We start from the raw sequence: 55,765 nt of genomic DNA on the forward strand, positions 1-55,765 counted from the left end.
AGCGGCTGGCGTTCCACAGCTTGTTGCAGAAGTTGCGGTAGCCCTCGCAGCGCTTGCTGTCGAAGTTGACGGTGCGCCCCAGCGTGGCCATGGCGGCAAAGGTAAAGCGCAGCGCGTCGGCGCCGTAGCCCGGGATGCCGTCGGGAAACTCCTTCTTGGTGTTCTCGCGCACCCTGGGCGCGGTCTCAGGCTTGCGCAGGCCCGTCGTCCGCTTGGCCAGAAGGGGTTCGAGCGCGATGCCGTCGATCAGATCGACCGGGTCGAGCACGTTGCCCTCGCTCTTGCTCATTTTCTTGCCGTGCGCGTCGAGCACCAGGCCGTGGATGTACACGTCCTTGAACGGCACCTGGCCGGTGAAGTGCGTGGTCATCATGATCATCCGGGCGACCCAGAAGAAGATGATGTCGTGGCCGGTGACCAGCACGCTGCTGGGCAGGTACAGGGCCAGGTCTTCGGTCTTTTCAGGCCAGCCCAGCGTAGAGAAGGGCACCAGGGCCGACGAGTACCAGGTGTCGAGCACGTCTTCATCGCGCGTCAGTGCGCCGCCATATCCGGCCTTGCGGGCCTTGGCGCGCGCCTCGTCTTCGCTGCGTGCTACAAAAATCGAACCATCCTCGCCATACCAGGCCGGAATCTGGTGGCCCCACCAGAGCTGGCGCGAGATGCACCAGTCCTGGATGTTGTTCATCCACTGGTTGTAGGTGTTGACCCACTGCTCGGGCACGAAGCGCACCGCGCCGGACTGCACGGCGTCGATGGCTTTTTGTGCGATGGATCGGGTGTCGAACGGCTCAGCCGCGCCGGCGCCGGGCCGCCCCAAGCCGGGCGCAGCCCCCTCGGGGGGCAGCGAACCATGCGAAGCAGGGAGCGTGGGGGCCTTATTCATGGCCACGAACCATTGGTCGGTCAGCATGGGCTCGATGATCTGGCCCGTGCGGGCGCAGCGCGGCACCATCAGCTTGTGCTTCCTGGTCTCGATGAGCAGGCCCTGCGCCTGCAGGTCGGCGACGATGGCCTTGCGTGCCGCAAAGCGCTCCATGCCCTGGTACCGGGCGGGCGCCTGGTCGTTGATATGCGCATCCAGCGTCAGCACCCCGATCATGGGCAGACCATGGCGCTGCCCCACCGCATAGTCGTTGGCGTCGTGCGCCGGCGTGACCTTGACGACGCCGGTGCCGAAGTCCTTGTCCACGTAGTCGTCGGCAATCACCGGGATGGCGCGGCCCACCAGCGGCAGCGTGACCGCCTTGCCGATGAAACGCTGATAGCGCTCGTCCTCGGGGTGCACCATCACGGCCACGTCGCCCAGCATGGTTTCGGGCCGCGTGGTGGCCACCACCAGCTGGTCGCCGCTGCCGTCGGCCAGGGGGTAGGCGATGTGCCACAGAAAGCCGTCTTCCTCCGTGCTTTCCACCTCCAGGTCGCTCACCGCGCTTTTCAGCTCCGGGTCCCAGTTGACCAAGCGCTTGCCGCGGTAGATCAGCCCCTGCTCGTACAGCGTGACGAAGGTCTCGGTGACGACCTTCGAGAGCTTGTCGTCCATGGTGAAGTACTCATGGCCCCAGTCCACGCTGGCGCCCATGCGGCGCATCTGGCGCGTGATGGTGTCGCCCGACTGCTGCTTCCACTCCCACACGCGCGCGACGAAGTTCTTGCGGCCCAGATCGTGACGGCTCGTGCCCTGCTCCTGCAACTGGCGCTCGACCACGATCTGCGTGGCGATGCCGGCATGGTCGGTGCCCGGCACCCACAAGGTGTTGAAGCCGCGCATGCGGTGATAGCGCGTCAGGCTGTCCATGATCGTCTGGTTGAACGCATGGCCCATGTGCAGCGTGCCGGTGACGTTGGGCGGCGGCAACTGGATGGCGAAGTTGCGGCCCGCGGCGGCGGCCTCGGCATTGGCGGCGCCGGTGCCGCGCCAGCCCGCGCGTCCCAGGCCGGCCTGCTCCCATGCGGGGCCCCAGTGCGCTTCGATGGCGGCGGGTTCGAACGATTTGGACAGCGCCGCCAGACGGGCTTGGGTGGGTTGGTCGGACATGGTGAGTCGATGGGGCCGACGGCGGGCGCGCCGGCCGGGGTGTGCGAACGGGAAAACCGGCAATTTTAGCCGCGCAGGACGGGGCGCACGAGCGGCCGCGCCGGCGCGAAGTGCACAACGAATATGCCCATCCGGCTTGCCTGAAGAGCGCAAACCGCTATCAAATGTGAAGTGATCCGGGTTCGATCCAGGCTGCGCGAGCGCGCCGCCTCCGGGCCGGTTCAATAAAATCGCCCGCCATGCCGCCCGAGCCCGATGTATCCCTGCTGACCCACGCCGTCCTGGTGGCGACGTTTTTGCTGTCTGCCGCGTTTGGCGCCATCGTGCACCGCACGGGCTTTTGCACCATGGGCGCGGTGACCGATGTGGTGACCATGGGCGAGTGGACACGCATGCGCCAGTGGGCGCTCGCCGCGGGCGTGGCGGTGCTGGGCTTTGCGCTGCTGGCGGCGGGCGGTGTCATTCGCTCGGCGGACACGGTGTATGCCGACTCGCGCTGGATGTGGCTGTCGTCGCTGGTGGGCGGGCTCTTGTTCGGCATCGGCATGGTGCTGGCCTCGGGCTGCGGCAGCAAGAATCTGGTGCGCATGGGCGCGGGCAACCTGAAGGCGCTGGTGGTGTTCATCGTCATGGCGCTGTCGGCCTACATCACGCTGCGTGGGCTGACGGCGGTGTGGCGCGATGGCACGGTGGACCGGGTGTACGTGGCGTTTTCGGGCCCGGCCACGCTGGGCCACCTGGCCGCCGGCGCGCTGGGCTGGTCGCTGCCGGCGGCGCTGCTCGCCAGCGCGCTGGCCGTGGGCGGCGCGCTGGTGGCCTGGGCCTTGCTGGGGCGCGGCTTTGTGCGGGCCAACAACCTGCTGGCGGGCGTGGGCATCGGCGCGGCCATCGTCGGCATGTGGTGGGTCAGTGGGGCGCTGGGCTACGTGGCCGAGCACCCGCAGACGCTGGAGGCGACCTACCTGGGCTCGCGCACCGGCCGCATCGAGTCGTTGACGTTTACCGCGCCGCTGGCCTGGGCCATCGACTGGCTGATGTTCTACAGCGACCGCAACCGCCACCTGGGCATTGCCGCCGTGTCGGTGGCCGGCGTCGTGGTGGGCGGCTTCGTGCATGCGGTGGCCACGCGGCGCTTTCGCTGGGAGGGCTTTCGCACCACCGAAGACCTGGCCACGCACCTGATCGGCGCGGTGCTGATGGGCGTGGGCGGCGTGACGGCGCTGGGCTGCACCATCGGGCAGGGCCTGAGCGGGGTGTCCAACCTCAGCCTGACCAGCTTCAGCGCGGTGGCCAGCATCATTGCCGGCGCGGTGCTGGCACTCAAGGCCCAGGCCTGGCGGCTGGAGCGGCAGGCATGATCGGCGATGGGCTCGACGTGCTCGATGTGGACGCCGAGCGGCGCTTTGGCGGCCTGGCGCGGCTGTACGGGGCGGCCGGCGCCGCGCGCATCCGCGCTGCGCACGTGGCGGTGGTGGGCATTGGCGGCGTGGGCTCGTGGGCGGCCGAGGCGCTGGCGCGCAGCGGCGTGGCGCAGCTCACGCTGATCGACATGGATCACATTGCCGAGTCCAACGTCAACCGGCAAATCCACGCGCTGACCGACACGCTGGGCCAGGCCAAAGCCAGCGCCATGCGCGAGCGCATCGCGCAAATCCACCCGGGCTGCCAGGTGCATGCGGTCGATGCCTTCGTCGAGCCCGGCAACTGGCCGCAGCTGCTGCCGCAGCCGGTGGATGCACTGATCGACGCCTGCGACCGCGTGGCCGCCAAGCTGGCCATGGTGCAGTGGGCGCGCGAGCAGAACATGCGCTTCATCACCGTCGGCGCCGCGGGCGGCAAGCGGGCGGGCGAGCGGGTGGAGATTGCCGACATCGCGCAGGTCACGCACGATCCGCTGATCGCCCAGTTGCGCTATCGCCTGCGCCGCGCCGGTGGCACGCCGGCGGGCGCGCGCCCGCTGGGCGTGCCCTGCGTGTTCAGTCGCGAGGCCGTGGTGCAGCCGGCGGCCTGCGACGCGCCGGCCGCATCGGATGGCAGCCTGAACTGCCACGGCTATGGCTCCAGCGTGGCCGTCACCGCGACCTTCGGCCTGTGCGCCGCGGGTTGGGTGCTCGATCAATTGGCCAAGGCGCCGTGACAACTTGGATATACTCTCGGGCTTGCCGGAATTTCACGCGAGTGGCGTTTCGGGTCAAAGGGGGTCGTTAGCTCAGTTGGTAGAGCAGCGGACTTTTAATCCGTTGGTCGCAGGTTCGAATCCTGCACGACCCACCAAAATCCATTGAGGCCGTGCGATTGTCGCCAGTCGCACGGCCTTGCTGCTTGCAGGGCGGGCGCACATGGCGCGCCACTGCCTGCCCACCCGCCTAGAATTTCCTTCATTGCAAGTGCTTGAAGGATCCGTTGCCGAATGAGCCCCGCCAAAGAGACCGTCGCCCCTGTCACACGCCCGGGCGTGCGGGTCATCAAGAAGTACCCCAACCGTCGGCTGTACGACACCGATGCGTCGTCCTACATCACGCTGGCGCAGGTGCGCGCCCTGGTGATGGAGCGCGAGCGCTTCGTGGTGCTGGATGCCAAGACCGGCGAAAACCTGACGCGCAGCATCCTGCTGCAGATCATCCTCGAGGAAGAGGCCGCCGGCGCGCCGCTGTTCACCGAGGCGGTGCTGGCCGACATCATTCGCTTCTACGGTCACGCCATGCAGGGGTTCATGGGCTCCTATCTCGAGAAGAACATCCAGGCCATGGTCGAGATTCAGACCCAGCTGGCCGAGCAGGCCCAGGGGCTCACCCCCGAGCTGTGGTCGCAGTTCATGCGCCAGCAGGTCCCGCTGATGCAAGGCGTGATGAGCAGCTACCTGGAGCAGTCCAAGGCCACCTTCGTGCAGATGCAGGAGCAGATGGCGCGGCAGGCCGAGCAATTCCTGAGCGCCTTCGGCATGCGTCGCTGACGGCCCGCCTGCGCCCGGCGACCGCGTGCAGGGGGTGCGGCGTTCGGAATCCGGGGTGACGTTTTTCTGATCGCGCCATGCCCGGTGCGAAGCGGCTCAGCCGCTTGTTCCATCGCGTCCGATGAGGGGCAGGCTGGCCAGCGCGTTCTTCAGGCGCAGCATGTCCCAGGGCAGGAACTCCGCGATCCCCAGGCCGACCACATCGCAGGCATGGCTCACGTCCTGCAGCAGCCGGACCACCCGCTCCAGCCGCATCGTGCCTTGCACGATGCCGTCGAACGCGCCCTCCGGCTGATCCGGCCGGTTGAACAGCAGGGGCGAGAAGTGCGCAGGATCGAGCACGTCCAGGTCGAAATGCACGGCCAGGTGGGTGATGCCTTCGGCCTCGATCCAGTCGATGATGGGCTGGCTGTTGTCGGCAATGTCCGCCGCGGGCGTGTGCCGGATGCCGAGCTGCTGAAGAATCGGCCCTTCGGCCTCGGTCCAGGCGCTCATGCCCGCGATCATGACGCGCGCCGGATCGAGCTTGCGCTCGACTTCGGCGGTGAACTCTTCATCGCCGCGCCCCAGCAGCATGCCCAGCACATGGGCGTGGGCGTGCGAGAACTCGGCGGGACTCATGATGTCGGGGTGCGCGTCGATCCACAGCACGCCCAGCTTGCCGTCGTGGCGCCGATTCAGGTAGGCCATCGGCGCCAGATCGATGAGGCAGTCACCGCCCAGCGTGACGATGCGATCGGGCTGGTGCCGCTCGATGGCGGCCCGCGCTGCGCGCGCCTGCGACAGCAGGGCCGTGCGTGCCTTGATGCCGCGTTCGGTTTCCAGCGGCCGGTTGTCAGCGACGGGGACCGCCACCGTTTCTTCCGGCCCCTCATGTGCGGGCGCCAGCCAGCGCAGCAGTTCGGCGCCAAAACGGTAGGCGGGTTCAGCTCCGCCTTGCCATTGCGGCATGTTCAGTCGGAGGGTTTTTGGGCTCATGTGCATTTCCTCGTTGAAAGGCAGACTGCCCGCCATGGGTTGTGTTCCCCAAAGGGACTGCCCGGGTGAAGCGGCCGGTGTCGGCGGGCTTGAGTCATTATGAAAAAGATAAAGAGGTGCAGCGACCGGCCGGGGCTTGTTGGCGCCATCCGCTGGACCCCTGCAGGCGGCCACCCCGCATGGAGCGGTACCCAGAACTGGCGCTGTTTCGATCCCCGGCCAACGGGACGCGGCCACTCGGGGCTCATGCTGCAAGAACGGTTTCACCCGCCTCGCCTACAATACCGGTCTCAGATTGGCCGCCCGGCCGCGCTGTGAAATCCAAATGAAATCAGATACTTGCAGCGCAGCCGCGACGCCGGAAAGCGCCAAGGCTCCCAAAGTCGGCTTCGTCAGCCTGGGCTGCCCCAAGAACCTCACCGACTCCGAGCTGATCCTCACGCAACTCAGCGCCGAGGGCTACCAGACCGCCAAGAGTTTTGAAGGCGCGGACCTGGTCATCGTCAACACCTGCGGTTTCATCGACGAGGCCGTCAAGGAAAGCCTGGACACCATCGGCGAGGCCCTCGCGGTCAATGGCAAGGTCATCGTCACCGGCTGCCTTGGTGCAAAAACGATAGCTGGCAGCGCACATGGGGCAAGCGCTGCAGGCCAGAATGATTCAGAAAACCTGGTCAAGCACCTGCACCCGTCGGTGCTGGCCGTCACCGGGCCGCAGGCCACGCAGTCGGTGATGGACGCGGTGCACCAGCACCTGCCCAAGCCGCACGACCCCTTCATCGACCTGGTGCCGGGCGCGTTTGGCGAGGCGGGGCTCAAGCTCACGCCGCGCCACTACGCCTACCTGAAGATCAGCGAGGGCTGCAACCACCGCTGCACCTTCTGCATCATTCCGTCGATGCGCGGCGATCTGGTCAGCCGCCCGATCGGCGACGTGCTGAAGGAGGCGCAGGCCTTGTTCGAAGGCGGCGTGAAAGAGCTGCTCATCATCAGCCAGGACACCTCGGCCTATGGCGTGGACCTGAAGTACCGCACCGGCTTCTGGGGCGGCCGCCCGGTCAAGACGCGCCTGCTGGAGCTGGTGCAGGCGCTGGGCGAGCTGGCTGCGCCGCATGGCGCCTGGGTGCGCCTGCACTACGTGTACCCGTACCCGAGCGTGGACGAGATCGTGCCCCTGATGGCCGCGGGCCGCGTGCTGCCGTACCTGGACGTGCCCTTGCAGCACAGCCACCCCGAGGTGCTGCGGCGCATGAAGCGCCCGGCCAGCGGCGAGAAGAACCTGGAGCGCATCGAGCGCTGGCGCGCCATGTGCCCCGAGATCGTGATCCGCTCGACCTTCATCGCCGGCTTTCCGGGCGAGACCGAGGCCGAGTTCGAGCACCTGCTGGAGTTCATGCGCGCCGCGCGCATCGACCGCGCGGGCTGCTTTGCCTATTCGCCCGTCGAAGGCGCCGCGGCCAACGATCTGCCGGGCATGCTGCCCGCCGAAGTGCGCGAGGAGCGCCGCGCGCGCTTCATGGCGGTGGCCGAGCAGGTGTCGGCCCAGAAGCTGCACGAGCGCGTCGGCGCCAGCATGCAGGTGTTGATCGACTCGGCCCCCGCCCTGGGCCGGCGCGGCGGGGTGGGGCGCAGCTACGCCGACGCGCCCGAGATCGACGGCGTGGTGCACTTGCTGCCGCCCGAGAAGGCCAGCAAGACGCTGAAGGTCGGCACCTTCACCCGCGCGCGCGTGGTGGGCACGCAGGGGCACGATCTGGTGGCACAGCCCATCTGATGCCCGACCGGCAAAAAAAGACCAAGAAAAAAGCCACCCGAAGGTGGCTTTCCGTTTGCGACAAGTCTGGTATGTTCCAGCCCGTTGCTTTTATTGTTGGTGCCCAGGAGAGGACTCGAACCTCCACGGAGTTACCCGCTAGTACCTGAAACTAGTGCGTCTACCAATTCCGCCACCTGGGCATCAGGAAACAAGGATTCTATATCAAAAATTCAGCCCCCCAAAAAAATCTGCCCGACGAAATCGAAGGTGTGGTTTCCGGCCATCGCGATGGCCATGGCTTTCTGCTGCGCGACGACGGCGAGGCCGACATTTACCTGCCCCCCAACGAGATGCGCGCCGTGCTGCACCGCGACCGCGTGCGCGTGCGCGTGGTGCGCCATGACCGGCGCGGCCGCCCCGAGGGGCGCGTGCTGGAGATCGTCGAGCGCCCGCCGCAGCCCATCATCGGGCGCCTGCTGCACGAGGGCGGCCTGTGGCTGGTGGCGCCCGAGGACAAGCGCTACGGTCAGGACGTGATGATTCCCAAGGGCGCCATCGGCGCGGCCAAGGCCGGGCAGGTGGTCGTCGTCGAGCTGACCGAGCCGCCCGCTCTGTATGGCCAGCCCGTGGGCCGCGTCAAGGAAGTGCTGGGCGAGGTGGACGACCCGGGCATGGAGATCGAGATCGCGGTGCGCAAGTACGGCGTGCCGCACGAGTTTTCCGAAGCCTGCCTGGCCGAGTCCCGCGCGCTGCCCGAGACGGTGCGCCCCAAGGACCGCGCCGGCCGCGTGGATTTGACCGACGTGCCGCTGGTCACCATCGACGGCGAGGACGCGCGCGACTTCGACGACGCCGTCTATGCCACGCCGGCGGTGGTCAGCGGCCGCGGCAAGAAGCCCAACGGCTGGCGCCTGCTGGTGGCCATCGCCGACGTGAGCCACTACGTGCAGACCGGCAGCCCGATCGACGTGGACGCCTACGACCGCGCCACCAGCGTGTACTTTCCGCGCCGCGTGATCCCCATGCTGCCCGAGAAGCTCAGCAACGGCCTGTGCTCGCTCAACCCCGAGGTCGATCGCCTGTGCATGGTGTGCGACATGCTGGTCACCGCAGACGGCGAGGTGCAGGCCTATCAGCTGTACCCCGCGGTGATGAACAGCCACGCGCGCATGACCTACACCGAGGTGGCGGCGATTTTGGCCAACACGCGCGGCCCCGAGGCGGCCCAGCGCAAGGCGCGCGTGCAGGACTTGATCCATCTGCACGAGGTGTTTCGCGCCCTGCTCAAGGCGCGGCAAAAGCGCGGTGCGGTGGACTTCGACACCACCGAGACGCAGATCGTGTGCGACGAGTCCGGGCGCATCGAGAAGATTGTCCCGCGCACGCGCAACGACGCGCACCGGCTGATCGAGGAATGCATGCTGGCGGCCAACGTGTGCAGCGCCGACTTCATCGGCCAGGGCAAGCACCTGGGCCTGTACCGCGTGCACGAAGGCCCCACGCCCGAGAAGGTGGACCTGCTGCGCGCCTACCTGAAGGCGCTGGGCGTGGGCCTGGCCGTCAGCGACGAGCCGCGCCCCGAGGAGTTTCAGCGCATTGCCGACGCCACGCAGGAGCGCGTGGACGCCGAGCAGATCCACATGATGCTGCTGCGCTCGATGAGCCAGGCCATTTATTCGCCCATCAACAGCGGGCACTTCGGGCTGGCGTTCGAGGCCTACACGCACTTCACCAGCCCGATCCGACGCTACCCCGACCTGCTGGTGCACCGCGTCATCAAGGCCATTCTGGCCGGCAAGAAATACCATCTGCCCGCCTTGCCGACGCCCGGCGATGCGCATGAGAAGCTGCGCAAGCGCCTGCAAAAGGACCGCGTGCAGCGCGGGCGTGACAAGGGCGATCCGCGCCACCGCATCTCGCCCGAGATGCAGGACTGGGAAGCCGCCGGCCTGCATTGCAGCGCCAACGAGCGCCGCGCCGACGAGGCCAGCCGCGACGTCGAGGCCTGGCTCAAGTGCAAGTACATGCGCGAGCACCTGGGCGAGGAATACACCGGCACGGTGAGCGCCGTCACCAGCTTCGGCCTGTTCGTCACCCTGACCGACATGTACGTCGAGGGCCTGGTGCACATCACCGAGCTGGGCGGCGAGTACTTCCGCTTCGACGAGGTGCGCCAGGAGCTGCGCGGCGAGCGCACCGGCATCCGCTACGCGCTGGGCACGCGCGTGCGCGTGCAGGTCAGCCGTGTGGACCTGGATGCGCGCAAGATCGACTTTCGCCTGGTGCACGAGGCCGGCGATGCGGTGCTGCGCGGGGCCTTGCGCGACAAGGCCGGCGGCGACGGCAAGCCGTCCGCGGCCAAGGCCGTCAAGTCCGCCAAGTCCGCCAAGGCGCATGCACTGCGCGATGAGGCGGCCGAGCGGCGCTCGCCCATGCAGGCGCTGAAGGCCGCCGTCAAAAAGGCGGCCGCCAAGGCACGCAAGGGCGGCAAGCCGCGGCGTTGAGGGCCGAGGGCGGGTCGCGCCAGGCCCGCCGGCATTGATCCAGTGCAAGGGCCGCGCCCGGGGCCGCGCCGACAATCGGAGAGTCCCTTTGCCGTCTTGCGCGCCCGCCATGCCCTCATCGTCCGTTTCTCCCTGTTCGCCCGATCCGTCGTTCGACACCGACGTGCTGATCGTCGGTGCAGGCCCCGCCGGGCTGTCGCTGGCCGTGGCGCTGGCGCAAACCGGCTGGCGGGCCACGGTGCTGGAGCAGCAGGGCGAGGGCGCCCTGGCCCGCCCAGCGCCGGACGGGCGCGAGATCGCGCTCACGCACCCCAGCGTCGCCACCTTGCAGCGCCTGGGCAGTTGGCAGCGCCTGGCGCCGCACGAGATCGGCCTGCTGCGCCAGGCCCAGGTGCACGACGGGCCGGTGGGCCGGGGCCCGGGCATGACGCTGCACGCGGGCGGCACCGGCTGCGACAACCTGGGCTGGATCGTGCCCAACCACGCACTGCGCCGCACCGCCTGGGACGTGGCGGCGTCCACCCCGGGCGTGCGCATTCTGACGGGCTGCTCGGTCACGCGCGTGAGCGTCACGGACGCGCATGCCGAGCTGGACTGCGTGGCGGCCCAGGGCCGCCAAGCGCCGCCGCAGCGCTTGCGCGCGCCCTTGCTGGTGGCCGCCGACAGCCGCTTTTCGGCCACGCGCCGCCAGCTCGGCATCGGCGCGTCGATGCGCGACTTCGGCCGCACCGTCATCGTCTGCCGGCTGCGCCACGAGGCGCCGCACGGCGAGGTGGCGCACGAATGCTTCGACTACGAGCGCACGCTGGCCATCCTGCCGCTGCCGGACGACCCGGGCAGCGGCACCCCCCAGTGCTCGGCCGTGGTGACCGCCCGCGCCGAGCAGGCACAGGCGCTGCTGGCCTTGTCGCCCGAGGACTTTGCGGCCAGCGTGCAGCGGCAGTTCGGACACCGCCTGGGCCGCATGCACCTGGTGGGCGAGCGCCATGCCTATCCGCTGGTGGCCGTGTATGCCCAGCGTTTTGCCGGCGCGCGCTGCGCGCTGGTGGGCGATGCGGCGGTGGGCATGCACCCCGTGACGGCGCATGGCTACAACCTGGGCCTGGCCGCGGTCGAGCGCCTGGCGCGGGTGCTGGAAGGCGCGTGCGCCCAGGGCGCCGACCTGGGCGATGCCGCGCGGCTGCAGCGCTACGCCAGCGCCCACCACCGCCACGCCTGGCCGCTGTATCAGGGCACCAACGTCATCGTCGGCCTGTACACCGACGAGCGCCCGCTGCCCAAGTTGCTGCGACGCGCCGTGCTGGCCGGCTCCAGCCGACTGCCCCCGCTTCAGGCCTTGATCGTGAGCCAGCTCACGGGGCGCCGGCCGGCTTGGCCGCGCACGGCATCGTCGCCCTGAAGCCGCCAGAAAAAAACCGCGGGACCCTGGCGGGGCCGCGGTTTTTTTTGTCTGCGTCGGCGACGCGAGGCGTCAGCTTGCTCGCCGGCGCAGGCGCAGCAGCGGCGGCACGATCAGCATCAGCGCCGACAGCACCCACAGGCCGATCGAGATGGTGCTCTCGTACAGAATGCCGACCTCGCCGTTGGTGATGGACAGCGCGCGGCGCAGGTTCTGCTCCATCATGTCGCCCAGCACGAAGCCCAGGATCAGCGGCGCCATCGGCACGCCCTGCTTGCGCAGCAGGTAGCCCAGCACGCCGAACACCGACATCAGCACCAGGTCGAACGTGGTGGCGTGCACCGAGTACACGCCCACCGTGCTGACCGCCAGGATGGCCGGCACCAGCAGCCAGTTGGGCGTTTGCAGCATGCGCGCGAACACGCCCACCAGCGGGATGTTGATGATCAGCAGGATGAAGTTGGCGACGAAGAACGAGGCGATCAGGCCCCACACCAGCGCCGGGTTCTGCGTGAACAGCGCCGGGCCGGGCGTGATGTTGTAGAGCGCCAGCGCCCCCATCATCACCGCCGTGGTGCCCGAGCCGGGCACGCCCAGCGTCAGCATGGGCACGAAGGAGCCCGCGGCCGAGGCGTTGTTGGCTGCCTCGGGTGCGGCCACGCCGCGGATGTCGCCCTCGCCGAACTTGGCGTCGGGGCCGGCCAGGCGTTTTTCCAGCGTGTAGGTCATGGCGCTGGCAATGGTGGCGCCCGCGCCCGGCAGCACGCCGATGACGAAGCCCAGCACCGACGAGCGGATGGTGGACCACCACGTGTAGGCCACCTCCTTCAGGTTGAACAGCGCGCGGCCGGTGTTCTTGATCAGGCCGGTGTTCATGAAGTGCTGCTCCAGCATCAGCAGGATTTCGCTGATCGAGAACAGGCCGATCACCAGCACGATGAACTGGATGCCGTCCGACAGGTGCACATCGCCGCCGGTGAAGCGGTACACGCCCGAGTTGGAGTCCAGCCCCACGGTAGCCAGCGCCAGGCCGATGACCGCCGCCAGCGCGGCCTTGACCGGCGCATCGCCCATCAGGCCGGTGATGCAGGCAAAGGCAAACACCATCAGGGCGAAGTATTCCGCCGGCCCGAAGGCCAGGGCCCACCGGGCCAGCAGCGGCGCGAACAGCACGATGCCGCAGGTGGCGATGAACGAGCCAATGAAGGACGACCAGGCCGAGATCGACAGTGCCACCCCGCCCAGGCCCTTCTTGGCCATGGGGTAGCCGTCCAGCGTGGTCATGATGGCGCCGGCGTCGCCCGGCACGTTGATCAAAATCGCCGAGATGCGCCCGCCGAACTCGCAGCCCATGTAGACCGCGGCCAGCAGGATCAGCGCGGTTTCGGCCGGCAGCTTGAGCGCAAAGGCCAGCGGCATCAGGATGGCCACGCCGTTGATCGGCCCCAGCCCCGGCAGCATGCCGACGATGGTGCCCACCAGCGCGCCGATGGCGGCCACCATCAGGTTGTTGAGCGTCAGCGCGACGCCGAAGCCGGTCGCGAGGTATTGCAAGGTATCCATTTCAGTTGTCCATGGCGCTGCGCGTCACCCGCAGCCGATGAAACGCAAAGAGCCCAACGGCCGCGGAGCAGGCCAGGCCAACGATCGCCGCGGAAGGGCTTTGCCCGCCCGCAGGCGATGCCCCGTTGAGGGGGTGGGCGAAACATCGCGCAGCGAGTGAAGACTGGGGGTGTTTCATTTCAACGGCCTCCGAAAATGAAGGACAGCAGGCCGGAGGGCAGCACCACGTCCAGCAGCTTGTCAAAGCCCAGAAACAGCAGCACGCCCAGGCCGACGCCGCCGGCCAGCGACTGCTTCCAGCTGCCGCCAAAGGCCATGCCGACGGGTACGGACATGATCGTCGTGGCCAGCGTGAAGCCCAGGCTCTCGAACAGCAGCGCGTAGACAAAGACCGCGGCCACGGCAAAGGCCAGCGGCCGCAGCGGCACCTGGCGCAGCCAGTTGTCCCGCATGGACGGGCGCACGATCAGCCACAGGCCGCCCAAGGCCATCAGGCCGGCCAGCAGCAGCGGAAAGGCGCGCGGGCCCACGGGTTCGTAGGAAATCGGCGCCGCGTAGTCCGCAGCGGCCCAGGCCATGCCTGCGGCCACCGCGACACAGGCGACACCCAGAATGCGATCGCTCATGGTGATGGGTTCCAGTTGCAGTCGACAGCGCCGGCCACGGGGCCGTCAGGCCGCGCGGCCAGGCGCCAAGACTGGGTTTACTTGGCGACGGCCAGGCCGAAATCGGCCGCCAGCTTGCGGTAGTCGCCCACGCGCTGCTTGATGTAGGCGTCCAGCTCGGGGCCGGTCTTGGTGAAGGGGAACAGGCCGCGCTCGCCGCGCAGCTTGGCGAATTCGGGCGTGGCCATCATCTTGTTGAAGGTATCGGTCCACACCTTGAAGTCGGCGTCGCTCACCTTGGGCCCCATGTAGAACCCGCGGATGATCGGCCACTCGACGTCCATGCCCTGCTCCTTGGCGGTGGGCACGCTGGCCAGCTTGCCCTCCAGGCGCTTGTCGGCCATCACGGCCAGCACGCGGATCTTGGCGCCGGCCTTCATCTGCTCTTCGGCCTCGGAGGCGTCGCCCGAGTACACCTGCACGTGGCCGCCCTGCAGCGCGGTAGAGGCCTCGCCGCCGCCTTCAAAGGCCACGAAGCGCATCTTGCGCGGGTCCAGCCCGGCGGCCCTGGCCGTCAGCGCAGCCTTCATCCAGTCCTGGCTGCCCACGGTGCCGCCGGCGCCGAACACCACCTTGGTCGGGTCGGCCTTGATGGCGGCCACCAGGTCCTTGAGCGACTTGAAGGGCGAGTTGTCGGCCACGATGATCGCGCCGTAGTCGGCGCCGACGGCGGCCAGCCAGCGCACGTCGCTTTCGTTGTAGCGGCCGAACTTGCCCTGCGCCAGGTTCAGCAGCGAGCCGCCCGAGTAGGCCACGATCGTGTTGTTCTCGGCCGGGCGCTGGGCGACCACGGCGTTGTAGGCCACCGCGCCGATGCCGCCGGGCATGTAGGTCACGCGCATCGGGTCCTTGATGAACTTGCCCTCCAGCAGGCCGGACTGCGCCAGCTTGCAGGTCAGGTCGAACCCGCCGCCGGGCTTGGCCGGCGCGATGCATTCGGTCTTGTCCAGCGGGCCGGCGTGCGCCAGGCCCATGCCACTGGCCAGGGCCAGGATCGCGAGGGTGTGTTTGAGCTTCATGAACAAGTCTCCTTGAGCGGTTCGTGTTGCGGGAAAGGACGCCGGGCATTCGTGCTTCATGCAGGAATGCGGCAAGAGCAGGGCAACTTTATCGACCGGGTACTTTCAAGGACCTTTCAATTCGGCGGCTCCGTTCAGGGTTTTCCCTGTGTTGATGCGGGTTTTGGTGCGTCCGCGGGGTGCAGCGGCAGTCGCAACCGGGCCACGAAGCCCCGCCCGTCCGCGCCGTTGCGCAGCTCCAGCGCGCCGCCATGGCGCTCGGCCACGGCGCGCACGATCGGCAGGCCCAGGCCGGTGCCGCCCGGGCGCGCGTGACGACCGCGAAAAAAGCGCTCACTGGCGCGCGGCAGCTCGTCGGGCTCCAGGCCCGGGCCGTCGTCGTGCACGCCCAGCAGCGCGTCGCCGCCGGCGTGCTCCACCGTCACGGTGACGTGGCCGCCGGCCGGGGTGTAGCGCAGCGCGTTGTGCACCAGGTTGGTCAGCGCCTCGCGCAGCAGTGCCGCGTTGGCCAGGACGGGCAGCGCCGGCAGCGCGCTGTCGAAGCCCAGGTCGATCTGCGCGGCGCGCGCGCGCGGCCACCAGGAGCGCGTGAGATCGCGCGCCAGCGCCACCAGATCGACCGGCTCCAGCGGCGCCTCGGCGGCGTCGGCGTGCGCCAGCGCCAGCATCTGGTTGATCTGCCGTGCGGCGTCGTCCAACTGCTGGCGAATGGCCAGCAGCGCTTCGCGCACCGCGCCGGGCGGCGCCTCGCGCAGGGCATAGTCCACCTGCGTGGTGAGCGTGGTCAGCGGCGTGCGCAGCTGGTGCGAGGCGTCGTCCACGAAGTGCCGGCGCGCCTCGCTGGCCTGCTGGTGGCGCGCCATGTGGTGGTTGATGGATTCGACCAGCGCGCGCGCCTCGGCCGGCACCTGGGCCGGCGGAATCGGCGTCAGGTCACCCGGCGTGCGGGCCTGCACCTGGGCCGACAGGCGCGCCAGCGGGCGCAGCGCCCACCCGGTGGCCAGCGCCATCAACGCCAGCGCCAGGATCACCAGCAGGGCGTTGCGCGCCATGGCCTCCATCAGCAGGGCGCGCGTGAAGTCCTGGCGCGAAGTCAGGGTCTCAGCCACCTGGATCACCACGCGCTGCACCCCGGTTTGTCCGGCCAGCGGCGTGGGCAGCAGCCGCGTGTACGAGCCCAGCCGCACCGCCTGGCCGTGGTAGACCGCATCGCGAAAGCGCGGGCGGCCGTTGATGAGGCTGGCTTCGGGCGACGGCAGGTCGGTGTTGCCGATCTCGACCAGGCCGTCCTCGGTGGCCACGCGAAAGAACACCTCGCCGCCGGCGGTGAGCTCGAAGAACTCCAGCAGGGTGTAGGGCAGCTCCACCCCCAGGCCGCCGCCGGCGGTGGTGATGTTCACGTCAATGGCCTTGATGGCGCCGGCCAGCGAGCGGTCGTACGCGGCGTTGGCGGCGGCGGCCACCGTGCGCCAGGTGCCCCACAGGCTGACGCCCGAGGCCAGCAGCATGCCGGCGGCCAGCACGCCCAGCAGCGTGCGGCGCAGGCTGGCGCCGCGCCCCCTCATGCGGTGGCCTCCAGCACATAGCCCAGTCCGCGCAAGGTGACGATGCGCACGCCGGTGCCGTCCAGGCGCTTGCGCAGCCGGTGCATCAGCACCTCGATGGCCTCGGGGCTGACGTCGCGCGCGTCGGACACCACGCGGTCGAGGATTTCCGTCTTGGACAGCGGCTCGCCCAGGTGCTGGATCAGCACGCGCAGCACGGCGTGTTCGCGCGGGGTCAGCGCCAGGGGCTGACCGTCCAGCGTGAAGCCCTTGGTGCCGGCGTCCCAGGTGAGCGGCCCGCAGCTCTGGCGCCAATGGGCGCTGCCCCGCGCGCGGCGGATCAGCGCGTGCAGGCGGGCCTCCAGCTCGGCCAGATCGAAGGGCTTGGCCAGAAAGTCGTCGGCGCCTTCGTTGAGCGTGCCCACCCGCGCCATCAGCGAGTTGCGCGCCGTCAGAATCAGCACCGGCAAGCGCTCGTCCTGCGCGCGCAAGGCCGCGAGCACCTGGTGGCCGTCCAGCCCGGGCAGGCCCAGGTCCAGCACCAGCGCGTCGTAGCTGCGCGCCGCCAGGCTGGGCAGCACATCGCGCCCGTCGCTCACCCAGTCGGCCAGCAGGCCGCCGCGCTCCAGCGCGCGCGCCAGCCAGTTGGCCAGCTCGGGCTCGTCTTCTGCCAGCAGGATGCGCATGTCGGGTCTCCTCGTTTGCCTGCGCCGGGTAGCATCATCGCTTTGGAGATGCCTGATGACCGCCAAAGATACCCGCAAAACCCTGCTGCATCTGGCGCAGCAACGCCGCGCCACCCTGGTGCCCGGCGCCTTCAACGCGCTGTCGGCGCGCGTGATCGAGGAGCTGGGCTTTGCCGCCATCTACATCACCGGCGCGGGCGTGACCAACATGAGCCTGGGCCTGCCCGACCAGGGCTTCATGGGCCTGGCCGAGATCTGCGAGCACACGCAGCGCATCCGCGACGCGGTGCAATTGCCGCTGATCGTCGATGCCGACACCGGTTTCGGCAACGCCGTCAACGTCTATCACACGGTGCGTCGGCTTGAGCGCGCCGGCGCCGACTGCGTGCAGCTGGAGGACCAGACCAGCCCCAAGCGCTGTGGTCACTTCAGCGGCAAGGACGTGGTGAGCACTGCCGAGATGGTCGGCAAGATTCGCGCCGCCGTCGATGCCCGCGCGGACAGCGGGCTGCTGGTGATGGCCCGCACCGACGCGGCCGCCGTGCATGGTTTTGACGCCGCCGTCGAGCGCGCCGCGCGCTACGCCGAGGCCGGCGCCGACATCCTGTTCGTCGAGGCGCTGACCGAGGCTGAGCAGGTGCGCGCGCTGCCCGGTTTGCTCGATCGCCCGCTGCTGATGAACCTGGTGCTGGGCGGGCGCACCCCCGTGCTGGCGCAGCCCGAGCTGGCCACCGCCGGCTATGGCCTGGTGCTGTACGCCAACGCGGCGCTGCAGGCGGCCGTCGCGGGGATGACGCGGGCGCTCGCGCAACTGAAGGCGACCGGCGCGCTCAGCGAGGACCCGGCGCTGGTCGCACCCTTTGCCGAGCGCCAGCGCCTGGTCAACAAGCCCGCGTGGGACGCGCTGGAGCGCCGCTATGCCGACTGAATCCGTCGCCATCGCCGCCACCCTCATGCGCGGCGGCACCAGCAAGGGCCTGTTTTTTTTGCCGTCCGATCTGCCGGCCGACCCCGCCGCGCGCGACGCGCTGCTGCTGCGCGCCATCGGCAGCCCCGACCCATACGCGCGCCACATCGACGGCCTGGGCGGCGCCACCTCCAGCACCAGCAAGGTGGTGCTGGTGCAGCGCTCGGCCCAGTCCGGCTGCGACGTGGACTACCTGTTCGGCCAGGTCGCCATCGACCAGCCGCTGATCGACTGGAGCGGCTCCTGCGGCAACCTGGCGGCCGCCGTGGGGCCGTTTGCGCTGCACGCCGGCCTGGTCGATGGCGCGCCTGCCGACGGCCGGGCCACGGTGCGCATCTGGCAGGCCAACCTGGGCCAGCGCATCGTGGCGCACGTGCCCATGCAAGGCGGCCAGGTGCAGGAGATGGGCAACTTTGCGCTGGACGGCGTGCCGTTTCCGGCCGCCGAGATCCGGCTGGACTTTCTGGACCCCGCGGGCGGGGGCGGCTTGCCGCTGCTGCCCACGGGCCATGTGCGCGACACGCTCGATGTGCTCGGCCTGGGCCCCGTCGAGGCCACGCTGATCAACGCCGGCAATCCCACCGTCATCGTCCATGCGGCGGCCCTGGGACTGGCCGGCGCCGAGCTGCCGCGCGCGCTCAATGCCGATGCCGCGCTGCTGGCGCGCTGTGAAGCGGTGCGCGCGCAGGCGGCCGTCGCCATGGGCCTGGCCACCACGCCTGAGCAGGCCACGCGCGAGCGTCCGGCCACGCCCAAGCTGGCCCTGGTGGCGCCCCCTGCCGGCTACGTCGCCAGTGACGGTCGCGCCGTGGCCGCCGGCCAGATGGACATGCTGGTGCGCATGGTTTCGATGGCCCAGTTTCACCACGCGCTGCCGGGCACCGGTGCCATTGCGCTGGCGGCGGCTGCGGCGCTGCCCGGCACGCTGCTGGCGCCCTGGCGCCCGGCCCACGGCGGCGGCTTGCGCATGGGCCACCCGGCCGGCTGCATCGAGACCGAGGCCGAGGCCGGCCAGGACGCCGGCGGCGCCTGGCACATCCGCCGCGTCAGCGTCAGCCGCAGCGCGCGGCGCCTGATGACGGGGCAGGTGTGGGTGCCGCCCGGCGCATGAGTCGAATTTCAACCTGGAAGGATGTTTTCAATGAATGCTTCGACAACCCCCCGCGTCGCCATCGTCACCGGCGCCGGCAGCGGTATCGGCAAGGCGGTGGCGCAGGCCCTGTTGCACGACGGCTGGCACGTGGTGCTGGCCGGGCGCCGCGCCGAGCCCCTGCAAGCCGTGGCGCAAGCCAGCGGCGCCGGCGCCCGCGCGCTGGCCGTGCCCACCGACGTGACCGATCCGGCGGCGGTCACCGCGCTGTTCGACCGCGCCGTGGCCGCTTTCGGCCGCGTGGACCTGCTATTCAACAACGCCGGCATCAGCGGCCCGCCCAAGCTGCTGGAAGACCTGACGCCCGAAGACTGGCGCGGCGTGGTCGATGTCAACCTGACCGGCATGTTCCTGTGCCTGCAAGCGGCCTTTCGCGTCATGAAGGCGCAGACCCCGCGCGGCGGACGCATCATCAACAACGGCTCCATCTCGGCCACCACGCCGCGGCCCAATTCGATTGCCTACACCGCCACCAAGCACGCCGTGACGGGGCTGACCAAGGCCGCCTCGCTGGACGGGCGCAAGTACGACATCGCCGTCGGCCAGATCGACATCGGCAACGCCGCCACCGACATGACCCGGCGCATGGCCGCCGGCATCCTGCAGGCCAACGGCCAGACCGCCGTCGAGCCCGTGATGGACGTGGCCAACGTCGGCCGCTCCATCGTCTACATGGCCAGCCTGCCGCTGGACGCCAACGTCATGTTCCACACCGTGATGGCGACGCAAATGCCGTTTGCCGGACGCGGATGAGTGGGCCCGTCATGCCTCCAGAAACTATCAAAACAATAGCTGCTTGCGCTTGATGGGCGCGCGCCAGATGGGTTTTTATCTTGATATTCGGTGCGCACCGTGTTCGGGTCGGCGCAGCCTCAACCCGGCTTGCGCGACCGGCTCAGGCGGCGCGCATTGGCGCGGGCGCGCCGCTGATAGGGCCGGAGGGCGTTGTTGGCCGTATTCGCCATGGCGTGGGCGGACCACGGCGGCACCTGGCCGCGCGCCCAGGAGGACCATGCGCCAAAGAACAGCTGTTGCGACAGGCTGAACGCGCTCATCACCATGGCGAAATACGACTCGGCCGCCGCCGCCTGCTTTTCGGCAAACATGCGAAAAAATTCGGCCTGGCCGCTGGCCGACAACAGCGCGCCCGGCTGGGCGAATTGCAGCGTTCGGCTGGCGATGACCAGGGGCGAGTGCAGGGACAGGCTGGCGAGGGTCTGCGCGAGTTGAAAAGGGCTGGAGCGGGCAGGGTTCATGACGGATGCGGTGACTTGCGAGGACAGCTCGGGGCAGCAGGGCCGGCGGCGGGCGTGGGGGAATGCCGGCGAAGGTGGCCGGCAAGGGGACGGATGCTATCCGACATCCGGTTTGTCCGTGTTTTCGGCTCCCCTTGTCGCAGGGACACTTGAACATCAGGGAAACTTGGCGGGCGAGGAAAACGGTTCGGGGCAGAAAGATCTGACCCCAATTTTTCCCTTGTCATCCCGATGACCGAGCCTGCGCCTTCGCCCGCATCAATGCCATCGGTAACCCCACCACGCCGGCCACCAGACAGGCCAGGTGCAACGGGTCGATGCCGATCAGGTCGAGCATGGGGTTGCCGCGCAACAGGGGCCAGGCGGGCGCCATGTCGGCATGCATGATCGCGTCCAGCAGCACGTGCGAGAAGGTGCCCACATAGGCCCCCGTCATGGCCGCCAGCCAGGTCAGCGGCGGGTGCGCGATCTTGCGCCAGCGCAGCACCATGGTGCTGATGGGCTTGCCGATCACGGCCGCAACGCTGCCGATGACCAGCGCCCCCAGCCCCGTGTGCGTCACGCCGTGCAGCACGTCCCGGTCCTGCAGGATGCCGATCAGCGGCTCCAGGTCCATCAAGACCTGCGCTCCGCCAAAAACCATGAAGCTGAAGTGCCGGCCGCCCAGGGCCTTGAAGGCCAGGCCGGGGCCGAGATGGATGGGGGTGAAGGGCATGGTGGTTTGGCCGTGAAATGTTCAATGACCTGGAACGATGGGTGGAACCGGCGCCCCTGCTTGCGCCACGGCTGCGGCCTCCTGACCTGCGCTCGACACCGGGCTACCGCCTCTGGCCGAACGCAAGGCGCGTGCGAATCTGGTCCGCCAACTGCGCCAGGCTGCCGCGATACAGCCAGATCACCGCGCACATCCCGTACAGCGACAGCGACGCCGGCGCGTTGGCCGCGCGCATGAAGGCCAGCGCGGCCGGGTCCGCGAAATGCCAGTAGATCGCGTAGCAGCCATCCACGGCAAACCAGGTCGAAGCCGCCGCCAGGGGCAGCTGCCGCCACCGGCGCTCCAGCAGCGCGCGCAGGCTGCAGGGCGCAGTCAGATAGGTCAGACCCGCCATGATGAAGCTGATGGGAATGTCCCAGTCCGGCGCCGGCATGTGGATGGAGCCGAGCACGAGCAAAGCGATACCCGCCGCCAGTGAAAACAGTTTCCAGGGGCGGAGGTATTCGGATGGGGCGTAGAGAAAATTCACTGACATTTAAAAACGTTCATCTGACCCCAATTTTTCCCAGATTTTTGACGGTCCGCTGGAGTGACTTGTTAGCGTTCTACACTTGCAGCCTTCAAGTACAGCGCTACGGCGCCTTCTGGATTGGCGGCGGTTACTGTATCCGCTTGCTCGTAGCCGCGAGAAATAAGGTTTTTTTCACGCCACGAATTTCCATTCATGCCGAAAACGATGTTGATGATGATTGAAACAACGTTTATGAGGGCGTCACCACCATCGCCGCCACTAGCTGCGCCTACAATGAAGCCGAACACCAAAATGCCGATAAAAACAGAGACACCAAGTGCCCACTGCTTTTTCACCATTGCCCAAATAAAACTGAAAAAGAAGGCGGGCCAAGACCACCCTTGTTTGACAGCCTCGCTATTACCGGACGGATGTTTGAAGATTTTGTACTGTTTCATGGTAGTTCCCATTTTGTTGAAACGCTAACTTCAAAATTAACCGGCGTTGTAGCCAAGCCGGACCTATCAGAAACCGAAGCAGATTGTGGCTGAAACGTCGGCGTTGAATGCGAGGTTAGGCCACATGATGCACGATGCTTTTGAAAGCAGCCAAAAGGCCGACGGCCGTGCATACGGTGACAAGGATTGGATACAAGCGAAAAGTAAACCAATACATAATTGGCTCAGCATCTCGTCGGTAAATGCGTACTTGGGTGCCCCATCCACGAGCCATGATTTCCTGAGTGGAATAACCTTTGAAAAGCAACCAGGTGAATACCGCGCCTAGCGCGAAAAATATGATTGCGATCATTGCATTTTTCGTGTGATTCCTGGTGCGGCCTAACGCCTTGAGTTCATTCGCCGCCGTAGACGGTCGGCTGCGACGAATAATTGGAACATTAATCTTGGATGGTGACTAAAATACCATTATCGAAATACAAATACCAGAGGGGCATTCCGTTGTAATTAGTGAACACCCATTGCTCTCTAGGGAACCACTGAACAATGGCCGCCGAAAGCTCGGCCATCAGAATTTGCATCCTTCGTTTCATGATGCGGCTTGCGGTTTGCGACTCGGGCTGTTTTCAAGCCTTGTTTTTGCCTTTTCGGCCTCTTTGAAGCCCCGTTTGCGCTTTCAAGGCGCACCTGTGCCTTGCAACTGCAATAGCGGCATCTTGAGCAACACCAGGTTGGCCAACGCGAACATCACGTTCAGTTGGCTCGCGTTCTTGGCCAAGCCACGATAGCGCAGCTTCTTGTGGCCAAAGAGGTTCTTGACCACGTGAAACGGATGCTCGATGCGCGCGCGAATCTGCGCCTTCACCCGCTCCAGCGCCTGCTTCAACTGCTTGGTCAAGCCCTCGGGCATGGCCTTGATCTTGTGACGGCGCTCCGCGACGTGCCAGTTGACGTCCGCTTTGATGCGTCCCTCATCTTGCGCCGCTTTGACCTCCTCGCGCTTTTCAACGCCCGTGAAGCCTGCATCGGCGTGTACATCGCTTTCCTGACCGTGCAGCAGGTGGTGAGCGTTGGCCACGTCCGACTCGTTGGCTGCGGTGACATGGATGCTGTGCACTGCACCCGAGTCAGAGTCGGCCCCGATATGCGCCTTCAACCCGAAGTGCCACTGATTGCCCTTCTTGGTCTGGTGCATCTCGGGATCGCGCTGGCCATCCTTGTTCTTGGTGGAACTCGGTGCGGCGATGATGGTGGCGTCAATCATCGTTCCCTCACGCATGAGCAGGCCTTGCTCGCTCAGGTGCTGGTTGATCTGCTCGAAGATCGCCTTGCCCAGCTCGCGCTGCTCGAGCAGGCGGCGGAACTTGAGCAGCGTGGTGGCATCGGGTGCGCTCTCGCGCGCCAAGTCGATACCCACAAACTCGCGCATGGCGCAGCTGTCGTACAGCGCATCTTCCAGCGCCTCATCGCTGAGCGCGTACCACTGCTGCACGAAGTACATGCGCAGCATGCGCTCAAGGCCGATGGGCGGGCGGCCAACGCGGCCACTGCTGGGGTAGTGCGGCTCAATGAGGGCCAGCAGGCGCTGCCAGGGCACCACCTTCTGCATCTGGCCCAAGAACTTCTCGCGGCGCGTCACGCGCTTCTTGCCTGCATACTCCAAGCTGGCAAAGCTGACTTGTTTCATGCTCCGAGTTTAGTAGCAAACGCAGCAATCGACCATCGGGGTTGGCCCGAATAAATCAGCGTTTCCCTAGTACCTCTTGCGGTTTTGGTGGCATTAATTTTAAATGGGCCACACCACTTAAACGCCTTCGTGGAACGACATTGATCGGACTTTATAACTTGGCTAACCTCACTAGCAGACATGCCAATCTGAGGCTCCCAATTTTTCATTTCAATTTGCTTGGAAAGTTTGTTGACTTCCTCTTGCTTTCGCTGTTCATAATCTGGACATGCTTGCTCTGTCCAGTTTCCGCTTTTGTCTTTACATTTGTACGTATGAGCTTGGGCGGAAGAAAGGAACAGGGTAAACAACAGGAGGAAAAAATAACGCATGGTATCTTTCAATCTAACGCCTGAGTTCAGCCGCCGCCGTAGGCGGTCGGCTGCGACGAATAGTTAGACATTCCCAGATTTGATATGTTTCGTAGTTTGAATTGCCTTCTGCAGCTTCATCTGCAGGTCACTAGGCATCACCTGAAAAGGTAATGCGCTAGCAGCAGCGACGAGCCGAAGAAGCGCACTGGCTGCTATTTCGAGCTCGGCGCGAAGAGGGCCTTCATGGAAAATGGAGCGGTGCGAGGAAGTGGTTTTAATGATTTTTGTTAGGGAAACGCTGATTTATTCGGGCCAACCCCGATGGTCGATTGCTGCGTTTGCTACTAAACTCGGAGCATGAAACAAGTCAGCTTTGCCAGCTTGGAGTATGCAGGCAAGAAGCGCGTGACGCGCCGCGAGAAGTTCTTGGGCCAGATGCAGAAGGTGGTGCCCTGGCAGCGCCTGCTGGCCCTCATTGAGCCGCACTACCCCAGCAGTGGCCGCGTTGGCCGCCCGCCCATCGGCCTTGAGCGCATGCTGCGCATGTACTTCGTGCAGCAGTGGTACGCGCTCAGCGATGAGGCGCTGGAAGATGCGCTGTACGACAGCTGCGCCATGCGCGAGTTTGTGGGTATCGACTTGGCGCGCGAGAGCGCACCCGATGCCACCACGCTGCTCAAGTTCCGCCGCCTGCTCGAGCAGCGCGAGCTGGGCAAGGCGATCTTCGAGCAGATCAACCAGCACCTGAGCGAGCAAGGCCTGCTCATGCGTGAGGGAACGATGATTGACGCCACCATCATCGCCGCACCGAGTTCCACCAAGAACAAGGATGGCCAGCGCGATCCCGAGATGCACCAGACCAAGAAGGGCAATCAGTGGCACTTCGGGTTGAAGGCGCATATCGGGGCCGACTCTGACTCGGGTGCAGTGCACAGCATCCATGTCACCGCAGCCAACGAGTCGGACGTGGCCAACGCTCACCACCTGCTGCACGGTCAGGAAAGCGATGTACACGCCGATGCAGGCTTCACGGGCGTTGAAAAGCGCGAGGAGGTCAAAGCGGCGCAAGATGAGGGACGCATCAAAGCGGACGTCAACTGGCACGTCGCGGAGCGCCGTCACAAGATCAAGGCCATGCCCGAGGGCTTGACCAAGCAGTTGAAGCAGGCGCTGGAGCGGGTGAAGGCGCAGATTCGCGCGCGCATCGAGCATCCGTTTCACGTGGTCAAGAACCTCTTTGGCCACAAGAAGCTGCGCTATCGTGGCTTGGCCAAGAACGCGAGCCAACTGAACGTGATGTTCGCGTTGGCCAACCTGGTGTTGCTCAAGATGCCGCTATTGCAGTTGCAAGGCACAGGTGCGCCTTGAAAGCGCAAACGGGGCTTCAAAGAGGCCGAAAAGGCAAAAACAAGGCTTGAAAACAGCCCGAGTCGCAAACCGCAAGCCGCATCATGAAACGAAGGATGCAAATTCTGATGGCCGAGCTTTCGGCGGCCATTGTTCAGTGGTTCCTTAGGTCGCTTGGCGTGAGCTTTATTCGGTAATCGTATTGTCCTTTGGTTCCCATTCCATCTGCATCTTTGATTATTAATATTATATTTCCAGTGTTCTCTTCAATGCTAATTTCCGGAGATCGATCCGTGAATGCGGTAGTTCTAATCTCCTTGCGGTTAGCTCCGATATGGCTTAATTCCATACGCATCTCCTGAGTAATCTAACTGATATTAGACGACTGCCTGCTGACCCCAGTCAGTCGGATAAACAATTTCGGCATCTTGAGATTCATAGCCGAACCCCTGTTCATTGCTATTTATCAAACCTAAAATTTTCCGGACGAACGCCTGCCGACAACAAAAAGACCACACCCGAAGTCGAGCGAGTCCGTGCTTGCCGACCAAGGCGACCGGGTCGAACTTGACAGCTCGGCGGGAGGGCGGTTCGATGTTTCTGCTTGTATCACATTCGACTGACTGGTCGAGTGATGGCCGGTCAATGTTGTGACTTTTGACTCGCATGTCGGACCGGTGGATGCGGGTTCAGGCACCTTCGCGTGGCATGCAGGCGAGATGGTCTGCGGCTTTGCGATCGCCGAGTTGCCGCCCTGGCGGTGTCTTGTCGGCGCGCAAGCCGATGGGCCGGCGATAGCGCCTGCGCCTGGCGGTATTGGGCAGCCCGAAGCCGATGCCTGACGGCCGCGCGCGAGTGGCCACTCGGTGCGCCGCGCCGCCCTCAAAGCGCGGCGATGCGCCGAATGCGCTCCAGCCGGTCGTCGGACAGGCCGTGCAACTCGCTGTCCTCGATGCGGCCTTCGCGCAGCAGGCGGGCGAAGACGAACTCCAGCACCGAATAGCGGTAGTCGTACTTGGCGTTGATGTCGCGGCCGGCCTTGGACAGGTAGGTCTCGACGGCCCACATGTCTTGCGGCTGGCTCGCCGCGGCGGCGCGGCGCTTGAACTCGGCCATGACCTGCGCCAGCTCGCGCTCCAGGGCGGCGTCGTAGATGCGGCGCGCCGCACGCTTTTCGGCGTGGGTCCAGGTGTCTGCGCTCATGTCGGTCGCCTCGTGCGGGTCAAGGGCTTGGGGTGGGTGTGCTGGGCGGCGCCAGCGCTGCACCGGCACGCACTGCCAAGACGCCGGCGGTGAGCCTGCTTGCTGCGGGCCAACCATCCGCTGCCCACCCATGCCAGTACACCGCCGCGCTGGCGGCATTGGGCGCGGCGCGCCCGGCGGCCAGATGCGCGCCGATCAGGCCGGCCAGCACGTCGCCGGTGCCGGCGGTGGCCAGCAGGGCGTTGCCGGTGGGGTTGATGACGGGCGCCTGCCCGGGCGTGGCGATGACGCTGCCCGAGCCCTTGAGAACCACGGTGCAGGCAAAGCGCTGGGCCAGGGTGGTGGCGGCGCGCAGGCGGCCCTGCTGCACCTGGGCCGAGGTGGCGCCCAGCAGGCGCGCGGCTTCCAGCGGGTGGGGCGTCAGCACGGTGGTTTGGCCGGCCGTGGCGCGCTGGCGCAGCGCGGTTTGCAGGGCCGGGTCGGCGGCGATGACGTTGAGGGCGTCGGCGTCCAGCACCAGACGCGGCGCGGCGCGCAGCACGGCGGGCAGTCGGCTGGCCACGGCGTCGCCGCCGCCACAGCCGCAGACGACGGTGAGGGCGTCCAGTTCGAGCCGATCGAAGCGGCGCAGCATCAGCTCGGGCTGGGTGGGGATGTGGGTGATGTCGCCCTCGTCCAGCAGGCTGACCAGCACGCGGCCGGCGCCCCCGTGCAGCGCGGCGCTGGCGGCCAGCAGCGCGGCGCCGGTCATGCCCATGCCGCGCGCGGCCAGGCCCTCGCCGCCGACGATGGCGACGTCGCCAAAGCTGCCCTTGTGGCTGGCGTGCGGGCGCGGTGCGGCATGCGGCGCGGCGTTGAGCCAGGCGCTGGGCGGCTCGGCGGCGTGCAGGGTGGCCGACACGCCCAGGTCGTCGAACCAGAGCGTGCCGCAGGCGTCGCGGCCGTGGGCGGTGAACAGGCCGGGCTTGAGGGTGAGCAGGCTGAGGGTGTGGCGCGCGGCTGGGACTTGATGGGCCCTTTGCGGGTGGATGCGCTGCTGGCCCTCACCCCTGCCCTCTCCCAGAGGGAGAGGGAGCAAAACCCGCGCCTCTGATTGCTCGGGTGTGCTGCGTTTCAAGTCATTCTGGCTTCTGGCACTTGCTGGATCGGCGCTGGCAGCTATCGAATCGGTAGTAACCGGGGCTTGCAGCCAGCCGCTGTCGGCGTCCAGCCCGGTGGGCACATCGACCGCCAGCGCGGGCGCGGGGCCGGCGTGCATGTGCTTCAGCCAGTCGGCCATGCGGCCGGCCGGCGCGCGGGTGGCGCCGATGCCCAGCAGGGCGTCGATGGCCAGGTCTTGCGGGCCCAGGTCGGCGGGCGGCTGGTCGGCAAAGGCCACGCCGGCCTGCACGGCGCGCTGCCACGAGGCGCGGGCGTCATCGGGTGCGGTGTCGGGCGTGCCCAGCCAGGTCACGACGGGGTTCAGGCCCCAGGCGTGCAGGTGCAAGGCGGCCTCCAGCCCGTCGCCGCCGTTGTTGCCGGGACCGGCGGCGATCCACACGCGCCGCGCGTGCGGCGCCAGCGCCAGCGCCAGGCGCGCAGTGGCCAGGCCGGCGCGCTGCATCAGCGTGTGCGGGGGCAGGGCGTTGGCCGCGGCCTGCTCGATGCGGCGGGTGGCGGCCGTGTCATGCAGCGGCCAACGCGGGCCGGGGTGGATGGCGTGGGGCATGACTGGCATTGTGCGCTGCCCCGTGGGTCGGGTTGAGCAACGAAAACCCGACGCGTGATCTCGCAGTGCCCGGCAGCGGGTGGCCGCGAATGTCGGGTTACGCTTCGCTTACCCGACCTACAACTCTGCGACGACGACTTCCGCGAACGCACCCAACGGCGCCCCGTAGATCCTATGACTGGGGGTGTAGGCCGATTGCGAAGTAATCCTTAGCATGGAGTTTCGACCAACCAAACCAGGAGCTACCGAAATGCAACCGACCCACACATTCAATGTTACGTCCGGCTTGGCGTTGTCTCTCGAACTTAGCAGCGGCAGCTGGAAGATTGCCGCCTCCGACGGCTGCCGGGAGAAGCCGGCGCTGCATGGGGCAGAGGCCAAGGCGCCTTGGGAGCGCCTGCAGCAAGTGCTGCAACGCATCGAGCAGCTCAAGGCGAAATGGCAGCTGCCGGCCGGCTCTGAGGTCTATGCGGTGTACGAAGCCGGCCAGGACGCGTTCTGGATCGCCCGTGCCCTGCAGGCGGCGGGCATCAAGGTGTTCGTGGTGGATCCAGCCAGCATCCCGGTGGCGCGCCACGCCCGGCGAGCCAAGACGGACCGGCTCGATGCGCTGACGCTGCTGGAGTGCCTGTTCGGCTGGCTGCGAGGAGAGCGCCAGCGCATGCATGTCGTGCGCATTCCCTCGCAAGAAGCCGAAGCGCAGCGCCAGCTGATACGCGATCGTGGCGAGCTGCAAAAGGAGATCGTGCAGCACCGCGACCGCATCAGGAAGCTGCTGCGCACAGTGGGCTGCTGGGAAGATGTGCAGGCACACTTGCAGGCGCGCTTGGACGGCGGGAAACTGCGATGCTGGGACGGCCAAGTGTTGCCCGAGCCACTGCGTGAGCGGCTGGCGCGCGAATGCGAGCGGCTGGTGCTGGCGCAGCAGCAACTGGCCGCGCTCGAAGAGCAACTGCGCCGCCAACTGCCCGCACCGCTGCAGCAGCGCATCGAGCAACTGGCGCGCTTGAAGGGCGTGGGCTGGATCGGTGCGATGCGGCTGGTGATCGAGCTGTTCTGGCGCCAGTTCCACAACCGACGGCAGGTGGGCTCCTGTATCGGCTTGGTGGCACAACCTTATGACAGCGGCGCCTCAAGGGTGGATCAGGGCATCAGCAAGCAGGGTAACCGCAAGGTGCGGGCGCTGCTGATCGAGATGGCCTGGATGTGGCTGCGCTACCAGAGCGAGAGCGCGATTGCCCGATGGTTTGCCATGCGCACGGCAGGCAATGCGGCCAACAAGAGGGGCAAGCGCATCGCCATCGTGGCAGTGGCCCGGCGGCTGGCCATTGCCCTGTGGCGCTACATCGAGCAAGGCGTCATGCCCGAGGGCGCGAAGCTCAAGAGCGTCTGAGAAAAGCACACCAACGGCCCGAACAGCCCGTCGTCAGGAAAGGAGGAACACAGAGGATCAGTCGAGCATTCGCAGCCTGGAAGTCGAGCACGCCCGTTACCCAACCTGGTCGCCCGGCGAGGCGACCGACCCTAGTAGATGGGGTTTGCTCCAATCGAGGTCACCTTGAGCGCAACGCGCATGCAGGATTCGGTTGGTCAAAAACCAACGGATAGAAGGTGGTGAGACGTTCAGTCCACGTACAAGAGACCGAGAGCTTCGATGTGACGCGAACCAACTGCTGATCACTGTCCCAGGATGAAACGCAAAAAGCCTTGACAGCCTCGGAGAGGTCATAGAAGGTCGGGTTGAGGAACGAAAACCCGACGTGTGATCTCGCAATGCCCGGCAGGCGGTGGCCCCGAGCGTCGGGTTACGCTTCGCGAACCCGACCTACAACTCGCGTCCGGCGATCTGGTCAGCCCCGTAGGTCGGGTTGAGGAACGAAAACCCGACGTGCGCCTTCAGCGCGCCCGATAGCGCTCGATGCCGTAGCCTTCGGCGTCGATGGCCGGCTCGCGCCCGGCGATCTGGTCGGCCAGCACGCGCGCCGAGCCGCAGGCCAGCGCCCAGCCACTGGAGCCATGCCCCAGGTTGAGCCACACGCCCGGCACGCCGCTGGCGCCCAGCACGGGCGGGCCGTCGGGCAGCATGGGGCGCGCGCCTTTCCACACCTGCACGCCGCGCGACAGGCGGGCCGCGCCGGGAAACCAGTCGTCCAGCACCTTGTAGAGCGTCTGCATGGCGCGGGCGTTGATGGCGTCGGGCCGCCCGCCGATCTCGGCCGAGCCGGCCACGCGCACGCGCTGGCCCAGGCGCGAGATGGCGACCTTGTAGCGCTCGTCCATCACGCCGCTGCGCGGGCCGATGACGGGCTCGGGCATGTGCGCGCTGACCGAGTAGCCGTATACCGGACGCAGCGGCACGTGCAGGCCCAGCGGCGCCAGCCAGGCGCCCGACTGCACGCCGGCGCACAGCACCACGGCGTCGAAGCGCTGGCTGCCGCCGTCCCACTGCAGCGTGGTGGGCGCCGCGGCGCCGGGCGCGTGCACCGTGGTGTCGAAGCGAAACTGCGCGCCCAGCGTCTGCGCGGCGTCGCGCAGGATGACGGCGAACTGGCGGCAGTTGCCCACTTCGTCCTGCGGCAGGTGGATGGCACCGAGCAGCGGGGTGTCGGGCTTGAGCGCCGGCTCGATGGCGCGCGCCTGCTCGCCGCTGACTTCGTGAAACACCACGCCGGCCTCGCGCAGCACCGCCAGCCCCGGCTGCACGATGCGTTGCTCCTTTTCGCCGCGCAGCAGCACCAGGTAACCCTGGCTGCGCTCGAATTCGTACTCCATGCGCGCGGCCACCTCGTGCAGGCGCTGGCGGCTGTAGAAAGCCAGGCGCTGCAACTGCGCGCGGTTGGCGGCGTAGGTGCCGGCATCGCAGGCGCGCAGCCAGCGGCGCATCCAGCCCAGGTCGGCCATGGCCAGCGGCCGCGCCACGCGCACCGGGGCGTGGCGCGCCAGCAGGTGGCCGATGACCTTGCCCGGCATGCCCGGCGCGGCCCAGGGCGTGACGTAGCCGGGCGCCAGCACGCCGGCGTTGGCAAAGCTGGCGCCCTCGGCCACGCTGGCGTGGCGCTCGAACACGGTGACCTGGTGGCCATCAAAGGCCAGTTCGTACGCGGTGGCGACGCCGACGATGCCGGCGCCGAGGATGGCGATGTTCATGGGGCGGCCGGGCGCGGGTTCGCGCGTGCTAAAATCCTTGGGTTTTGCAGTTCGCTGGGCACATCGCCTGGTGCGGCAAAACAAATCGCAAACCGGCCCTCACGAGGTGTCGCCCCGGCCTGAAACACGGCGCCAGGGGCGATGAGCGGGCCGGATTTTAGACCCAACCTTGCAAAGGTATTCTCATGTCCGTCACCATGCGTGAAATGCTGGAAGCCGGTGTCCACTTTGGCCACCAGACGCGCTTCTGGAACCCCAAGATGGCCCCGTATATCTTCGGCCATCGCAACAAGATCCACATCATCAACCTGGAAAAATCGCTGCCGATGTTCCAGGACGCGCAAAAGTTTGCGCGCCAGCTGGCCGCCAACCGCGGCACCGTGCTGTTCGTGGGCACCAAGCGCCAGGCGCGCGAGATCGTGGCCGAGGAGGCCCGCCGCGCCGGCATGCCCTATGTCGACCAGCGCTGGCTGGGCGGCATGCTGACCAACTTCAAGACCGTCAAGACCTCCATCAAGCGCCTGAAGGACATGAAGGCCCAGCAGGAAGTCGGCCTGGAGTCGATGAGCAAGAAGGAGCAGCTCATGTTCACGCGCGAGATCGAAAAGCTCGAGCGCGACATCGGCGGCATCCAGGACATGGCCGCGCTGCCCGACGCCATCTTCGTGATCGACGTGGGCTACCACAAGATCGCCATTTCCGAGGCGCAAAAGCTGGGCATCCCGCTGATCGGCGTGGTGGACTCCAACCACAACCCGGTGGGCATCGACTACGTCATTCCCGGCAACGACGACTCGTCCAAGGCCGTCACGCTGTACGCCCGCGGCATGGCCGACGCCGTGCTCGAAGGCAAGGCCAACGCCGTCAATGACGTGGTCAAGGCCGTGGCCGCCGAAGGCAGCGACGAATTCGTCGAAGTGCAGGACGGCGCCGCCTGATCGCCTTGCCGGCCGCGCCCCGCGGCTGACAGCAAAGGGGGCCACGCAGCCCCTTTTTCAATTTTCCTGCCGCCCTCTGGGGCGGCCCCGAACACACTGGAGAAGCACACATGGCAGCAATCACCGCAAGCATGGTCGCCGAACTGCGCGCCAAGACCGACGCCCCCATGATGGAATGCAAGAAGGCCCTGACCGAGGCCGCCGGCGACATGGCCAAGGCCGAGGAGCTGCTGCGCGTCAAGCTGGGCACCAAGGCCGGCAAGGCCGCCAGCCGCGTCACCGCCGAGGGCGTGATCGCCGCGCACATCGCCGGCACCACCGGCGCGATGCTGGAGGTCAACTGCGAGACCGACTTCGTCACCAAGAACGACATGTTCATCGCCATGGCCAACGCCGCCGCGCGCCTGGTGGCCGAGAAGAACCCCGCCGACATCGCCGCGCTGGGCGCGCTGGCCTATGAGCAGGACGGCTACGGCCCCACGCTGGAAGACGTGCGCAAGGGCCTGATCGGCAAGATCGGCGAGAACATGAGCTTTCGCCGCTTCGTGCGCAAGGCCGGCGGCGGCCAGCTGACCAGCTATCTGCACGGCACGCGCATCGGCGTGCTGGTCGAATACACGGGCGACGAAGCCGCCGCGCGCGACGTGGCCATGCACGTGGCCGCCATGAAGCCCAAGGCGCTCACCGCCGCCGATGTGCCCGCCGACCTGATCGAGACCGAACGCAACGTGGCCGCGGCCAAGGCCGCCGAGTCGGGCAAGCCGGCCGACATCGCGGCCAAGATGGTCGAGGGCTCGGTGCAGAAGTTCCTGAAGGAAGTCTCGCTGCTGCCCCAGCCCTTCGTGAAGAACGATAAGCAGAGCGTCGAGCAGATGCTGAAAGAAAAGGCCACCCAGGTCAAAGGCTTCACGCTGTACGTGGTGGGCGAGGGCATCGAGAAGAAGGCCGACGACTTTGCCGCCGAAGTGGCCGCCCAGGTGGCCGCCGCCCAGGGCAAGGCCTGATCGGTCCGCTCAACCTGCGGGCGCGTCGCGCAGGCGGCGCGCCTTTTTCACGCCCGCGCGCGTGCCAGACGCTAAACTTGGCGGGTTTACCGCCCGCCAGCCTGCCCATGACCAAAGCCAAACCCGCCCACCAGCGCATTCTGCTCAAACTCTCCGGCGAGGCCCTGATGGGCGATGACGCCTTCGGCATCAACCGGACGACCATCGAGCGCATCGTGGGCGAGATCGCCGAAGTCACGCGCCTGGGCGTGCAGGTGGCGGTGGTGATTGGCGGGGGCAACATCTTTCGCGGCGTGGCCGGCGGCTCGGCCGGCATGGACCGCGCCACCGCCGACTACATGGGCATGCTGGCCACGGTGATGAACGCGCTGGCGCTGGCCGACGCGATGAACCACCAGGGCCTGGTCGCCCGCGTGATGAGCGCGATCGGCATCGAGCAGGTGGTCGAGCCCTACGTGCGGCCCAAGGCGCTGCAATACCTGGAAGAAGGCAAGGTGGTGGTGTTTGCCGCCGGCACCGGCAATCCGTTTTTCACCACCGACACGGCGGCCGCGCTGCGCGGTGCCGAGATCGGCGCCGAGCTGGTGCTCAAAGCCACCAAGGTCGATGGCGTGTACACCGCCGATCCGCACAAGGACAAGTCGGCGACGCGCTACGCCAAGTTGACGTTCGACGAGGCCATGAGCCGCAACCTGGGCATCATGGACGCCACGGCCTTTGCCCTGTGCCGCGACCAGAAGCTGCCGATCCGGGTGTTTTCCATCTTCAAGCCCGGCGCGCTGAAGGCCGTCGTGCTGGGCAGCGACGAGGGCACCCTCGTTCACGCCTGAGACACTCACAGAACCCCGCGGAGCATTGACATGACGATTGCCGACATCAAAAGCCACATGCAGGGCAAGATGGACCAGTCCCTGACGGCCTTCAAGCACAACCTGACCAAGATCCGCACCGGGCGCGCCAACCCGGCGCTGCTGGACACCATCCACGTCGAGTACTACGGCAGCCACGTACCCCTGTCGCAGGTGGCCAACGTGTCCTTGCTCGATGCACGCACCATCAGCGTGCAACCCTGGGAAAAGGGCATGGGCGCCAAGATCGAAAAGGCCATCCGCGAAAGCGATCTGGGCCTGAACCCATCCAACATGGGCGATCTGATCCGCGTGCCCATGCCGCCGATGAGCGAGGAGCGCCGCAAGGAGATGACCAAGGTCGTGCGCGCCGAGGGCGAGCAGTCCAAGATCGCCATCCGCAACCTGCGCCGCGACGCCAACGAGGCCATCAAGAAGCTGGTCAAGGACAAGGAGGCCACCGAGGACGAGCAAAAGCGCGCCGAGGCCGAGATCCAGAAGCTCACCGACAGGCACGTGTCCGACATCGACGCGCTGGTGGCGGGCAAGGAAAAGGAAATCATGGAGGTGTGATCCCCCCTGCGTCGCCTGCGGCGCCTTCCCCCCGAAGGGGGGACGCCGCAAGCGGCCGGGCCAAGCCCGCTCCGCCGCGGCCGCTGGCATGGCCTGCTCCGCGGCCTTCTGACTTTCGGATTGCGCCAACTCTTGAACGGCCTGCCTTCATGGCGAAAGCTCTCTCTATTCCCGCCGTCGTCCCCGCCCACATCGCCATCGTGATGGATGGCAATGGGCGCTGGGCCAAGCGCCGGCTGCTGCCGCGCATCGCGGGGCATCGGCAGGGGGTGGAGTCGCTGCGCCGCTGCATTCGCGCCTGCGCCGAGCGCGGGGTGCGGGTGCTGACGGTGTTTGCGTTTTCGTCCGAGAACTGGAATCGCCCGCCCGACGAGGTGAGCGGGCTGATGGACCTGATGGCCAAGGCACTGGGACGCGAGGTGCCCGAGCTGCAAAAAAACGGCGTGCGCCTGCGCTTCGTGGGCGAGCGGCGCGGCCTGTCCGAGCGCATGCAGCAGGGCTTGCTGCAGGCCGAGGCGGCGACGGCGGCGGGCGCCGGCTTGCAGCTCAACGTCTGCTTCAACTACGGCGGGCGCTGGGACATCGCCCAGGCCGCGGCGGCGCTGGCCGTGCGCGGCGAGCCGATCACCGAGACGAGCCTGGACCGCGCCATGGCGCTGGCCCATGTGCCCGACCCCGACCTCCTGATCCGCACCGGCGGCGAGCAGCGCATCAGCAACTTCCTGCTGTGGCAGGCCGCCTACAGCGAGCTGGTCTTCAGCGATCGGCTGTGGCCCGACTTCGACGAAGCGGCGCTGGACGAGGCCATGGCCGCCTACGCCGCGCGCGAGCGGCGCTTCGGTCAGACCTCCGAGCAGCTGGCGGCCGCACCGCAGGCCGCGGTGGGGTGACGGGCGCCGCATGCTGCTGACCCGAATCATCACTGCGCTGGTGCTGCTGGCGGTGCTGCTGCCGGCCCTGTTTGCCGCCTCGCCCGTGCCTTTCATCGCGCTCACGCTGCTGTTCATTGCCGCGGCGGCCTGGGAATGGGCGCGCCTGAACGGCGTGGCCGGAACCGGCGCGCTGGCCACGGGGGTGCTGTGCGCCGTGCTGTGCGCCGGCCTGTGGGGTGCGGGCGCCGTCGAATCGGCCTTGCCGGTGCTGTGGATCGCTGTCGGCGTGGCCTGGGTGCTGGGCGGCATCTGGCTGCTGGGGCGCGGGGTGCCCGCCTGGGGCCGGCTGGCACGCGCGCTGCGCTGGGTGCTGGGCCTGGCCATGCTGTGCGCGGCCTGGCTGGCGCTGGCGCAGGCGCGGCGCGTGGGCATCAACTTTTTGCTGTCGGTGCTGGTGCTGGTGTGGGCCGCCGACATCTTTGCCTACTTTGCCGGCCGCGCGCTGGGCGGGCGCTTCACGCGCGGGCGCAAGCTGGCGCCCAGCATCAGCCCCGGCAAGAGCTGGGAAGGCGTGTGGGGCGGCATGCTGGGCGTGCTGGCGGTGGGCGCGTGCTGGATCACCTGGGATGGCGCGCACGCCGACGCCGCCCCCAGCCTTTATTCGCGCCTGTACGAATTCGGCCTGGCCGGCCTGATCTGGGGCGTGGTCTTCATGGTGGGCATGAGCGTGGCGGGTGACCTGATCGAGTCGCTGGTCAAGCGCAGCGCCGGCCAGAAGGACTCCAGCCAGCTGCTGCCGGGGCATGGCGGCGTGCTGGACCGCATCGACGCGCTGCTGCCCACGCTGCCGCTGGCCATGCTGCTGGTGAGCGTGGTGTCGAGGTTCGCATGACGAGGCAACGCCTGGCGGTGCTGGGCAGCACCGGATCCATCGGCGTCAGCACGCTGGACGTGGTGGCGCGGCATCCCGAGCGCTTCGAGGTGGTGGCCCTCAGCGCCGCCACCCGGGTCGACGCGATGCTGGCGCAATGCGCGCAGTTTCGTCCGCGCGTGGCCGTGATGGCCAGCCCGGCGCACGCGGCCGAGCTGGCCCGAAAATTGAAGGAAAACGGGCTGCCAACGCAGGTGGAACAAGCGCCGACAGCTCTTGAAACAATAGCATCGTGGTCCGAGGTGGACACCGTCATGGCGGCCATCGTGGGCGCCGCGGGCCTGGCGCCATGCCTGGCGGCAGCGCGCGCCGGCAAGCGCCTGCTGCTGGCCAACAAGGAGGCGCTGGTGGTCGGCGGCGAGGTGTTCCTGCGCGCCGTGCGCGAGGGCGGCGCCACGCTGCTGCCGATCGACAGCGAGCACTCGGCCGTGTTCCAGTCGCTGCCCGAGGCCCGGGCCACCTGGGCCGCGCGCATCGACAAGATCATCCTGACCGCCTCGGGCGGGCCGTTTCGTACCCGCGATCCCCTCAGCTTGCGGGATGTGACGCCCGAGCAGGCCTGTGCCCACCCCAACTGGGTGATGGGGCGCAAGATTTCGGTCGACTCGGCCACCATGATGAACAAGGCGCTGGAGGTGATCGAGGCGCGCTACCTGTTCGGCGTGGCGCCCGAGCAGATCGAGGTGGTGATTCACCCGCAAAGCGTGATTCATTCGATGGTGCAGTACAGGGACAGCTCGGTGGTGGCGCAACTGGGCACGCCCGACATGCGCGTGCCCATCGCCTATGGCCTGGCCTGGCCCGAGCGCATGGCCTCGGGCGCGCCGGTGCTGGACTTTCGCGCCTTGCAGGACCTGAGCTTCGAGGCTATCGACAGCGCGGACCACCGCGCGCGCTACCCCGGCCTGGCGCTGGCCTGGGAAGCCTTGCGCGCCGCACCCGGCACGTGCGCCGTGCTGAACGCCGCCAACGAAGTGGCGGTGGCGGCCTTTCTGGATCGGCGCATCCGCTTCGACCAGATCCACCACGTCAACCGCGCCACGCTGGATGCCGTGCTGCCCGAGCACCCCGATTCGCTGGCGGCGCTGCTGGCGCTGGACGGGCGCGCCCGCGCGCGGGCGGAACTTGCCGTGAAGTCCTGCGCTCCATGACCGAGCGCCGGGCCGCCGTGCGCACCGCGGCAGGAGGACAATACACGCCATGCTCACCACGCTGATCGCCTTCGTCGTTGCCCTGGCGATCCTGATCGCCGTCCACGAGTGGGGCCACTACCGCATGGCCGTGGCCTGCGGCGTGAAGGTGCTGCGCTTTTCGATCGGCTTCGGGCCGACGCTGCTGCGCTACAAACCCCGCCGGCAGCACCCCGGCCAGGACACCGAATTCGTCATTGCCGCCATCCCGCTGGGCGGCTACGTGAAGATGCTGGACGAGCGCGAGGGCGATGTGGCGCCCGAGGAGCGCCACCTGGCCTTCAACACCCAGCCGCTCAAGTCGCGCGCGCTGGTGGTGGCCGCCGGGCCGGTGGCCAACCTGGTGCTGGCCGTGCTGCTGTATGCGCTGGTGGGCTGGGTCGGCATGCAGGAGCCGCGCGCCGTGCTGGCGCCGCCGGTGGCGGGCTCGCTGGCAGCCAAGGCCGGGCTGCAAGGCGGCGATCTGATCGAGCGCGGCGCGCTGGCCGGCGATGAGCCGGCGCCGCTGGCCTCCTTCGAGAGCCTGCGCTGGCTGCTGACGCAGGGCGCGCTGGATGGGCAGGACGTGGTCCTGGACGTGGTTGCCGACGCCGGCGCGGGGCGCCATCGCGAGCTGACCCTGCCGCTGTCCTCGCTCAAGCGGCACGACCCCGATGCGAGCCTGTTTCGCGCCATCGGCATCCTGGCGCCGTTGTCGCGCCCGGTCATTGGCGAACTGGTGCCCGGCGGCGCCGCCGAGCGCGCTGGCCTTGCGCCCGGCGATGTGGTGCGCCGCGTGGGCGACACCGTGATCGAGGACGGCCAGCAGCTGCGCGAGCGCATCCGCGCCTCGGCGCGGGACGGCGCGCCGCCGGCGCGCGAGTGGCAGATCGAGCGCGACGGCCAGGTGATCAGCCTGAGCGTGCAACCCGATGCCGTGCAGGAGCAGGGCAAGAGCATCGGCCGCATCGGCGCCATGGTGGGTGGCGCGCCCGAGATGGTGCTGGTGCGCCTGGGTCCGGTGGATGGCCTGTGGGCCGGCGTGACGCGCGTGTGGGAGGTGTCGGCGCTGTCGCTGCGCCTGCTGGGGCGCATGGCGGTGGGCGAGCTGTCGCTGAAAAACCTGAGCGGCCCGATCGCCATTGCCGACTATGCCGGCAAGTCGGCCAGCCTGGGCCTGACGTACTACCTGGCCTTTCTGGCCTTCATCAGCGTCAGTCTGGGCGTGCTCAACCTGCTGCCGATCCCGGTCCTCGATGGGGGGCACCTGATGTATTATCTTTGGGAGGCGGTGACGGGAAAACCGGTCACCGGTGTCTGGCTGGAGCGCCTGCAATACGTGGGCATGGGCTTGCTGCTGACCTTGATGACGGTTGCCATGTTCAACGACGTCGTCAACCGTTGGGGCTGATCGGGTCTTCGTTTTCGTTCTGGTTCGCGGTTGCTTGCCGGCCGCCTGTTGCTTCGCATTCATGAACTTTTCAGCTCACCGCCTGCATCTGCGCACCGTTGCCGCGCTGGTTTCCCTGGCTTTTGCCGCCCAGATGGCCTGGGCCGTTTCACCCTTCACGGTGCGCGACATCCGCGTCGAAGGCCTGCAACGCGTGGAGCCGGGCACGGTGTTTGCATCGCTGCCCGTGCGCATCGGCGACACCTACAACGACGACAAGGGCGCGGCGCTGATCCGCGCGCTGTACGCGCTGGGGCTGTTCTCCGACGTGCGCGTGGAAACCCAGGGCGACGTGCTGGTGGTGGTCGTGCAGGAGCGCCCCACCATCGCCCAGGTGGAGTTCGCCGGCAACAAGGAATTCAACAACGAGGTGCTGCAGGGCGTGCTGCGCGATGCCGGCGTGACCGCCGGGCGCCCCTACGACCGCGCGCTGGCCGATCGCGCCGAGCAGGAGATCAAACGCCAGTACATCAACCGCAGCCTGTACGGCGCCGAGGTGCAGACCACGGTCACCCCCACCGAGCGCAACCAGGTGCGGCTGACGTTCAACATCACCGAAGGGCGTTCGGCGCGCATCAAGGACATCACCATCATCGGCAACCACGCCTTCTCCGAGGGCACGCTGAAGGATTTGTTCGACCTGGACACGGGCGGCTGGCTCGACTGGTACACCAAGAGCAACCAGTACTCGCGCGGCAAGCTCAACGCCGACCTGGAGTCGCTGCGCTCGTACTACCTGGCGCGCGGCTATCTCGACTTCAAGATCGACTCCACCCAGGTGGCGATCTCGCCCGACAAGGAGTCGATCGGCATCACCATCAACATCACCGAGGGTGATCGCTTCGTGGTCTCCGGCGTGTCGATCGACGGCAACCTGCTGGGCCGCGACGACGAGTTCAAGTCGCTCATCACCATCAAGCCCGGCGAGGCCTACAACGCCACCCAGGTGGCCGAGACCACCAAGGCCATCACCGACCACCTGGGCAACTACGGCTACGCCTTCGCGCAGGTCGAGGCGGTGCCCGAGGTCGATCGCGCCAACAACCGCGTGGCCATCGACCTGCGCGTCGAGCCGGGGCGCCGTGCCTATGTGCGCCGCATCAACATCATCGGCAACGCGCGCACCCGCGACGAGGTGATCCGCCGCGAGTTCCGCCAGTACGAGTCGAGCTGGTACGACGCCGAGAAGATCAAGCTCTCGCGCGACCGCGTGGATCGCCTGGGCTATTTCACCGAGCTGTCGGTGGCCACCGCCGACGTGCCTGGCGCGCCAGACCAGGTGGACCTGAACGTCGAGGTCAAGGAAAAGCCCACCGGCAACGTGTCGATCGGCGCTGGCTATTCGTCGGCCGAAAAGCTGTCCCTGACCTTCGGCCTGACGCAGGACAACGTGTTCGGCTCGGGCAACCGGCTCGATTTGCAGCTGAACACCGGCAAGTACAACCGCACCGTGGTGGTCAGCGCGACCGATCCGTACTTCACCGTCAACGGCGTGTCGCGCACCGTGGACGTGTACTACAAGACGCAAAAGCCCTACCAGGACCAGGGCGGCAACTACACCCTGGTCACCATGGGCGCGGGCCTGAAGTTCGGCCTGCCCGTGACCGAGCTCGACACCGTGTACCTGGGCCTGAACGCCGAGCGCACGCGCATCAAGCCCGGCACCAACATTCCGGCCGCCTACCTGGCGTATGCCGAGCGCTTCGGCTATACCAGCGCCGCCTTCCCCTTCACCCTGGGCTGGTCGCGCGACTCGCGCGACAGTGCGCTGGCGCCCACCTCGGGCCGCTACCAGCGCCTGATGGGCGAGCTGGGCCTGTTCGGCGACGCGCGCTATGCCAAGGCCGACTACCAGTATCAGCAGTATGTGCCGCTGTCCAAGTCCTACACGCTGGCCTTCAACGGCGAGGCCGGTTGGGGCAAGGGCCTGGGTGGGCGGCCGTTCCCGGTGTTCAAGAACTTTTACTCCGGCGGCCTGGGCTCGGTGCGCGGCTACGACCAGAACACCCTGGGCCCGCGCGACGTGACCGGCGCCTTCACCGGCGGCACGCGCAAGTTCACGGTCAACACCGAACTGCTCACGCCCTTCCCGGGCGCGGGCAACGACCGCACGCTGCGCCTGTTCGGCTTTGTCGATGCCGGCGCCCTGTACGGCGACGGCGAGAAGATCAGTGCCGACGGCCTGCGCTACTCCACCGGCATCGGCCTGTCCTGGATTTCGCCGCTGGGCCCGCTGCGCTTTGCGCTGGCCTTCCCCTTGCGCAAGCGCCCCGGCGATAGAATCCAGCGTTTCCAATTCCAGATCGGAACCTCGTTTTGATGTCGTTCATTTTTCGTCGGCTGCCCGTTGCCGTGATGGCGGGCGCCTTGCTGTTGGCGCCGGCCGCCTGGGCCCAGGACGCCGCGCGCATCGGCTTTGTCAATACCGACCGCCTGCTGCGTGAAGCGGCGCCTGCCAAGGCCGCGCAAGCCAAGCTGGAGCAGGAGTTTTCCAGGCGCGAGAAGGAAATCGACGACGCGGGTCAGGCGCTCAAGAACGCCTCCGACCGCTTCGAACGCGAGTCCCTGACCATGACCGACAGCCAGCGTCAGGCCAAGCAGCGTCAGCTGATCGACCAGGACCGCGAACTGCAGCGCAAGCGCCGCGAATTCCAGGACGACCTGAACGCGCGCAAGCAGGAAGAGCTGCAGCAGGTGCTGGACCGCGCCAATCGCATCGTGCGCCAGGTGGCCGAGACCGAGAAGTACGACGCCATCTTCCAGGAGGCGGTCTACATCAACCCGCGGCTGGACATCACCGACAAGGTGATCAAGGCGCTCAACGGCGGCAAGTGAGCGGCGCGCGCGCCGCGCCGGCCAGGGTCAAGCAGGAGCCGGTCATGACGCTGCGCATCGGCGCCATCGTCCAAGCCCTTGGCGGCGAGTTGTCGGGTGACGCCGAACGCGTCATCACGCGCCTGGCGCCGCTGGAGCAGGCGCAGGCCGGCGAGCTGAGCTATCTGGTCGACCCGCGGCTGGAGCATCTGCTGCGCTCCACGCAAGCCGGCTGCATCATCGTCGGGCCCGCGCTGGCCGCCGCGGCGCGCCAGCGCGGCGACTGCATCGTCGCCGACAACCCCCACCTGTACTTCGCCCGCGTGACCCAGCTGTGGCGGCGTGCGCATGGCGGCGCACCGCGCCCCGGCGTCCATCCGAGCGCAGTGGTCGAGGAGGGCGCGCACGTCGACCCCAGCGCCAGCATCGGCGCGCTCTGCTTCATCGGGCGCGGGGCGCGCATTGGCGCCGACACGGTGCTCAGGGACCGCGTGACCGTGGGCGAGCACTGCGTCATCGGCGCGCGCTGCCTGCTCCAGAGCGGGGCGGTGATCGGCGGCGATGGTTTTGGCTTTGCCCCCGACGACGGCGCCTGGGTGCGCATCGAGCAGCTGGGCGCCGTGCGCATCGGCGACGACGTGGAGGTCGGCGCCAACACCTGCATCGACCGCGGCGCGCTGGAAGACACGGTGATCGAGGACGGCGTCAAGCTCGACAACCTGATCCAGATCGGCCACAACTGCCACATCGGGCGGCACACGGCCATGGCCGGCTGCGTGGGCGTGGCCGGCAGCGCGCGCATCGGCGCGCATTGCACGGTGGGTGGCGCAGGCATGATCCTGGGACACCTGACGATCGCCGACCACGTGCACATCTCCTCGGCCTCGATCGTCACGCGCTCCATCCTCAAGCCCGGCCACTACACGGGCTTTTTCCCGATCGATGACAACGGCAGCTGGGAGAAAAACGCCGCCGCGCTCAAGCACATCCACGCGCTGCGTGATCGCGTGCGCGCGCTCGAAAAGCGGCTGGCCGGCCCCTCTCATGCGTAGAATGGGCCGTCGCGCGGGCAGCCTCTGCGCCAATAGCTATTAAAAATGCAGCATTCGCCATGATGGACATCCACCGCATTCTCGAGAAACTGCCCCACCGCTACCCCTTCCTGCTGGTCGATCGGGTGCTCGACATCGACTTGCAGGCCAAGACGATCCGCGCCATCAAGAACGTCACGGTCAACGAGCCCTGCTTCACCGGTCACTTCCCGGGCCGCCCGGTCATGCCCGGCGTGCTCATGCTCGAGGCCATGGCCCAGTCCTGCGCGCTGCTGTCCTTCGAGACCGAGGGCGTGTCGCTGGGCGACAACCAGGTGTTCTACTTCGTCGGCATCGACGGCGCGCGCTTCAAGCGCCCGGTCGAGCCGGGCGACCAGCTCGTGCTGCATGCGGCGCTCGACCGCGCGCGCGCCGGCATCTACCGCTTCAACTGCAAGGCCATGGTGGGCGACGAAGTGGCCTGCGAAGCGGCCATCATGTGCACCATGCGCGATGTGATGTGAACACCCCCAGTCTCCACTCGCTGCGCGATGTTTCGCCCACCCCCTTGCAGGGGGCATCGCCACTGGCCGGGGAGACCCCGGCCACGGCGATCGCTGGCCTGGCCTGCTCCGCGGCCTTCGGGCTCTTTGGGTTTCCGGCGCTGCGGGTGACACACAGCGTCATGGGTCACTGAAATGCCGGACCCAGTGCAGCAGATCCATCCCACGGCACTGATCGACCCCAAGGCCGAGCTCCATTCGTCCGTCCAGGTCGGGCCCTATGCCGTCATCGGCCCGCACGTGCGCATCGGCGCCGGCACCACCATCGGCGCGCACTGCGTGATCGAGGGGCATACGTCGATTGGCGCGGAAAACCGCATTTTCCAGTTCGCCAGCATCGGCGCGCCGCCGCAGGACAAGAAATACGCCGGCGAGCCCACGCGGCTGGAGATCGGTCACGGCAACACCATCCGCGAGTTCGTCACCATCAACACCGGCACCGTGCAGGATGCCGGCGTCACCCGCGTGGGCGACGACAACTGGATCATGGCCTACGTGCACATCGCGCACGACTGCGAGCTCGGCAGCCACATCGTGATGGCGAACGCCGCGACGCTGGGTGGCCATGTGCATCTGGGTGACTGGGTGTTTGTCGGCGGCCTCACGGGCATTCATCAGTTCGTGCGCGTCGGCGCCCACGCCATGACCGGGTTTCAGACCCGCCTGGCGCAAGACCTGCCGCCCTTCGTCACCGCCGCCGGCAACCCCGCCGAGGCGCAGGGCATCAACGCCGAGGGCCTGCGCCGACGCGGCTACACGCCCGAGCGCATTGCCATCGTCAAGCAGATGAATCGCCTGCTTTACCGCAAGGGCCTGACGCTGGACGCCGCACGCCAGCAGATCGACGCGCTGCGTGGCGAGGTGCTTGAGGCCGATGCCGACATTGCGCTGATGCAGCAGTTCCTGACCCTGGCCACGCGGGGCATCGTCCGGTGACGCAGGCGGCGGCTGGGGGGTTGGCCGATCGCCTGATCGTCCGTGGAGCCGGCGAGCCCATGGTGCTGGTGCACGGCGCGCTCGCCGACGGGCGCATCTGGCAGCCCGTGGCCGAGCGGCTGGCGCCGCACTTTCAGGTGCATGCCTTCACGCAGCGCTACTTCGGCCCGGCGCAAATGCTGGGCGCGCCGCCCTTGACGCCGGCCTTCGGCTACGAGACCCACGCGCGCGACCTGCAGGCCTTGCTGCACGCGCTGGCGCAGCGCCATGGCACGCCGGCCCACGTGCTGGGCTGGTCCTACGGCGCCGACGTCAGCCTGCTGGCTGCCACCATGGACGGCGCGCCGCCGCTGCGCAGCCTCGTCCTGTACGAGCCGGGCCGCCATCAGCACCTGAGCGATCCCGGGCATCTGCAGCGCTACGCCGAAGATGCGGCGCGCCTGTTCGGTCCGCTGTTTGGCGCCGTGCAGCGCGGCGAACCGCTGGCGCGCTGCGTCGAGTTGCTGGTCGATGGATCGGGAGCTCAGGTCGGCTGCTTTGCCGCGCAGCCGCCGTGGATTCGCCAGATCGAGCTGGACAACGCCGCCACCTTGCCCCATCAACTGCAGCAGCCGGCCAGCCGCGAGGTCACGCGCACCGACCTGCAGCGCCTGGCCTGCCCGGTGGTGCTGGGCCGCGGCGCACGCACGTCCGCGCTGTTTGCCGTGGCCACCGACGGCCTGGCGCAGGCCTTGCCCCAGGCGCGTCACGATGTGCTCGATGGCGCCGGACACCTGCTGCCGCTGGAGCAGCCGCAGCGCTTTGCAGGCTGGGTGCAGGCGGGCATCGCTGCGGTGGCGGCATGAGTGCTGGCCCCCGCTTCGGTGTGGTCGCCGGCGAAAGCTCCGGCGACCTGCTGGCCGGCCACCTGCTGGCCGCGCTGCGTGCGCGCTGGCCCGGCTTGAGCGCGGGAGGCATTGGCGGCGCGCAGATGGCGGCGCAGGGCTTCGACGCCTGGTGGCCGATGGAAAAGCTGGCCGTGCGCGGCTACCTGGAGGTGCTGCCGCGCCTGCCCGAGCTGCTGCGCATCCGCCGCCAGCTGGGCGATCGCCTGATGGCCGAGCGGCCTGACCTGTTCATCGGCGTCGATGCGCCGGACTTCAACTTCGACCTGGAGGCGCGGCTCAGGAGCGCGGGCATCAAGACCCTGCACTTCGTCAGCCCCTCGTTTTGGGCCTGGCGGCCCGAAAAGCTCGTCAAGCTCAAGGCCGCCGCCGACCACGTGCTGTGCCTGTTTCCCTTCGAGCCCGAGCTGCTGGCGGCGCACGGCATTGCCGCGACCTATGTGGGCCACCCGCTGGCCAGCGTCATCGCCATGCAGAGCGACCGCGCGGCCGCGCGGCGCGCGCTGGGCCTGTCGCCGGGCGGCACCGTGGTGGCCTTGCTGCCGGGCAGTCGCACAGCCGAGATCGAGCACCTGGCTTCGCGGTTTTTTCAAGCCGCAGCGCTGATCCAGCAAGCGCAGCCGGCTACACAATTCATAGTCCCTGCGGTGCCACACCTGCTCGGCCGAGTCGAGGCGCTGGCGCGTGCCAGCGGCCTGGGCGCGGCGCTGCACGTACTGCCCGGCCAGTCGCACGCGGCGCTGGCGGCCTGCGACGTGACGCTGATCGCCAGCGGCACCGCCACGCTGGAGGCGGCGCTGTTCAAGCGCCCCATGGTCATTGCCTACGCCATGCCGCGCCTGAGCCATGCGCTGATGCGCCGCAAGCGCCAGCTGCCCTGGGTGGGCCTGCCCAACGTCCTGTGCGCACCGCGCGAGTGGCTGCAGCGGCCCGCGGGCCTGAGCGCGCAGCAGGCCGCCGACCGGCCCGACGCGCCCTTCGTCGTGCCCGAATTGATCCAGGACGCTGCCACGCCGCAGGCGCTGGCTGCCGCGGTGCTGGACTGGCTGGCCGCGCCTGAGAAAATGGCGGCCTTGCAGGCGCGCTTTGCCGCGCTGCACGACGAGTTGCGGCGCGACACCGCGCGCCTGGCCACCGATGCGATCCAAACGCTTCTTGCACGCTGAACAAGCGCCCCTGGACTGGGACGCGCCCGGCTTGGTGGCCGGCGTGGACGAGGCTGGGCGCGGCCCGCTGGCCGGGCCGGTGGTGGCCGCCGCCGTCATCCTCGACCCGCGTCGGCCCATCGCGGGCCTGGCCGACTCCAAGAAGCTCACGGCCCTGCGGCGTGACCGGCTGTTCGACGCGATCTGTGCCAATGCCCTGTGCTGCTCGATCGCCGAAGCCACGACGGAGGAGATCGACCGCCTCAACATCCTGCAGGCCACGCTGCTGGCCATGCAACGCGCCGTTGCCGGCCTGCGCCTGCCGCCCGCCAAGGTGCTGGTCGACGGCAACCGCCTGCCCAGGCTGCCCATGCGCGCCGAGGCCGTGGTGGGCGGCGACGCCATCGTGCCCGCCATCTCGGCGGCCTCCATCCTGGCCAAGGTCACGCGCGACCGCTGGTGCGCCCAGGTCGATGCCCAGTGGCCGCAATACGGCTTTGCGGCGCACAAGGGCTATGGCACGGCGGCGCATCTGGCGGCGCTGCGGGCGCACGGGCCCTGCGTGCTGCATCGGCGCAGCTTCGCGCCGGTGGCGCGGGCGGCGCAACGCGGCGAGGCCGGCGCATGAGCGAACCCCAATTCATTCATTCGCGTGACAACCCCTTGGTCAAGGACTTGAAGCGCCTGGCCCAGGACAGCGGCGCCTACCGCAAGCAGAGCCGCATCTGGGTGGAGGGCGATCACCTGTGCCGAGCGGCGCTGGCGCGTGGCCTGAAGCCGGCGCTGGCCGTGATTGCGCAGTCATACTGGCCGCTGGCCGCGGTGGAACAAGCGCAAGCAGCTACCAAAACAATAGTGATCGACGACGCCCTGATGCACCACATCAGCGGCCTGCCCTCGCCGGCGCCGCTGGCCTTCGTGCTCGACTGGCCCGCCGCGCCCGCCTTGCTGCCCGATGCACCCACCGTGGTGCTCGACCGCGTGCAGGACGCCGGCAACGTGGGCTCCATTTTGCGCAGCGCGGCGGCCTTTGGCTTTGCGCAGGTCGCGGCCATCACCGGCACCGCGCTGCTGGGCTCGCCCAAGGTGCTGCGCGCCGGCATGGGCGCGCACTTCGGGCTGCGGCTGGTGGAGGGGCTGGCGGTGGACGATCTGGCCGCGCTGCGCGTGCCGCTTTTGGTCACCAGCTCGCACCGCGGCGATTTATTGCACCGCGCCACCTTGGCTTGGCCTTGCGCCTGGGTGCTGGGGCACGAAGGGCAGGGCGTCGATGCGGCGATCGAGGCACGTGCCGCCCAGCATGTGCGCATCGCCCAACCGGGCGGCGAGGAGTCGCTGAACGTGGCAGCGGCTGCGGCCATTTGCCTGCATGCCAGCGCGGTGGGCCGGCCGGCCGGAGCGGGCTGAACGGCCGCCTCAAGCAAGGCCGCGCGGGCAGCAGCGACCCGCCGCCGGCTATAATCAAGAGCTTTTCGCAACAGCGTCGCCCGACCGCGTCAAAAGCACCTCCAGCAGTGCCTTCAGCCGTCGCCCGCGCGACGCGCCGCGCACCGGCACGGGCGACCGTCACCAAACGGAGAACCCCAGTGCTTTCTTCCCTGCAGGGGAAATTCCCACCCGCGATCCTGGCCCTTGCAGACGGCAGCGTCTTTGTGGGCCAGGCCATCGGCGCCACCGGCAGCACGGTGGGCGAAGTGGTGTTCAACACCTCCATGACCGGCTATCAGGAAATCCTGACCGATCCCAGCTACTGCCAGCAGCTCGTCACGCTGACCTATCCGCACATCGGCAACACCGGCGTCAATCCCGAGGACGTCGAGTCCGGCAGGGTGCAGGCCGCCGGCCTGATCATTCGCGACCTGCCGCTGCGCTACAGCAACTTTCGCGCCACGCAAGGCCTGTCCGACTACCTGAAGGCCGAAGGCGCGGTGGCCATTGCCGGCATCGACACGCGCCAGCTCACGCGCCTGCTGCGCGACAAGGGCGCGCAAAACGGCTGCATCCTGGCGCTGGCCGCGGGGCAGGCCGCCACGCCCCAGCGCATCGAGCAGGCCCTGGCCGCCGCGCGCGCCGCGCCGCCCATGAACGGGCTGGACCTGGCCAAGGTGGTCAGCACCAAACAGCCCTACGAATGGACGCAGACCGAGTGGACGCTCGGTCAGGGCTACGGCACGCAGATCGCGCCGCGCTTCAAGGTGGTGGCCTACGACTTCGGCGTCAAGCGCAACATCCTGCGCATGCTGGCCAGCCGGGGCTGCCAGATCACCGTGGTGCCGGCGCAAACGCCCGCCGCCGACGTGCTGGCGATGCAGCCTGACGGCGTGTTCCTGTCCAACGGCCCGGGCGACCCCGAGCCCTGCGACTACGCCATCGACGCCACGCGCACGCTGATCGCCAGCGGCAAGCCCGTCTTCGGCATCTGCCTGGGCCACCAGATCATGGCGCTGGCCGTGGGCGCCAAAACCTTCAAGATGGCCAACAGCCACCACGGCGCCAACCACCCGGTGCGCGACCTGGACAGCGGCCGCGTCAGCATCACCAGCCAGAACCACGGCTTTGCGGTGGACCTGAAGACGCTGCCGGGCAACGTGCGCACCACGCACATCAGCCTGTTCGACGGCACCTTGCAGGGCTTCGAGTGCAAGGACCGGCCCGCGTTCTGCTTTCAGGGCCATCCCGAGGCATCCGCCGGCCCGCAAGACATCGACTATCTGTTCGACCGCTTCATCACGCTGATGGAGCAGGGTCGCAAAACTGCCTGATGCCACGGCCTATGGCCACCGCACCATGAAGCTCTACGCCTTTCCCCAAGCCAGCCTTGAAAAAGCCATTGCCAAGCGCATGCTGGGCCTGGGCGCGCCGCACCGCGAATGGTTTGCCGAGCGCTGGAGCCAGAAGCCCTACAAGAAGTCCTTCATCGAGCTCAAGGCCATGCCCCTGGTCACCTTTCTGGCCAAGGGCAAGAGCTGGAGCGACGAGGAATTCGCCAGTGAGCTGGCGGCCTGGGACGTGAAGTTCTACGACGCCGAGGCCGCCGTGCTGCGCCCCCTGATCGAGGGTGACGGCCTGATTCAACTGATGCAAAAAAACATGCCGCCCGAGCGCGCCCAGGCGCTCTTGGACAAGCTGGACAACGACCGCCATGCCTAAACGCAACGACTTAAAGACCATCCTCATCATCGGCGCCGGCCCCATCGTCATTGGCCAGGCCTGCGAATTCGACTACTCCGGCGTGCAGGCCTGCAAGGCGCTGCGCGAGGAGGGCTATCGCGTGGTGCTGATCAACAGCAACCCGGCGACCATCATGACCGACCCGGCCACGGCCGACGTCACCTACATCGAACCCATCACCTGGCCCACGGTCGAGAAGATCATCGCCAAGGAAAAGCCCGACGCCATCCTGCCGACCATGGGCGGGCAGACCGCACTGAACTGCGCGCTGGACCTGTGGCGCCACGGCGTGCTGGCCAAGTACAACGTCGAGCTGATCGGTGCGCGCCCCGAGGCCATCGACAAGGCCGAGGACCGCCTGAAGTTCAAGGAGGCGATGACGCGCATCGGCCTGGAGTCGGCGCGTTCGGGCATCGCCCACAGCATGGACGAGGCCTGGGCGGTGCAAAAGAAGGTGGGCTTTCCCACCGTCATCCGCCCCAGCTTCACCCTGGGCGGCACGGGCGGGGGCATTGCCTACAACCCCGAGGAGTTCGAGACCATCTGCAAGCGCGGGCTGGAGGCCTCGCCCACCAGCGAGCTGCTGATCGAGGAGTCGCTGCTGGGCTGGAAAGAGTACGAGATGGAGGTGGTGCGCGACCCGGCCGACAACTGCATCATCGTCTGCTCGATCGAGAACCTCGACCCCATGGGCGTGCACACGGGCGACTCGATCACCGTGGCCCCCGCGCAGACGCTGACCGACAAGGAATACCAGCTGATGCGCGACGCCAGCATCGCCATCCTGCGCGAGATCGGCGTGGACACCGGCGGCTCCAACGTGCAGTTCTCGGTCAACCCGCGCGACGGGCGCATGGTGGTGATCGAGATGAACCCGCGCGTCAGCCGCTCGTCGGCGCTGGCGTCCAAGGCGACGGGATTTCCCATCGCCAAGATCGCCGCCAAGCTGGCCGTGGGCTACACGCTCGATGAGCTCAAGAACGAAGTCACGGGCGGCGCCACGCCCGCATCGTTCGAGCCGACCATCGACTACGTGGTCACCAAGATCCCGCGCTTCGCGTTCGAGAAGTTCCCCGCCGCCGACAAGCACCTGACCACGCAGATGAAGAGCGTGGGCGAGGTCATGGCCATTGGCCGCACCTTCCAGGAGTCGTTCCAGAAGGCGCTGCGCGGGCTCGAAGTCGGCGTGGACGGCATGAACGAAAAGACGCAGGACCGCGAACTGCTCGAAAAGGAGCTGGGCGAGCCCGGCCCCGAGCGCATCTGGTACGTGGGCGATGCCTTTGCTGCCGGCTGGTCACTCGATGAAGTGCACCAGCTCACCAGGATCGATCCGTGGTTTCTGGTGCAGATCGAGGAGATCGTCAAGATCGAGCTGGAGCTGGATGCACACACCGCGCAGCACGGCGACAAGGCGCTGGCCACACTATCAAAAGAGGAGCTGCTCACGCTCAAACGCAAAGGCTTTTCAGACCGCCGGCTGGCCAAATTGTTGAAAACCACCGATGCCGCCGTGCGCGCCGCGCGCCGCGCCCAGGGCGTGCGCCCGGTCTACAAGCGCGTGGACACCTGCGCGGCCGAGTTCCCGACCAACACGGCCTACATGTACTCGACCTACGAGAGCGAGTGCGAGGCCGCGCCCACCGGCAAGAAGAAGATCATGGTGCTGGGCGGCGGGCCCAACCGCATCGGCCAGGGCATCGAGTTCGATTACTGCTGCGTGCACGCCGCGCTGGCCATGCGCGAGGACGGCTACGAGACCATCATGGTCAACTGCAACCCCGAGACCGTCTCGACCGATTACGACACCTCCGACCGCCTGTACTTCGAGCCGCTCACGCTCGAAGACGTGCTGGAGATCGTGGACACCGAAAAGCCCTTTGGGGTGATCGTGCAGTACGGCGGGCAGACGCCGCTGAAGCTGGCGCTCGACCTGGAGGCCGCAGGCGTGCCCATCATCGGCACCAGCCCCGACATGATCGACGCCGCCGAGGACCGCGAGCGCTTTCAGCAGCTGCTGCAAAAGCTGGGCTTGCGCCAGCCGCCCAACGCCACCGCGCGCACCGAGAGCGAAGCGCTGGAAAAGGCCACCGCCCTGGGCTACCCGCTGGTGGTGCGGCCATCGTATGTGCTGGGCGGGCGCGCGATGGAGATCGTGCACGAGCAGCAGGGCCTGGAGCGCTACATGCGCGAGGCCGTCAAGGTCAGCAACGACTCGCCCGTGCTGCTGGACCGCTTTCTGTCGGACGCCATCGAGTGCGACGTGGACGCCGTGCGCGACAGCGCCGGGCGCGTGTTCATCGGCGGCGTGATGGAGCACATCGAGCAGGCGGGCGTGCATTCGGGCGACTCGGCCTGCTCGCTGCCGCCGTACTACCTGAAGGCCGAGACGGTGGCCGAGCTCAAGCGCCAGACCGCGGCGATGGCGCAAGGCCTGAACGTGGTGGGCCTGATGAACGTGCAGTTCGCCATCCAGGAGCAGCCGCAGGAGGGTGGCAGCAAGCAGGACGTGATCTTCGTGCTGGAGGTCAACCCGCGCGCCAGCCGCACCGTGCCCTTCGTCAGCAAGGCCACCGGCATCCAGCTGGCCAAGGTGGCGGCGCGCTGCATGGTGGGCGACACGCTGGACAAGCAGGGCATCGGCGCCGAAGTGACCCCGCCGTACTTCAGCGTCAAGGAAGCCGTGTTCCCCTTCGTCAAGTTCCCCGGCGTGGACACCATCCTGGGCCCCGAGATGAAGTCCACCGGCGAGGTGATGGGCGTGGGCAAGAGCTTTGGCGAGGCCTACATCAAGGCCGAGATCGGCGCTGGCGAGCGCCTGCCGCGGCCGCTCAAGCCCGACGGCACGCCGGCCGGCAAGGTGTTTCTGACCGTGAAGAACCACGACAAGCCGCAGGCCGTCGCGATCGCGCGCGACCTGGTGGCCATGGGTTTTGCCCTGGTGGCCACGCGCGGCACGGCCGCCGCCATCCAGGCCGCGGGCATTGCCTGCGAAACCGTCAACAAGGTGACCGAAGGCCGCCCGCACGTGGTCGATCTGATCAAGAACGGCGGCGTCTCGCTGGTCATCAACACGGTCGAAGAGCGCCGCAACGCCATTGCCGACAGCCGCGCGATCCGCACCAGCGCCCTGGCCGCGCGCGTGCCCACCATCACCACCATCTTCGGCGCCGAGGCGGCGGTGGAGGGCATGAAGGCCATGGATCAGTTGGGCGTGATCTCGGTGCAGGAGATGCACGCGCAGTTGGATACCCCCTGAGTCGCCTGCGGCGCCTTCCCCCAAGGGGGACGACGCCAGTGGCCGGGCCAAGCCCGCTCCACGGCGTCCGCTGGCGTGGCCTGCTCCGCGGCCATTGGGCCCAGCGGCTTTATGCGCTGCAGGGCGTGCACCAGCCGGCACGGCATAATGCGGTCAAGCACCCCCTAATCCCCACCGCCGAGGCGCCGCCTCGGCGGTTTGCTTTTGAGAAACTGACGACCCATGGCTACCCTTCCCATCACCAAACGCGGCGCCGAACTGCTCAAGGCCGAACTGCAGCGCCTGAAGACGCAGGATCGACCCGCCGTCATCGCGGCAATTGCCGAGGCGCGCTCGCACGGCGACTTGAGCGAGAACGCCGAGTACGACGCGGCCAAGGACCGCCAGGGCTTCATCGAGGGCCGCATCAAGGAGGTCGAGGGCAAGCTGGCCGCCGCGCAGATCATCGACCCGGCCACGCTGCACGCCGGCGGACGCGTGGTGTTTGGCGCTACGGTGGAACTGGAGGAAGAAGACAGCGGCGAGCAGGTCACCTACCAGATCGTGGGCGAAGACGAGGCCGACCTCAAGCAAGGCCTGATCAACGTCGGCAGCCCCATCGGCCGCGCGCTGATCGGCAAGGAAGTGGGCGACACCGCCGAGGTGCAGGCACCCGGCGGCGCGCGGCACTACGAGATCATTGCCGTGAAGTATGTGTGACACCCCCCTGAGTCGCTTCGCGCCTCGGCGCTCGCCGCCAGAGGCGGCGGCCCTTCGGTCTGTCCAGACCTGCGCAGGCAGGTCTGGAGCCGCAGACCTCAGCCCCCTCTCTGGCGCTTCGCTTGGAAGGGGGACAACGCCGATGGCCGGTGCAAGCCCGTCCATGGCGTTCGCTGGCCTGGCCTGCTCCGCGGCCTATTGGCTCGTCAAAGTTTCAATGCTTTCCATCGATGCAAAGCGCCGCGGGTGAATGCGTTTGCTCACGCGGCAAAATGCGCCCATGACCGAACGCCTGCCCGTCTACGCCGCCGCCCTGTGGTGGGGCAGCCTGTCGGTGATCGGCTTCATGGCCGTGCCGCTGCTGTTTGCCAACCTGCCCAGCAAGGCGCTGGCCGGTCACGCCGCGGCCCACCTGTTTGCCGCGCAGACCTGGGTGTCGCTGGCGTGCGGGCTGGTGCTGCTGCTGGTTTACAAGCAAAACAGGGCTCTGGCGCCCGCCCATCCAGCGCGGATAGCTATCGTATTTGTAGTTTTCGGCATGCTGCTGGCGCTGTTGCTGGAGTACGCCGTGGCCCCGCGCATCGTGGCGCGGCAGAACCTGCGACTGTGGCACAGCCTGGGTGCGGCCTTGTACGTCGTGCAGTGGCTCTGCGCCGCCGTGGTGCTGTGGCCGCTGGCCGGCCGCCGTGGAGACACCTACCCATGAATTCACCCATTGTCGAAATCGACGCCGCCGACTGGCGCCTGGCCGGTCGCCCCGAATGGACCGCCGCCGTCGAGGCCGGACGGGTGCTGTACTTTCCGCACCTGGCCTTCGAGGTGCTGCCCGGCGAGCGCGCGCTGCTGCGTGCCGACATGCTCTCGCCCAAATCACGCAACGTCAGCCTGGGCGCCGACGGCGTGCTCAAGGGCGCGGGCGGCAGCGCCCAGGAGCAGGCGCAGCTCACGGCCATGGTGGCGCGCTTTCGCCAGCAGGCGCTGCAGCTCATCGACGGCCTGCTGCCCGAATACCGGGGCCTGCTGCGCGCCGCGCCCACCAGCTTTCGCCCGCGCCAGGTCGAGACGCGCCGGCAGTCGGTGCGCGCCGACGACCAGCGCATGCACGTCGATGCGTTTCCGTCGCGCCCCAACTACGGCGAGCGCATCCTGCGCGTGTTTGCCAACATCAACCCCACGGGCGTGCCGCGCGTGTGGCGCGTGGGCGATGACTTCGAGACGGTGGCGCGCCAGTTCTTGCCGCGCGCCAAGCCCTACCGCCTGTGGCAGGCCAAGGCGCTGAATGCGCTGCACGTCACCAAGTCGCTGCGCAGCGAATACGACCACCTGATGCTGCAATTGCACGACGCGATGAAGCGCGACGAGGCCTATCAAAAGAGCGGCACGCAGGTGAGCATGCCCTTTGCCGCCGGCAGCGTGTGGGTGTGCTACTCCGACCAGGCCACGCACGCGGTGATGAGCGGCCAGTTCATGATGGAGCAGACCCTGTACCTGCCCCCCGGGCGCGAGGCCAACCCGCAGGCCAGCCCGCTGGCCATTCTCACGCGGCTGGTGGGGCGACCCTTGGTGGGCGTGGGTGCCGGCGTGGCGCGCTGAAGGAGGTCATTCTTTCCACGCATCGCCCACCCAGCGCGCCGGCTGGATGTGGCGCCAGCGCTTGTTGCGCCGTCCCGCCAGCGCGTCGTGCGGATTCACCTCGCCGTGAAAGATGACGATGCGCGCATCGGCGGGCGGCACCGGCTCGCGCCCGTAGTTGGTCGGCCAGGGCGGGATGCAGTGGTACTTGAAGCTGGGGCACCAGCCGGTGGGCCAGTACGCCAGCTTGCCCTGGCGGTGCAGAAAGTGCGAGAGGAACTCCTGCTCGTTGCGGTACT

51 protein-coding genes and 2 tRNA genes (2 of these 53 running past the window's edge) are annotated in these 55,765 nt (G+C 67.7%); 35 read left to right on the forward strand and 18 right to left on the reverse strand.

The genetic code is table 11. From position 1 onward, the window contains the following. Positions 1-2,038, reverse strand: the 5' portion of a protein-coding gene (locus U1F38_RS03010; RefSeq protein WP_409985562.1) for a valine--tRNA ligase. Its footprint begins 980 nt before the window's first position; the window shows 2,038 of its 3,018 coding nt (coding positions 1-2,038); its start codon is at positions 2,036-2,038; its stop codon lies off the left edge, out of view. Positions 2,039-2,277: 239 nt separating this feature from the next. On the opposite strand from U1F38_RS03010, the gene U1F38_RS03015 reads away from it, so the two are divergent. The 4 genes from U1F38_RS03015 (at position 2,278) to phaR (ending at position 4,991) form a co-directional block, all read left to right on the forward strand. Next, on the forward strand, positions 2,278-3,396 hold the full coding sequence (locus U1F38_RS03015; RefSeq protein ID WP_409985563.1) for a YeeE/YedE family protein: 1,119 nt from the start codon (positions 2,278-2,280) through the stop codon (positions 3,394-3,396). After that, positions 3,393-4,175: a ThiF family adenylyltransferase gene (locus U1F38_RS03020; RefSeq protein WP_409985564.1), complete on the forward strand. Its 783-nt coding sequence runs from the start codon at positions 3,393-3,395 to the stop codon at positions 4,173-4,175. The genes U1F38_RS03015 and U1F38_RS03020 overlap by 4 nt, the downstream gene beginning before the upstream one ends. Before the next feature lie 61 nt (positions 4,176-4,236). Continuing rightward, positions 4,237-4,312 (forward strand) — tRNA-Lys (locus U1F38_RS03025). Positions 4,313-4,448: 136 nt separating this feature from the next. Continuing rightward, positions 4,449-4,991: a polyhydroxyalkanoate synthesis repressor PhaR gene (gene phaR, locus U1F38_RS03030; protein ID WP_409985565.1), complete on the forward strand. Its 543-nt coding sequence runs from the start codon at positions 4,449-4,451 to the stop codon at positions 4,989-4,991. 96 nt (positions 4,992-5,087) lie between these two features. Here phaR and U1F38_RS03035 read toward each other — a convergent pair whose 3' ends face one another. After that, positions 5,088-5,969, reverse strand: coding sequence for an arginase family protein (locus U1F38_RS03035; RefSeq protein ID WP_409985566.1), 882 nt, complete (start codon positions 5,967-5,969; stop codon positions 5,088-5,090). 325 nt (positions 5,970-6,294) lie between these two features. On the opposite strand from U1F38_RS03035, the gene rimO reads away from it, so the two are divergent. Next, entirely contained in the window at positions 6,295-7,743 is a 1,449-nt protein-coding gene (gene rimO / locus U1F38_RS03040) for a 30S ribosomal protein S12 methylthiotransferase RimO (protein ID WP_409985567.1), read from the forward strand. A 97-nt stretch (positions 7,744-7,840) separates the two neighbouring features. Here rimO and U1F38_RS03045 read toward each other — a convergent pair. After that, a tRNA-Leu gene (locus U1F38_RS03045) sits at positions 7,841-7,925 on the reverse strand. Positions 7,926-7,973: 48 nt separating this feature from the next. On the opposite strand from U1F38_RS03045, the gene rnr reads away from it, so the two are divergent. Together rnr and ubiM are read left to right on the forward strand one after the other, a co-directional pair. After that, entirely contained in the window at positions 7,974-10,229 is a 2,256-nt protein-coding gene (rnr, locus tag U1F38_RS03050; RefSeq protein WP_409985793.1) for a ribonuclease R, read from the forward strand. Between the two features lie 109 nt (positions 10,230-10,338). After that, entirely contained in the window at positions 10,339-11,628 is a 1,290-nt protein-coding gene (gene ubiM, locus U1F38_RS03055; protein WP_409985568.1) for a 5-demethoxyubiquinol-8 5-hydroxylase UbiM, read from the forward strand. Positions 11,629-11,700: 72 nt separating this feature from the next. Here ubiM and U1F38_RS03060 read toward each other — a convergent pair whose 3' ends face one another. The 5 genes from U1F38_RS03060 to U1F38_RS03080 form a co-directional block, all read right to left on the reverse strand. Beyond that, the gene (locus U1F38_RS03060) at positions 11,701-13,191 is read right to left on the reverse strand and encodes a tripartite tricarboxylate transporter permease (RefSeq protein WP_409985569.1); all 1,491 of its coding nucleotides are present in this window, start codon (positions 13,189-13,191) and stop codon (positions 11,701-11,703) included. Between the two features lie 179 nt (positions 13,192-13,370). Beyond that, the gene (locus tag U1F38_RS03065; RefSeq protein WP_409985570.1) at positions 13,371-13,817 is read right to left on the reverse strand and encodes a tripartite tricarboxylate transporter TctB family protein; all 447 of its coding nucleotides are present in this window, start codon (positions 13,815-13,817) and stop codon (positions 13,371-13,373) included. Between the two features lie 77 nt (positions 13,818-13,894). Continuing rightward, on the reverse strand, positions 13,895-14,875 hold the full coding sequence (locus U1F38_RS03070) for a Bug family tripartite tricarboxylate transporter substrate binding protein (RefSeq protein ID WP_409985571.1): 981 nt from the start codon (positions 14,873-14,875) through the stop codon (positions 13,895-13,897). Between the two features lie 134 nt (positions 14,876-15,009). Further along, complete coding sequence (locus U1F38_RS03075) at positions 15,010-16,440, reverse strand: sensor histidine kinase (RefSeq protein WP_409985572.1); 1,431 nt, start codon at positions 16,438-16,440, stop codon at positions 15,010-15,012. Next, positions 16,437-17,105: a response regulator gene (locus U1F38_RS03080; protein ID WP_409985573.1), complete on the reverse strand. Its 669-nt coding sequence runs from the start codon at positions 17,103-17,105 to the stop codon at positions 16,437-16,439. The genes U1F38_RS03075 and U1F38_RS03080 overlap by 4 nt, the downstream gene beginning before the upstream one ends. Before the next feature lie 55 nt (positions 17,106-17,160). On the opposite strand from U1F38_RS03080, the gene U1F38_RS03085 reads away from it, so the two are divergent. Genes U1F38_RS03085 through U1F38_RS03095 form a run of 3 tightly spaced genes read left to right on the forward strand, consistent with a single transcriptional unit; the run spans position 17,161 to position 19,975 of the window. Continuing rightward, positions 17,161-18,033: an oxaloacetate decarboxylase gene (locus tag U1F38_RS03085; RefSeq protein ID WP_409985574.1), complete on the forward strand. Its 873-nt coding sequence runs from the start codon at positions 17,161-17,163 to the stop codon at positions 18,031-18,033. After that, on the forward strand, positions 18,023-19,183 hold the full coding sequence (gene prpF, locus U1F38_RS03090) for a 2-methylaconitate cis-trans isomerase PrpF (protein WP_409985575.1): 1,161 nt from the start codon (positions 18,023-18,025) through the stop codon (positions 19,181-19,183). The genes U1F38_RS03085 and prpF overlap by 11 nt, the downstream gene beginning before the upstream one ends. A 30-nt stretch (positions 19,184-19,213) precedes the next feature. Next, on the forward strand, positions 19,214-19,975 hold the full coding sequence (locus tag U1F38_RS03095; protein WP_409985576.1) for an SDR family oxidoreductase: 762 nt from the start codon (positions 19,214-19,216) through the stop codon (positions 19,973-19,975). A gap of 119 nt (positions 19,976-20,094) precedes the next feature. Here U1F38_RS03095 and U1F38_RS03100 read toward each other — a convergent pair whose 3' ends face one another. From U1F38_RS03100 to U1F38_RS03125, 6 genes are all read right to left on the reverse strand, one after another. Further along, positions 20,095-20,478, reverse strand: a complete 384-nt coding sequence (locus U1F38_RS03100; protein ID WP_409985577.1) for a hypothetical protein — start codon at positions 20,476-20,478, stop codon at positions 20,095-20,097. Positions 20,479-20,701: 223 nt separating this feature from the next. Then, complete coding sequence (locus tag U1F38_RS03105; protein ID WP_409985578.1) at positions 20,702-21,193, reverse strand: metal-dependent hydrolase; 492 nt, start codon at positions 21,191-21,193, stop codon at positions 20,702-20,704. Between the two features lie 103 nt (positions 21,194-21,296). Beyond that, the gene (locus U1F38_RS03110; protein WP_409985579.1) at positions 21,297-21,722 is read right to left on the reverse strand and encodes a hypothetical protein; all 426 of its coding nucleotides are present in this window, start codon (positions 21,720-21,722) and stop codon (positions 21,297-21,299) included. A gap of 68 nt (positions 21,723-21,790) precedes the next feature. Continuing rightward, on the reverse strand, positions 21,791-22,162 hold the full coding sequence (locus U1F38_RS03115) for a DUF2628 domain-containing protein (protein ID WP_409985580.1): 372 nt from the start codon (positions 22,160-22,162) through the stop codon (positions 21,791-21,793). A gap of 676 nt (positions 22,163-22,838) precedes the next feature. Then, complete coding sequence (locus U1F38_RS03120; protein ID WP_409985509.1) at positions 22,839-23,849, reverse strand: IS5 family transposase; 1,011 nt, start codon at positions 23,847-23,849, stop codon at positions 22,839-22,841. Beyond that, positions 23,846-24,220 carry a hypothetical protein gene (locus U1F38_RS03125; RefSeq protein ID WP_409985581.1) on the reverse strand — a complete coding sequence of 125 codons (375 nt, stop codon included), beginning with the start codon at positions 24,218-24,220 and terminating at the stop codon, positions 23,846-23,848. Before U1F38_RS03125 ends, U1F38_RS03120 begins: the two co-directional genes overlap by 4 nt. A gap of 339 nt (positions 24,221-24,559) precedes the next feature. Between U1F38_RS03125 and U1F38_RS03130 the strand changes: the two genes are divergently transcribed. Further along, complete coding sequence (locus U1F38_RS03130; RefSeq protein ID WP_409985509.1) at positions 24,560-25,570, forward strand: IS5 family transposase; 1,011 nt, start codon at positions 24,560-24,562, stop codon at positions 25,568-25,570. An 861-nt stretch (positions 25,571-26,431) separates the two neighbouring features. On the opposite strand, the gene U1F38_RS03135 is transcribed toward U1F38_RS03130, so the two are convergent. Continuing rightward, on the reverse strand, positions 26,432-26,752 hold the full coding sequence (locus U1F38_RS03135) for a hypothetical protein (RefSeq protein WP_409985582.1): 321 nt from the start codon (positions 26,750-26,752) through the stop codon (positions 26,432-26,434). A 19-nt stretch (positions 26,753-26,771) separates the two neighbouring features. Continuing rightward, positions 26,772-28,460 carry an NAD(P)H-hydrate dehydratase gene (locus U1F38_RS03140; RefSeq protein WP_409985583.1) on the reverse strand — a complete coding sequence of 563 codons (1,689 nt, stop codon included), beginning with the start codon at positions 28,458-28,460 and terminating at the stop codon, positions 26,772-26,774. A 250-nt stretch (positions 28,461-28,710) separates the two neighbouring features. Here U1F38_RS03140 and U1F38_RS03145 point away from each other — a divergent pair, with 250 nt between their 5' ends. Then, the gene (locus U1F38_RS03145) at positions 28,711-29,853 is read left to right on the forward strand and encodes an IS110 family transposase (protein WP_409985584.1); all 1,143 of its coding nucleotides are present in this window, start codon (positions 28,711-28,713) and stop codon (positions 29,851-29,853) included. A gap of 503 nt (positions 29,854-30,356) precedes the next feature. Here the strand turns inward: U1F38_RS03145 and U1F38_RS03150 are convergent. Further along, positions 30,357-31,607, reverse strand: a complete 1,251-nt coding sequence (locus U1F38_RS03150) for a D-amino acid dehydrogenase (RefSeq protein WP_409985585.1) — start codon at positions 31,605-31,607, stop codon at positions 30,357-30,359. A gap of 185 nt (positions 31,608-31,792) precedes the next feature. Here U1F38_RS03150 and rpsB point away from each other — a divergent pair, with 185 nt between their 5' ends. The 23 genes from rpsB (at position 31,793) to U1F38_RS03265 (ending at position 55,487) form a co-directional block, all read left to right on the forward strand. Continuing rightward, positions 31,793-32,545, forward strand: a complete 753-nt coding sequence (gene rpsB, locus U1F38_RS03155) for a 30S ribosomal protein S2 (RefSeq protein WP_409985586.1) — start codon at positions 31,793-31,795, stop codon at positions 32,543-32,545. A gap of 110 nt (positions 32,546-32,655) precedes the next feature. Next, positions 32,656-33,549, forward strand: a complete 894-nt coding sequence (tsf, locus tag U1F38_RS03160; RefSeq protein WP_409985587.1) for a translation elongation factor Ts — start codon at positions 32,656-32,658, stop codon at positions 33,547-33,549. 107 nt (positions 33,550-33,656) lie between these two features. Continuing rightward, positions 33,657-34,379 (forward strand): UMP kinase, encoded by a 723-nt coding sequence (pyrH, locus tag U1F38_RS03165; protein ID WP_409985588.1) that lies wholly within the window; start codon positions 33,657-33,659, stop codon positions 34,377-34,379. A 30-nt stretch (positions 34,380-34,409) separates the two neighbouring features. Then, complete coding sequence (frr, locus tag U1F38_RS03170) at positions 34,410-34,970, forward strand: ribosome recycling factor (protein ID WP_409985589.1); 561 nt, start codon at positions 34,410-34,412, stop codon at positions 34,968-34,970. A gap of 149 nt (positions 34,971-35,119) precedes the next feature. Next, positions 35,120-35,860: a polyprenyl diphosphate synthase gene (gene uppS / locus U1F38_RS03175; protein ID WP_409985590.1), complete on the forward strand. Its 741-nt coding sequence runs from the start codon at positions 35,120-35,122 to the stop codon at positions 35,858-35,860. Positions 35,861-35,870: 10 nt separating this feature from the next. Next, positions 35,871-36,734 carry a phosphatidate cytidylyltransferase gene (locus U1F38_RS03180; RefSeq protein WP_409985591.1) on the forward strand — a complete coding sequence of 288 codons (864 nt, stop codon included), beginning with the start codon at positions 35,871-35,873 and terminating at the stop codon, positions 36,732-36,734. Further along, positions 36,731-37,924 (forward strand): 1-deoxy-D-xylulose-5-phosphate reductoisomerase, encoded by a 1,194-nt coding sequence (gene ispC / locus U1F38_RS03185; protein ID WP_409985592.1) that lies wholly within the window; start codon positions 36,731-36,733, stop codon positions 37,922-37,924. The genes U1F38_RS03180 and ispC overlap by 4 nt, the downstream gene beginning before the upstream one ends. A 49-nt stretch (positions 37,925-37,973) precedes the next feature. After that, positions 37,974-39,353, forward strand: coding sequence for an RIP metalloprotease RseP (rseP, locus tag U1F38_RS03190; RefSeq protein ID WP_409985593.1), 1,380 nt, complete (start codon positions 37,974-37,976; stop codon positions 39,351-39,353). Positions 39,354-39,414: 61 nt separating this feature from the next. Continuing rightward, positions 39,415-41,712 (forward strand): outer membrane protein assembly factor BamA, encoded by a 2,298-nt coding sequence (gene bamA, locus U1F38_RS03195; protein ID WP_409985594.1) that lies wholly within the window; start codon positions 39,415-39,417, stop codon positions 41,710-41,712. Continuing rightward, complete coding sequence (locus U1F38_RS03200) at positions 41,712-42,227, forward strand: OmpH family outer membrane protein (protein WP_409985595.1); 516 nt, start codon at positions 41,712-41,714, stop codon at positions 42,225-42,227. Before bamA ends, U1F38_RS03200 begins: the two co-directional genes overlap by 1 nt. Before the next feature lie 44 nt (positions 42,228-42,271). Continuing rightward, complete coding sequence (lpxD, locus tag U1F38_RS03205; RefSeq protein ID WP_409985596.1) at positions 42,272-43,258, forward strand: UDP-3-O-(3-hydroxymyristoyl)glucosamine N-acyltransferase; 987 nt, start codon at positions 42,272-42,274, stop codon at positions 43,256-43,258. A gap of 59 nt (positions 43,259-43,317) precedes the next feature. Further along, positions 43,318-43,761, forward strand: coding sequence for a 3-hydroxyacyl-ACP dehydratase FabZ (gene fabZ, locus U1F38_RS03210; RefSeq protein ID WP_409985597.1), 444 nt, complete (start codon positions 43,318-43,320; stop codon positions 43,759-43,761). A 186-nt stretch (positions 43,762-43,947) separates the two neighbouring features. Beyond that, complete coding sequence (gene lpxA, locus U1F38_RS03215; protein WP_409985794.1) at positions 43,948-44,736, forward strand: acyl-ACP--UDP-N-acetylglucosamine O-acyltransferase; 789 nt, start codon at positions 43,948-43,950, stop codon at positions 44,734-44,736. 59 nt (positions 44,737-44,795) lie between these two features. Next, a complete protein-coding gene (locus U1F38_RS03220) occupies positions 44,796-45,581 on the forward strand; it encodes an alpha/beta fold hydrolase (RefSeq protein WP_409985598.1) in 786 nt (261 codons plus the stop codon). After that, positions 45,578-46,786, forward strand: coding sequence for a lipid-A-disaccharide synthase (gene lpxB / locus U1F38_RS03225; RefSeq protein ID WP_409985599.1), 1,209 nt, complete (start codon positions 45,578-45,580; stop codon positions 46,784-46,786). Before U1F38_RS03220 ends, lpxB begins: the two co-directional genes overlap by 4 nt. Then, entirely contained in the window at positions 46,758-47,393 is a 636-nt protein-coding gene (gene rnhB, locus U1F38_RS03230) for a ribonuclease HII (RefSeq protein WP_409985600.1), read from the forward strand. The genes lpxB and rnhB overlap by 29 nt, the downstream gene beginning before the upstream one ends. Beyond that, entirely contained in the window at positions 47,390-48,172 is a 783-nt protein-coding gene (locus U1F38_RS03235; protein WP_409985601.1) for a TrmH family RNA methyltransferase, read from the forward strand. Before rnhB ends, U1F38_RS03235 begins: the two co-directional genes overlap by 4 nt. A gap of 179 nt (positions 48,173-48,351) precedes the next feature. After that, entirely contained in the window at positions 48,352-49,527 is a 1,176-nt protein-coding gene (carA, locus tag U1F38_RS03240) for a glutamine-hydrolyzing carbamoyl-phosphate synthase small subunit (RefSeq protein WP_409985602.1), read from the forward strand. A gap of 25 nt (positions 49,528-49,552) precedes the next feature. Continuing rightward, complete coding sequence (locus U1F38_RS03245) at positions 49,553-49,915, forward strand: hypothetical protein (protein WP_409985603.1); 363 nt, start codon at positions 49,553-49,555, stop codon at positions 49,913-49,915. Next, positions 49,908-53,195, forward strand: coding sequence for a carbamoyl-phosphate synthase large subunit (gene carB, locus U1F38_RS03250; RefSeq protein ID WP_409985604.1), 3,288 nt, complete (start codon positions 49,908-49,910; stop codon positions 53,193-53,195). The genes U1F38_RS03245 and carB overlap by 8 nt, the downstream gene beginning before the upstream one ends. Before the next feature lie 222 nt (positions 53,196-53,417). Further along, positions 53,418-53,894: a transcription elongation factor GreA gene (gene greA / locus U1F38_RS03255; protein ID WP_409985605.1), complete on the forward strand. Its 477-nt coding sequence runs from the start codon at positions 53,418-53,420 to the stop codon at positions 53,892-53,894. 280 nt (positions 53,895-54,174) lie between these two features. Beyond that, positions 54,175-54,600: a DUF4149 domain-containing protein gene (locus U1F38_RS03260; RefSeq protein WP_409985606.1), complete on the forward strand. Its 426-nt coding sequence runs from the start codon at positions 54,175-54,177 to the stop codon at positions 54,598-54,600. After that, a complete protein-coding gene (locus U1F38_RS03265; RefSeq protein ID WP_409985607.1) occupies positions 54,597-55,487 on the forward strand; it encodes a Kdo hydroxylase family protein in 891 nt (296 codons plus the stop codon). Before U1F38_RS03260 ends, U1F38_RS03265 begins: the two co-directional genes overlap by 4 nt. Before the next feature lie 6 nt (positions 55,488-55,493). Here U1F38_RS03265 and U1F38_RS03270 read toward each other — a convergent pair whose 3' ends face one another. After that, positions 55,494-55,765 carry the 3' portion of a glycosyltransferase gene (locus tag U1F38_RS03270; protein ID WP_409985608.1) on the reverse strand. It continues 451 nt past the right edge of the window, so the window shows 272 of its 723 coding nt (coding positions 452-723); its start codon lies beyond the right edge, outside the window; the stop codon is at positions 55,494-55,496.

It is taken from the genome of Ottowia sp. (assembly GCF_046348305.1).
Classification (GTDB): Bacteria; Pseudomonadota; Gammaproteobacteria; order Burkholderiales; family Burkholderiaceae_C; genus Ottowia.

Bases quoted from the DNA above. Each gene is read 5' to 3' on its own strand.
- U1F38_RS03015 (WP_409985563.1), top strand. From the start codon at position 2,278: ATGCCGCCCGAGCCCGATGTATCCCTGCTGACCCACGCCGTCCTGGTG.
- U1F38_RS03020 (WP_409985564.1), top strand. From the start codon at position 3,393: ATGATCGGCGATGGGCTCGACGTGCTCGATGTGGACGCCGAGCGGCGC.
- phaR (WP_409985565.1), top strand. From the start codon at position 4,449: ATGAGCCCCGCCAAAGAGACCGTCGCCCCTGTCACACGCCCGGGCGTG.
- U1F38_RS03035 (WP_409985566.1), bottom strand. From the start codon at position 5,969: ATGAGCCCAAAAACCCTCCGACTGAACATGCCGCAATGGCAAGGCGGA.
- rimO (WP_409985567.1), top strand. From the start codon at position 6,295: ATGAAATCAGATACTTGCAGCGCAGCCGCGACGCCGGAAAGCGCCAAG.
- ubiM (WP_409985568.1), top strand. From the start codon at position 10,339: ATGCCCTCATCGTCCGTTTCTCCCTGTTCGCCCGATCCGTCGTTCGAC.
- U1F38_RS03060 (WP_409985569.1), bottom strand. From the start codon at position 13,191: ATGGATACCTTGCAATACCTCGCGACCGGCTTCGGCGTCGCGCTGACG.
- U1F38_RS03065 (WP_409985570.1), bottom strand. From the start codon at position 13,817: ATGAGCGATCGCATTCTGGGTGTCGCCTGTGTCGCGGTGGCCGCAGGC.
- U1F38_RS03070 (WP_409985571.1), bottom strand. From the start codon at position 14,875: ATGAAGCTCAAACACACCCTCGCGATCCTGGCCCTGGCCAGTGGCATG.
- U1F38_RS03075 (WP_409985572.1), bottom strand. From the start codon at position 16,440: ATGAGGGGGCGCGGCGCCAGCCTGCGCCGCACGCTGCTGGGCGTGCTG.
- U1F38_RS03080 (WP_409985573.1), bottom strand. From the start codon at position 17,105: ATGCGCATCCTGCTGGCAGAAGACGAGCCCGAGCTGGCCAACTGGCTG.
- U1F38_RS03085 (WP_409985574.1), top strand. From the start codon at position 17,161: ATGACCGCCAAAGATACCCGCAAAACCCTGCTGCATCTGGCGCAGCAA.
- prpF (WP_409985575.1), top strand. From the start codon at position 18,023: ATGCCGACTGAATCCGTCGCCATCGCCGCCACCCTCATGCGCGGCGGC.
- U1F38_RS03095 (WP_409985576.1), top strand. From the start codon at position 19,214: ATGAATGCTTCGACAACCCCCCGCGTCGCCATCGTCACCGGCGCCGGC.
- U1F38_RS03100 (WP_409985577.1), bottom strand. From the start codon at position 20,478: ATGAACCCTGCCCGCTCCAGCCCTTTTCAACTCGCGCAGACCCTCGCC.
- U1F38_RS03105 (WP_409985578.1), bottom strand. From the start codon at position 21,193: ATGCCCTTCACCCCCATCCATCTCGGCCCCGGCCTGGCCTTCAAGGCC.
- U1F38_RS03115 (WP_409985580.1), bottom strand. From the start codon at position 22,162: ATGAAACAGTACAAAATCTTCAAACATCCGTCCGGTAATAGCGAGGCT.
- U1F38_RS03120 (WP_409985509.1), bottom strand. From the start codon at position 23,849: ATGAAACAAGTCAGCTTTGCCAGCTTGGAGTATGCAGGCAAGAAGCGC.
- U1F38_RS03125 (WP_409985581.1), bottom strand. From the start codon at position 24,220: ATGCGTTATTTTTTCCTCCTGTTGTTTACCCTGTTCCTTTCTTCCGCC.
- U1F38_RS03130 (WP_409985509.1), top strand. From the start codon at position 24,560: ATGAAACAAGTCAGCTTTGCCAGCTTGGAGTATGCAGGCAAGAAGCGC.
- U1F38_RS03135 (WP_409985582.1), bottom strand. From the start codon at position 26,752: ATGAGCGCAGACACCTGGACCCACGCCGAAAAGCGTGCGGCGCGCCGC.
- U1F38_RS03140 (WP_409985583.1), bottom strand. From the start codon at position 28,460: ATGCCCCACGCCATCCACCCCGGCCCGCGTTGGCCGCTGCATGACACG.
- U1F38_RS03145 (WP_409985584.1), top strand. From the start codon at position 28,711: ATGCAACCGACCCACACATTCAATGTTACGTCCGGCTTGGCGTTGTCT.
- U1F38_RS03150 (WP_409985585.1), bottom strand. From the start codon at position 31,607: ATGAACATCGCCATCCTCGGCGCCGGCATCGTCGGCGTCGCCACCGCG.
- rpsB (WP_409985586.1), top strand. From the start codon at position 31,793: ATGTCCGTCACCATGCGTGAAATGCTGGAAGCCGGTGTCCACTTTGGC.
- tsf (WP_409985587.1), top strand. From the start codon at position 32,656: ATGGCAGCAATCACCGCAAGCATGGTCGCCGAACTGCGCGCCAAGACC.
- pyrH (WP_409985588.1), top strand. From the start codon at position 33,657: ATGACCAAAGCCAAACCCGCCCACCAGCGCATTCTGCTCAAACTCTCC.
- frr (WP_409985589.1), top strand. From the start codon at position 34,410: ATGACGATTGCCGACATCAAAAGCCACATGCAGGGCAAGATGGACCAG.
- uppS (WP_409985590.1), top strand. From the start codon at position 35,120: ATGGCGAAAGCTCTCTCTATTCCCGCCGTCGTCCCCGCCCACATCGCC.
- U1F38_RS03180 (WP_409985591.1), top strand. From the start codon at position 35,871: ATGCTGCTGACCCGAATCATCACTGCGCTGGTGCTGCTGGCGGTGCTG.
- ispC (WP_409985592.1), top strand. From the start codon at position 36,731: ATGACGAGGCAACGCCTGGCGGTGCTGGGCAGCACCGGATCCATCGGC.
- rseP (WP_409985593.1), top strand. From the start codon at position 37,974: ATGCTCACCACGCTGATCGCCTTCGTCGTTGCCCTGGCGATCCTGATC.
- bamA (WP_409985594.1), top strand. From the start codon at position 39,415: ATGAACTTTTCAGCTCACCGCCTGCATCTGCGCACCGTTGCCGCGCTG.
- U1F38_RS03200 (WP_409985595.1), top strand. From the start codon at position 41,712: ATGTCGTTCATTTTTCGTCGGCTGCCCGTTGCCGTGATGGCGGGCGCC.
- lpxD (WP_409985596.1), top strand. From the start codon at position 42,272: ATGACGCTGCGCATCGGCGCCATCGTCCAAGCCCTTGGCGGCGAGTTG.
- fabZ (WP_409985597.1), top strand. From the start codon at position 43,318: ATGATGGACATCCACCGCATTCTCGAGAAACTGCCCCACCGCTACCCC.
- U1F38_RS03220 (WP_409985598.1), top strand. From the start codon at position 44,796: ATGGTGCTGGTGCACGGCGCGCTCGCCGACGGGCGCATCTGGCAGCCC.
- lpxB (WP_409985599.1), top strand. From the start codon at position 45,578: ATGAGTGCTGGCCCCCGCTTCGGTGTGGTCGCCGGCGAAAGCTCCGGC.
- rnhB (WP_409985600.1), top strand. From the start codon at position 46,758: ATGCGATCCAAACGCTTCTTGCACGCTGAACAAGCGCCCCTGGACTGG.
- U1F38_RS03235 (WP_409985601.1), top strand. From the start codon at position 47,390: ATGAGCGAACCCCAATTCATTCATTCGCGTGACAACCCCTTGGTCAAG.
- U1F38_RS03245 (WP_409985603.1), top strand. From the start codon at position 49,553: ATGAAGCTCTACGCCTTTCCCCAAGCCAGCCTTGAAAAAGCCATTGCC.
- carB (WP_409985604.1), top strand. From the start codon at position 49,908: ATGCCTAAACGCAACGACTTAAAGACCATCCTCATCATCGGCGCCGGC.
- greA (WP_409985605.1), top strand. From the start codon at position 53,418: ATGGCTACCCTTCCCATCACCAAACGCGGCGCCGAACTGCTCAAGGCC.
- U1F38_RS03260 (WP_409985606.1), top strand. From the start codon at position 54,175: ATGACCGAACGCCTGCCCGTCTACGCCGCCGCCCTGTGGTGGGGCAGC.
- U1F38_RS03265 (WP_409985607.1), top strand. From the start codon at position 54,597: ATGAATTCACCCATTGTCGAAATCGACGCCGCCGACTGGCGCCTGGCC.